Annotated in this window: 48 protein-coding genes and 1 pseudogene (2 of these 49 running past the window's edge); 23 read left to right on the top strand and 26 right to left on the bottom strand. The window is 65.0% G+C overall.

Going from position 1 to position 57,368, the window contains the following annotated elements; translation table 11 throughout:
- The 4 genes and pseudogenes from ACORQU_RS11105 to xerD form a co-directional block, all read right to left on the bottom strand.
- A pseudogene (locus ACORQU_RS11105) lies at positions 1-2,918 on the bottom strand (beta strand repeat-containing protein); its annotated part reaches 2,245 nt to the left of the window's first position; the annotation flags it as partial.
- A 423-nt stretch (positions 2,919-3,341) separates the two neighbouring features.
- On the bottom strand, positions 3,342-7,313 hold the full coding sequence (gene purL / locus ACORQU_RS11100; protein ID WP_491641233.1) for a phosphoribosylformylglycinamidine synthase: 3,972 nt from the start codon (positions 7,311-7,313) through the stop codon (positions 3,342-3,344).
- 103 nt (positions 7,314-7,416) lie between these two features.
- Positions 7,417-8,253, bottom strand: coding sequence for a thioredoxin fold domain-containing protein (locus tag ACORQU_RS11095; protein WP_271647258.1), 837 nt, complete (start codon positions 8,251-8,253; stop codon positions 7,417-7,419).
- A gap of 433 nt (positions 8,254-8,686) precedes the next feature.
- Positions 8,687-9,655 carry a site-specific tyrosine recombinase XerD gene (gene xerD / locus ACORQU_RS11090; RefSeq protein WP_491641232.1) on the bottom strand — a complete coding sequence of 323 codons (969 nt, stop codon included), beginning with the start codon at positions 9,653-9,655 and terminating at the stop codon, positions 8,687-8,689.
- Between the two features lie 130 nt (positions 9,656-9,785).
- Here xerD and ACORQU_RS11085 point away from each other — a divergent pair, with 130 nt between their 5' ends.
- Positions 9,786-10,268 carry an RDD family protein gene (locus tag ACORQU_RS11085; RefSeq protein WP_491641231.1) on the top strand — a complete coding sequence of 161 codons (483 nt, stop codon included), beginning with the start codon at positions 9,786-9,788 and terminating at the stop codon, positions 10,266-10,268.
- Positions 10,269-10,274: 6 nt separating this feature from the next.
- Here the strand turns inward: ACORQU_RS11085 and lptG are convergent, their stop codons facing one another.
- Together lptG and lptF are read right to left on the bottom strand one after the other, a co-directional pair.
- On the bottom strand, positions 10,275-11,375 hold the full coding sequence (gene lptG, locus ACORQU_RS11080; protein ID WP_491641230.1) for an LPS export ABC transporter permease LptG: 1,101 nt from the start codon (positions 11,373-11,375) through the stop codon (positions 10,275-10,277).
- The gene (gene lptF, locus ACORQU_RS11075; protein ID WP_491641229.1) at positions 11,372-12,454 is read right to left on the bottom strand and encodes an LPS export ABC transporter permease LptF; all 1,083 of its coding nucleotides are present in this window, start codon (positions 12,452-12,454) and stop codon (positions 11,372-11,374) included. Before lptF ends, lptG begins: the two co-directional genes overlap by 4 nt.
- 143 nt (positions 12,455-12,597) lie before the next feature.
- Between lptF and ACORQU_RS11070 the strand changes: the two genes are divergently transcribed.
- The 3 genes from ACORQU_RS11070 (at position 12,598) to ACORQU_RS11060 (ending at position 17,591) form a co-directional block, all read left to right on the top strand.
- Entirely contained in the window at positions 12,598-14,076 is a 1,479-nt protein-coding gene (locus tag ACORQU_RS11070; RefSeq protein ID WP_491641228.1) for a leucyl aminopeptidase, read from the top strand.
- A 94-nt stretch (positions 14,077-14,170) separates the two neighbouring features.
- On the top strand, positions 14,171-14,596 hold the full coding sequence (locus ACORQU_RS11065) for a DNA polymerase III subunit chi (protein ID WP_491641227.1): 426 nt from the start codon (positions 14,171-14,173) through the stop codon (positions 14,594-14,596).
- An 82-nt stretch (positions 14,597-14,678) separates the two neighbouring features.
- Positions 14,679-17,591, top strand: a complete 2,913-nt coding sequence (locus ACORQU_RS11060) for a valine--tRNA ligase (RefSeq protein WP_491641226.1) — start codon at positions 14,679-14,681, stop codon at positions 17,589-17,591.
- 287 nt (positions 17,592-17,878) lie between these two features.
- Here ACORQU_RS11060 and rimI read toward each other — a convergent pair whose 3' ends face one another.
- Genes rimI through pssA form a run of 3 tightly spaced genes read right to left on the bottom strand, consistent with a single transcriptional unit; the run spans position 17,879 to position 19,598 of the window.
- Complete coding sequence (gene rimI / locus ACORQU_RS11055; protein ID WP_491641225.1) at positions 17,879-18,382, bottom strand: ribosomal protein S18-alanine N-acetyltransferase; 504 nt, start codon at positions 18,380-18,382, stop codon at positions 17,879-17,881.
- On the bottom strand, positions 18,379-18,819 hold the full coding sequence (locus ACORQU_RS11050) for an alanine acetyltransferase (RefSeq protein WP_491645068.1): 441 nt from the start codon (positions 18,817-18,819) through the stop codon (positions 18,379-18,381). The genes rimI and ACORQU_RS11050 overlap by 4 nt, the downstream gene beginning before the upstream one ends.
- 2 nt (positions 18,820-18,821) lie before the next feature.
- Positions 18,822-19,598, bottom strand: coding sequence for a CDP-diacylglycerol--serine O-phosphatidyltransferase (gene pssA, locus ACORQU_RS11045; protein WP_271647268.1), 777 nt, complete (start codon positions 19,596-19,598; stop codon positions 18,822-18,824).
- Positions 19,599-19,715: 117 nt separating this feature from the next.
- On the opposite strand from pssA, the gene ACORQU_RS11040 reads away from it, so the two are divergent.
- The 4 genes from ACORQU_RS11040 to ACORQU_RS11025 all read left to right on the top strand — a co-directional run bounded on the left by ACORQU_RS11040 (position 19,716) and on the right by ACORQU_RS11025 (position 22,711).
- Positions 19,716-20,126 (top strand): DUF4124 domain-containing protein, encoded by a 411-nt coding sequence (locus tag ACORQU_RS11040; protein WP_491641224.1) that lies wholly within the window; start codon positions 19,716-19,718, stop codon positions 20,124-20,126.
- A gap of 4 nt (positions 20,127-20,130) precedes the next feature.
- Positions 20,131-20,379 (top strand): DUF4124 domain-containing protein, encoded by a 249-nt coding sequence (locus ACORQU_RS11035; RefSeq protein ID WP_491641223.1) that lies wholly within the window; start codon positions 20,131-20,133, stop codon positions 20,377-20,379.
- A gap of 92 nt (positions 20,380-20,471) precedes the next feature.
- Entirely contained in the window at positions 20,472-22,172 is a 1,701-nt protein-coding gene (locus tag ACORQU_RS11030; RefSeq protein ID WP_491641222.1) for a proline--tRNA ligase, read from the top strand.
- 164 nt (positions 22,173-22,336) lie between these two features.
- On the top strand, positions 22,337-22,711 hold the full coding sequence (locus ACORQU_RS11025; protein WP_271647272.1) for an H-NS histone family protein: 375 nt from the start codon (positions 22,337-22,339) through the stop codon (positions 22,709-22,711).
- A gap of 74 nt (positions 22,712-22,785) precedes the next feature.
- Here ACORQU_RS11025 and ACORQU_RS11020 read toward each other — a convergent pair whose 3' ends face one another.
- On the bottom strand, positions 22,786-24,024 hold the full coding sequence (locus tag ACORQU_RS11020) for a threonine/serine exporter family protein (protein ID WP_271647273.1): 1,239 nt from the start codon (positions 24,022-24,024) through the stop codon (positions 22,786-22,788).
- Between the two features lie 108 nt (positions 24,025-24,132).
- Here ACORQU_RS11020 and ACORQU_RS11015 point away from each other — a divergent pair, with 108 nt between their 5' ends.
- The 5 genes from ACORQU_RS11015 to ACORQU_RS10995 are packed head-to-tail and all read left to right on the top strand — an operon-like array spanning position 24,133 to position 28,568.
- A complete protein-coding gene (locus ACORQU_RS11015) occupies positions 24,133-25,026 on the top strand; it encodes a DMT family transporter (RefSeq protein WP_491641221.1) in 894 nt (297 codons plus the stop codon).
- The gene (locus ACORQU_RS11010) at positions 25,023-26,141 is read left to right on the top strand and encodes an ABC transporter permease (RefSeq protein ID WP_271647275.1); all 1,119 of its coding nucleotides are present in this window, start codon (positions 25,023-25,025) and stop codon (positions 26,139-26,141) included. Before ACORQU_RS11015 ends, ACORQU_RS11010 begins: the two co-directional genes overlap by 4 nt.
- Before the next feature lie 2 nt (positions 26,142-26,143).
- On the top strand, positions 26,144-26,962 hold the full coding sequence (locus ACORQU_RS11005; RefSeq protein WP_491645066.1) for an ABC transporter ATP-binding protein: 819 nt from the start codon (positions 26,144-26,146) through the stop codon (positions 26,960-26,962).
- 17 nt (positions 26,963-26,979) lie between these two features.
- On the top strand, positions 26,980-27,906 hold the full coding sequence (locus ACORQU_RS11000; RefSeq protein WP_271647276.1) for an MlaD family protein: 927 nt from the start codon (positions 26,980-26,982) through the stop codon (positions 27,904-27,906).
- Positions 27,903-28,568, top strand: a complete 666-nt coding sequence (locus tag ACORQU_RS10995) for an ABC-type transport auxiliary lipoprotein family protein (RefSeq protein ID WP_491641220.1) — start codon at positions 27,903-27,905, stop codon at positions 28,566-28,568. Before ACORQU_RS11000 ends, ACORQU_RS10995 begins: the two co-directional genes overlap by 4 nt.
- Positions 28,569-28,639: 71 nt before the next feature.
- On the opposite strand, the gene ACORQU_RS10990 is transcribed toward ACORQU_RS10995, so the two are convergent.
- From ACORQU_RS10990 to ACORQU_RS10980, 3 genes are all read right to left on the bottom strand, one after another.
- Positions 28,640-29,167: an alpha-ketoglutarate-dependent dioxygenase AlkB family protein gene (locus ACORQU_RS10990; protein WP_491641219.1), complete on the bottom strand. Its 528-nt coding sequence runs from the start codon at positions 29,165-29,167 to the stop codon at positions 28,640-28,642.
- A gap of 35 nt (positions 29,168-29,202) precedes the next feature.
- Positions 29,203-29,838: a CoA transferase subunit B gene (locus ACORQU_RS10985; RefSeq protein WP_491641217.1), complete on the bottom strand. Its 636-nt coding sequence runs from the start codon at positions 29,836-29,838 to the stop codon at positions 29,203-29,205.
- Between the two features lie 136 nt (positions 29,839-29,974).
- On the bottom strand, positions 29,975-30,706 hold the full coding sequence (locus tag ACORQU_RS10980) for a CoA transferase subunit A (RefSeq protein ID WP_491641216.1): 732 nt from the start codon (positions 30,704-30,706) through the stop codon (positions 29,975-29,977).
- A gap of 146 nt (positions 30,707-30,852) precedes the next feature.
- Between ACORQU_RS10980 and ACORQU_RS10975 the strand changes: the two genes are divergently transcribed.
- On the top strand, positions 30,853-32,199 hold the full coding sequence (locus tag ACORQU_RS10975; protein WP_491641215.1) for a phosphohexomutase domain-containing protein: 1,347 nt from the start codon (positions 30,853-30,855) through the stop codon (positions 32,197-32,199).
- A 107-nt stretch (positions 32,200-32,306) separates the two neighbouring features.
- Here the strand turns inward: ACORQU_RS10975 and ACORQU_RS10970 are convergent, their stop codons facing one another.
- From ACORQU_RS10970 to rfbB, 5 genes are all read right to left on the bottom strand, one after another.
- Positions 32,307-33,473 (bottom strand): nucleotide sugar dehydrogenase, encoded by a 1,167-nt coding sequence (locus ACORQU_RS10970; protein WP_491641214.1) that lies wholly within the window; start codon positions 33,471-33,473, stop codon positions 32,307-32,309.
- A 91-nt stretch (positions 33,474-33,564) separates the two neighbouring features.
- A complete protein-coding gene (gene rfbD, locus ACORQU_RS10965; RefSeq protein WP_491641213.1) occupies positions 33,565-34,467 on the bottom strand; it encodes a dTDP-4-dehydrorhamnose reductase in 903 nt (300 codons plus the stop codon).
- A complete protein-coding gene (gene rfbC, locus ACORQU_RS10960; protein WP_491641212.1) occupies positions 34,464-35,021 on the bottom strand; it encodes a dTDP-4-dehydrorhamnose 3,5-epimerase in 558 nt (185 codons plus the stop codon). Before rfbC ends, rfbD begins: the two co-directional genes overlap by 4 nt.
- On the bottom strand, positions 35,018-35,905 hold the full coding sequence (rfbA, locus tag ACORQU_RS10955) for a glucose-1-phosphate thymidylyltransferase RfbA (RefSeq protein ID WP_491641211.1): 888 nt from the start codon (positions 35,903-35,905) through the stop codon (positions 35,018-35,020). Before rfbA ends, rfbC begins: the two co-directional genes overlap by 4 nt.
- The gene (gene rfbB / locus ACORQU_RS10950; RefSeq protein ID WP_491641210.1) at positions 35,902-36,978 is read right to left on the bottom strand and encodes a dTDP-glucose 4,6-dehydratase; all 1,077 of its coding nucleotides are present in this window, start codon (positions 36,976-36,978) and stop codon (positions 35,902-35,904) included. Before rfbB ends, rfbA begins: the two co-directional genes overlap by 4 nt.
- A 206-nt stretch (positions 36,979-37,184) precedes the next feature.
- Here rfbB and ACORQU_RS10945 point away from each other — a divergent pair, with 206 nt between their 5' ends.
- The 6 genes from ACORQU_RS10945 (at position 37,185) to ACORQU_RS10920 (ending at position 42,502) form a co-directional block, all read left to right on the top strand.
- Positions 37,185-37,931: an electron transfer flavoprotein subunit beta/FixA family protein gene (locus ACORQU_RS10945; protein WP_491641209.1), complete on the top strand. Its 747-nt coding sequence runs from the start codon at positions 37,185-37,187 to the stop codon at positions 37,929-37,931.
- Between the two features lie 101 nt (positions 37,932-38,032).
- Positions 38,033-38,971: an electron transfer flavoprotein subunit alpha/FixB family protein gene (locus tag ACORQU_RS10940; protein ID WP_491641208.1), complete on the top strand. Its 939-nt coding sequence runs from the start codon at positions 38,033-38,035 to the stop codon at positions 38,969-38,971.
- On the top strand, positions 38,968-40,134 hold the full coding sequence (locus ACORQU_RS10935; RefSeq protein WP_491641207.1) for a glycosyltransferase: 1,167 nt from the start codon (positions 38,968-38,970) through the stop codon (positions 40,132-40,134). Before ACORQU_RS10940 ends, ACORQU_RS10935 begins: the two co-directional genes overlap by 4 nt.
- Positions 40,131-40,928, top strand: a complete 798-nt coding sequence (locus ACORQU_RS10930) for a class I SAM-dependent methyltransferase (protein ID WP_491641206.1) — start codon at positions 40,131-40,133, stop codon at positions 40,926-40,928. The genes ACORQU_RS10935 and ACORQU_RS10930 overlap by 4 nt, the downstream gene beginning before the upstream one ends.
- Positions 40,925-41,893 (top strand): lysylphosphatidylglycerol synthase domain-containing protein, encoded by a 969-nt coding sequence (locus ACORQU_RS10925; RefSeq protein WP_491641205.1) that lies wholly within the window; start codon positions 40,925-40,927, stop codon positions 41,891-41,893. The genes ACORQU_RS10930 and ACORQU_RS10925 overlap by 4 nt, the downstream gene beginning before the upstream one ends.
- Positions 41,894-42,502, top strand: a complete 609-nt coding sequence (locus ACORQU_RS10920) for a CatB-related O-acetyltransferase (RefSeq protein ID WP_491641204.1) — start codon at positions 41,894-41,896, stop codon at positions 42,500-42,502.
- Between the two features lie 21 nt (positions 42,503-42,523).
- On the opposite strand, the gene ACORQU_RS10915 is transcribed toward ACORQU_RS10920, so the two are convergent.
- Complete coding sequence (locus tag ACORQU_RS10915; protein ID WP_491641203.1) at positions 42,524-44,866, bottom strand: reprolysin-like metallopeptidase; 2,343 nt, start codon at positions 44,864-44,866, stop codon at positions 42,524-42,526.
- A 212-nt stretch (positions 44,867-45,078) separates the two neighbouring features.
- Here ACORQU_RS10915 and ACORQU_RS10910 point away from each other — a divergent pair, with 212 nt between their 5' ends.
- From ACORQU_RS10910 to ACORQU_RS10900, 3 genes are all read left to right on the top strand, one after another.
- Positions 45,079-46,032, top strand: a complete 954-nt coding sequence (locus ACORQU_RS10910) for a glycosyltransferase family 2 protein (protein ID WP_491641202.1) — start codon at positions 45,079-45,081, stop codon at positions 46,030-46,032.
- Between the two features lie 586 nt (positions 46,033-46,618).
- Positions 46,619-48,586, top strand: a complete 1,968-nt coding sequence (locus ACORQU_RS10905) for a hypothetical protein (protein WP_491641201.1) — start codon at positions 46,619-46,621, stop codon at positions 48,584-48,586.
- A gap of 526 nt (positions 48,587-49,112) precedes the next feature.
- Positions 49,113-49,418 carry an integrase core domain-containing protein gene (locus ACORQU_RS10900; RefSeq protein ID WP_491641200.1) on the top strand — a complete coding sequence of 102 codons (306 nt, stop codon included), beginning with the start codon at positions 49,113-49,115 and terminating at the stop codon, positions 49,416-49,418.
- Between the two features lie 119 nt (positions 49,419-49,537).
- Here ACORQU_RS10900 and ACORQU_RS10895 read toward each other — a convergent pair whose 3' ends face one another.
- The 7 genes from ACORQU_RS10895 to ACORQU_RS10865 form a co-directional block, all read right to left on the bottom strand.
- The gene (locus ACORQU_RS10895; RefSeq protein WP_491641199.1) at positions 49,538-50,479 is read right to left on the bottom strand and encodes a methyltransferase domain-containing protein; all 942 of its coding nucleotides are present in this window, start codon (positions 50,477-50,479) and stop codon (positions 49,538-49,540) included.
- Positions 50,391-50,996: a D-glycero-alpha-D-manno-heptose-1,7-bisphosphate 7-phosphatase gene (locus ACORQU_RS10890; RefSeq protein ID WP_491641198.1), complete on the bottom strand. Its 606-nt coding sequence runs from the start codon at positions 50,994-50,996 to the stop codon at positions 50,391-50,393. The genes ACORQU_RS10895 and ACORQU_RS10890 overlap by 89 nt, the downstream gene beginning before the upstream one ends.
- Before the next feature lie 26 nt (positions 50,997-51,022).
- The gene (locus ACORQU_RS10885; protein ID WP_491641197.1) at positions 51,023-51,721 is read right to left on the bottom strand and encodes a nucleotidyltransferase family protein; all 699 of its coding nucleotides are present in this window, start codon (positions 51,719-51,721) and stop codon (positions 51,023-51,025) included.
- Positions 51,711-52,298 (bottom strand): D-sedoheptulose-7-phosphate isomerase, encoded by a 588-nt coding sequence (locus ACORQU_RS10880; protein WP_491641196.1) that lies wholly within the window; start codon positions 52,296-52,298, stop codon positions 51,711-51,713. The genes ACORQU_RS10885 and ACORQU_RS10880 overlap by 11 nt, the downstream gene beginning before the upstream one ends.
- A complete protein-coding gene (locus ACORQU_RS10875; RefSeq protein WP_491641195.1) occupies positions 52,295-53,230 on the bottom strand; it encodes a GHMP family kinase ATP-binding protein in 936 nt (311 codons plus the stop codon). The genes ACORQU_RS10880 and ACORQU_RS10875 overlap by 4 nt, the downstream gene beginning before the upstream one ends.
- Positions 53,231-53,319: 89 nt before the next feature.
- Positions 53,320-56,697, bottom strand: a complete 3,378-nt coding sequence (locus tag ACORQU_RS10870) for a glycosyltransferase (RefSeq protein ID WP_491641194.1) — start codon at positions 56,695-56,697, stop codon at positions 53,320-53,322.
- Positions 56,694-57,368, bottom strand: the 3' portion of a protein-coding gene (locus ACORQU_RS10865) for an ABC transporter ATP-binding protein (protein WP_491641193.1). The gene runs 681 nt beyond the window's last position; the window shows 675 of its 1,356 coding nt (coding positions 682-1,356); the start codon falls outside the window, past its right edge; the stop codon is at positions 56,694-56,696. Before ACORQU_RS10865 ends, ACORQU_RS10870 begins: the two co-directional genes overlap by 4 nt.

Here is a 57,368-nt window from a genome sequence, read left to right as displayed (position 1 = left end):
TCGCTGTCGGCGCTGCCGCTGGCCTGGAAGTACTTGCTGGTGGTCTCGGCGGTGGCTGCCACCGCATCGAGCTGTGCCTTGTTCACCGCATCGGTGTCTTCGGTGCCTGCGGCGACGTTGGTGATCTGGCGTTCGGTGCCTTCGGCGCCGACCGAGACGACGTTGTCGCGATCAGCGACCGAATACGCGCCCAGGGCCACGCTGTTTTCGCCGAACGCGGTCGAGTAGAACCCCAGCGCCGTGCTGCCGGCGCCGCTGGCCCACGACTCGGCGCCGACGGCCGTGGCCAGGTCGCTTGGCGCGTACGCGAAATAACCGAGCGCGGTGCTCTCCAGGCCATCGGCCTCACTGAGCGTACCGGTGGCCAGGCTGTAGTCGCCGCTGGCCAGGGCGCCTGCGCCAAAGGCGCCGGAGCCCTCGCCCAGCGCCTGGGTCGAGACGAAGAATCCCAGCCCGGGAACCAGGTCGGCCATGCCGCCGACGGCCACCGAGCTGGTGCCGCTGGCCGCGCTGGAGGTGCCCATCGCCGTGGAGTAGTCGCCAACGGCATTGGCCACCGCGCCCATCGCCGTGGCCTGCTCGCCGCCGGCGTAGGCGCCGACGCCGAGCGCCGAAGCGGCAAAGCCGGACGCATCGGCGCTTGCACCGACCGCGGTGCCACCGATGCTGGCGCTGGTCGCGCCGGTCTGCACCGGCTCGCCACCGCTGGTGATCAGTGGATCGCCGTTTTCGTCCACCGCCGCACCGCCCATGGCCACGCTGGCCGGGCCCGTGGCCTGCGCGTTGTAGCCGAAGGCGGCGCTGTTCTGTCCTGCTGCATAGGCATTGGTGCCGACCGCCGTGGCGTTTTCGGCGAAGGCGGTGGCGCCGGCGCCATAGGCCGATGCGCCATTGCCGATGGCGTTGGCGGCTTCGCCGGCCGCGATCGCGTTGTCTCCATCGACATAAGCCCCAGCGTCGCTGTCGGCGCTGCCGCTGGCCTGGAAGTACTTGCTGGTGGTCTCGGCGGTGTCTGCCACCGCATCGAGCTGCGCCTTGTTCACCGCATCGGTGTCTTCGGTGCCCGCCGCGACGTTGGTGATCTGGCGTTCGGCGCCCTCGGCCCCCACCGAGACCGTGTTGTCGCGGTCGGCCACGGCGTTGGCGCCCAGCGCCACGGCGCCTTGCACACCGGGTTCCACCATGGCGTTGGCACCCAGGGCCATGCTGTCGCCGCTGTCGGGGAAGACGATGCTGTTCCAGCCGATCGCGATGCTCTGGTCGCCGCCGGCGGCGGCCAAGCCGCCCAGCGCCAGGCTGCCGTCGCCCTGGGCCAGGGCGTTTTCACCCACCGCGGTGGCACGCGGCCCCGTCGCGCGCGACCAGGCGCCAACGGCGGTACTGAAGACTTCGCTGGCACGCGCCTGACTTCCGACCGCCACGCTGTTGTCGCCGCGTGCCGTGCTGGCCTGCCCCAACGCGGTGGCGCTTTCGCCACTGGCTTCGGACACCACGCCAAGCGCCGTGCTGCCGTAGTTGGTGGCATGCGCCGCGGTGCCAATGGCCGTGCTCTCCTGGCCACTGGCCTCGGTCGACCAGGTCTCTTCCTCCCAGGTCGTGCCGTTGACCACCGTCATCTGCCCGCCGATGGCCGTGGCGCTCTGCCCGGTTGCCTGGCTGCCCACGCCGTAGGCCGAGGCTCCCTGGGCATCGGCGACGCTGTCGTAGCCGACCGCCGTTGCCCTATCCGCCATTGCCGTCGCGCCGGCGCCATAAGCCGAAGCACCGGTGCCGATCGCGTTGCTGGCTTCGCCCACCGCGGTGCTGTCGTCACCGTCGGCGTAGGCGCCGGCCTGGCTGGCATCGCTGCCGTTCATCGCCAGGTATTTGTTGGCGGTGGTGGCCTGGTCCAGCTGCGCCTTGTTCACCGCATCGGTGTCCTCGGTGCCCGCCGCGACGTTGGTGATCTGGCGTTCGGCGCCCTCGGCACCCACCGAGACCGTGTTGTCGCGGTCGGCCACGGCGTTGGCGCCCAGCGCCACGCTGTTCTCGCCGCTGGCCGTGCTCCAGGCACCCAGCGCGGTGGCGCCGGGCGTCAGCGCTTCGGCCCAGGTCCCGAAGGCCGACGTCAGGTCGCCTTCGGCGCCTGCGCCGGCACCGACCGCGGTCGCGCCAAAGCCCAGCGCGTGGTTGTCGACGACCAGCAGGTCCGGCAGGCCAAACAGGTAGTCGCCCACGTCGAAGCTGCTGCCAACGGCCGTGCTGCCGCTGCCCTGCGCGCTCGAATACCCACCCAGCGCGGTGGCGTAACTGCCGTCCGCGGCGCTGTAAAAGCCATTGGCCGTGGAAAAGGTGCCGGCCGCCAGCGACTCTGCGCCGTGCGCCGATGCGCCATCGCCGCTGGCCGTCGCCAAAAAGCCCTGCGCGGTGGATTCGATGCCCGAGGCGAGACTTTCCGCGCCGCTGGCGGTGGCGCCATCGGCCGAGGCGGTGCTGTAGTAACCCGAGGCGGTGGATTCAAGACCGGAGGCCTGGCTCAGCGCGCCGGTGGCGCTGCTTGCATCGCCGCTGGCCAGCGCCGCCGCGCCTATGGCGGTGGACTGATCGCCGCTGGCTTCGCTCTGGACGCCCACCGCGGTGGAGGTGGTGCCAGAGGCGAGCGCGCCGCACCCCACGGCGATGGAGAGGTCGCCGGTCGCCCGTGCCACGCGGCTGGCGGCGTCGGCGCAGGCGGCAGCCTGGGGGGAAATCGCGGTGCTGGCCTGGCCCGGGGAACGGCCGCCTCCCACGGATTGGGCGAGCGCGGTCTGGGAGAGGATCAGGGCGGTGGTGACCGTCGCGGCCTGCAACAGCCGCGCGCCCTTGCCCTTGCCTTTGGCCTTGGCCAGTTCGGAAGCGACCACGACCAGGCCACGCTCGGCGTCCCACAGCTTGCAGAAAATGCGATTCATCCTTCCTTTCCTTGGGCGTTGTAGTTGTTCGGATTTTTTTGGGCAAAGAGCTCCCGCGGCGCGCAAACGGAAATTTGCGCACAGGGGTTCGCGAGGAGATCTTTTTTCGGTACTTCGGGAGGTCCGCTGACTTGCGGGGGGATTTATGGCGGACCTGGCACGTTGACGGAGGTCACGTGCTTGATTCGATAGTCATCCAGGGGATTTCAGTGCGTCAAGTGGCGTTCATGCCACAGCTTGACACACGCAACCCTTTGTTAAAAAAGGGTTTTTAGCTGATCCCGAGCTGAATCAAGGCTCGAAAAGCGTCAAAATTTTGTCGCGTAAAGTGATGGACGTCACAAAAAAGAGCGCCCGCCGAACAAATCGGCGGGCGCGCTCTGGCAACACGTTGCAGTGCAGTAAACCGGATCAACCGCACCACACGCGTGCGTTACGGAACATGCGCAACCAGGGCGAATCCTCCGCCCACCCCTGCGGGGCCCAGCTCAGGTTGATGCTGCGCGGCGTGCGCTCGGGATGCGGCATGAGGATCGTCGCGCGGCCATCGGCGGTGGTCAGGCCGGTAATGCCGTCCGGCGAGCCGTTCGGATTGATCGGATAGCGGGCGGCCACCTGGCCATCGCCATCGATGAAGCGCAGCGCCACCCGCGCGGTGGCCTGGTCGACCGGCGAGTCGAACTCGGCACGGCCCTCGCCATGGGCCACGGCCACCGGAATGCGCGAGCCGGCCATGCCACGGAAGAACACCGATGGCGACTCCACCACTTCCAGCAGCGAGGTCCGTGCCTCGAACTGCTCGCTGCGGTTGCGCAGGAAGCGCGGCCAATGCTCGGCGCCAGGAATGATGTCCTTGAGCTGGCTCAGCATCTGGCAGCCGTTGCACACGCCCAACGAGAAGGTCGACTCGCGGGCGAAGAACGCGGCGAACTGTTCGCGCAGCGCTGCGCGCTCCAGGATCGAGGTCGCCCAGCCGCGGCCCGCGCCCAGCACGTCGCCGTAGCTGAAGCCGCCGCAGGCGGCCAGGCCGGTGAAACGCTCCAGCGTCACCCGGCCTTCGATCAAGTCGCTCATGTGCACGTCGAAGGCATCGAAGCCCGCACGCTCGAACGCATTGGCCATCTCGATCTGGCCGTTGACGCCCTGCTCGCGCAGGATCGCGACCTTCGGCCGCGCGCCGGTGGCGATGAACGGCGCGGCGACGTCCTCGGCCGGGTCGAAGGACAGCTTCGGCCTGAGCCCCGGATCGGCGAAGGTGCGCGCGGTGTGGCGCTCGTCGTCGGCGCTTTCGGGGTTGTCGCGCAGGCGCTGCATGGCGTGGGTGACCGACCACCAGCTGTCGAACAGCTGCTCCCAGCGCCATTCGGCCAGGGTGCGATCGCCCAGGCTCACCCGCACCATCGGCGCGGTGGTGGGCTTGGCGATGCGCTGGGCGCATTCGGTCAGGGCGTGGCGCTCGACCAGATCGGCGAAGGCGGCACGGTCCTCGGAGGCGATCTGCACGATGGCCCCGAGTTCTTCATTGAACAGGCTGCGGAACGGGTCGTCGCCCCACGCGTCCAGGGTGATGTCCACGCCCAGGTGCGCGGCGAAGCCCATCTCGCACAGCGCGGCGAACGCGCCGCCGTCGCTGCGGTCGTGGTAGGCCAGCAGCAGCCCGGACGCGCGCGCATCGCGCATCAGCTCGAAGAAGCTGCGCAGCAGCTGCGGCTCGTCCAGGTCCGGCGTGTCGCCGCCAAAGGCCGGCAAGGCCTCCTCGCCGGCATGGACCTGGGCCAGCACCGAGCCGCCCAGGCGCTGTTTGCCGCCGCCCAGGCCGATCAGCCACAGCTCGGTATCCGGCTCGCGCGAGAGCACCGGGGTGAGCTGGGTGCGCACGTCATCGACCGGCGCGAACGCCGAGATCACCAGCGACACCGGCGAGACCGTCTTGTGCGCCTGGCCGTCGGCCTGGTACTGCGCCTGCATCGACAGCGAGTCCTTGCCCACCGGGATGCTCAGCTCCAGTTCCGGGCACAGCGCCATGCCCACGGCGTGCACGGCGTCGTACAGCAGCGCGTCCTCGCCAGCGTGGTTGGCCGCGGCCATCCAGTTGGCCGACAGCTTGACCGTGTCCAACGCCTGCACCGGCGCGGCACACAGGTTGGTGATCGCCTCGCCCACGGCCATGCGGGCCGAGGCGGCGGCATCCAGCAGCGCCAGCGGGGTGCGCTCGCCGATGGACATGGCCTCGCCGGCAAAGGTGTCGAACCCGGCCAGGGTGATGGCGCAGTCGGCCAGCGGCAGCTGCCAGGGGCCGACCATCTGTTCGCGCGCGGTCAGGCCGCCGACGCTGCGGTCGCCGATGGTCACCAGGAAGCTCTTGGCGGCCACGGACGGATGCGCCAGCACGCGCAGACCGGCTTCGTGCAGGTCCAGCCCGGCGGTCTTCAGCTCCGGCCAGCGCGGCGGAGCCGGGTGGGCGGTGTCGCGGTGCATCTTGGGCGCCTTGCCGAACAGCACGTCCATGGGCAGGTTGATTGGGTGAGCGGAGGCGCTTGCGGACCCCTGGTCCGCGCCTTCGCGAACGCCAGCAGGCTGTGCCTGCTGGCCGGCAAGCGGGGTGCCCTCGCGCTCAGCACGCAATGATTCCACGCTGACGCCATATCCGACGACCAGCCGCTCCTCGGCGGTGGTCACGCCGACGGCGGCGAACGGGCAGCGCTCGCGCGCGCACATCTGCGCGAACTCGGCCAGGCGCGCCTGCGGCACGCCCAGCACGTAGCGCTCCTGTGATTCGTTGCACCACAGTTCCAGCGGGGACAGCGAGGGATCGTCGCTGGGCACCTTGTCCAGGTCGATCACCCCGCCCACGCCGGAATCGTGCAGCAGTTCGGGAATGGCGTTGGACAGGCCGCCGGCGCCGACATCGTGAAACCAGCGGATCGGGTTGTCCGCGCCCAGCGCCACGCAGCGGTCGATGACCTCCTGCACGCGACGCTCCATCTCCGGGTTGTCGCGCTGCACGCTGGCAAAATCCAGGTCCTCGGCGCTGTCGCCGGAGGCGACCGAACTGGCGGCGCCACCGCCCAGCCCGATCAGCATCGCCGGACCACCGAGCACGATCACCGCATCGCCCGGCTGCAGGGTCTTCTTCTCGACCTGGTTGCGGTCAATCGCGCCCAGGCCGCCGGCCAGCATGATCGGCTTGTCGTAGGCGCGGGTCAGGCCCGGTCCTTCGGCCAACTCGAAACTGCGGAAATAGCCCAGCAGGTTGGGTCGGCCGAATTCGTTGTTGAAGGCCGCGCCGCCCAGCGGGCCGTCCAGCATGATCTCCAGGGCCGGGGCCATGCGCGGATTGAGCGCGCGCGGGGCTTCCCAGGGCTGGGGCAGGGTCGGGATGCGCAGGTGCGAGACGCTGAAGCCGGTCAGGCCGGCCTTGGGCTTGCCGCCGCGGCCGGTCGCGCCCTCGTCGCGGATCTCGCCGCCGGCGCCGGTGGCCGCGCCGGGGAAGGGCGCGATCGCGGTGGGATGGTTGTGGGTTTCCACCTTGATCTGGAACGCGCTGGGCACCACCGCTTCGCTGCGGTACCGGCCGGTGGCCGGATCGGGGCGATAGCGCGCGGCCGGCAGGCCTTCGACCACAGCGGCGTTGTCGCTGTAGGCACTGAGCGTGTGCTGCGGGGTCTGCTGATGGGTGTGCTTGATCATCTTGAACAGCGAGCGCTCCTGCTCGCGGCCGTCGATGGTCCAGCTGGCGTTGAAGATCTTGTGCCGGCAGTGCTCGGAGTTGGCCTGCGCGAACATCATCAGCTCGACGTCGGACGGGTCGCGCCCCAGCTCGCCGTAGCGCGCGCGCAGGTAGTCGATCTCGTCCTGGGCCAGGGCCAGCCCCAGGCGCGCGTTGGCGCCTTCCAGGTCGTCCAGCGCGATGCGCCCCAGCTCCCCGCGCGCCGGGGCGTCGAACAGGGCCTGGGCCTGGTCGGTCGAGGCCAGCAGCGACTGGGTCATCGGGTCGTGCAGCAGCCTGGTCACCGCGGCCAGGGCCTGCGCATCGTCGGGCAGGCCGGCCAGGTCCACGCGGGTGCCGCGTTCGACCCGGTGGATCGGCAGCCCCGCGCCGCGGACCAGCTCGGTGGCCTTGCTCGACCAAGGCGACAGCGTGCCCAGCCGCGGGACCACGAAGCGGTTGCTGGCGCCGGCCTCGCGCTCGGCGGGCGCCTGGCCGGCCTGGAGGATGCGGCGCAGCGCATCCAGGTCCGGCGCGGTGCCGGCCTGCGGATCGATGAAAAAAACCTGCCAGGTCCCGAGCAGGCGGACCTGCGGGGCGACCGATTTGAGGCGGGATTCAAGCCGCGCGCGGCGGAACTGCGACAAGGCCGGCTGGCCTTCGAGGACGATCATGTCCGGAACCGTGGGGTGCGAGCCGTCAAGACGGGGCCGGCCATTGTAGCGAAGCCGGCGCGGGGCCGGCTTCGAAAAGCGGTTCGGACGGCGCGAATGCCGGTTACGGCATCCCAGCCGGCGAGGCCTGGGCCTTGGTGGCATCGGCGGCCGCCAGCTTGTCCAGCGCCGCGCGCATCTCGGCCGGCGGCAGGTAGCCGCCGATCTGGCTGCCGTCCGGGGCAAAGATCGCCGGGGTGCCGTTGACACCCAGGCGCTGGCCCACGTCGTACTCCATGGTCACCGGGTTGGTGCAGTCGCGCGGGGTGACCTTGCCGGAGGTCTTGGCATCGGTCAGGGCCTGCTTGCGGTCGGCCGCGCACCACACCGAGATCATGTCCTTGTGGTCCTGGCTGCCCAGGCCCATGCGCGGCCAGGCCAGGTATTCCACGGCGATGCCCTGCTTGTTGTACTCGGCGATCTGGCTGTGCAGCTTGCGGCAGTAGCCGCACTCGATATCGGTGAAGACATTGACGGTGTACTTGGGGTGCTCGGGAGCGAAGACGATCTTGTCGCTGGTCTTGATCGACTTGAGCAGGTTCTGCCGATAGCTCGATAGCGCCGGGCTGGACTGCATCATGTCCTTGCGATCGTTGATGTCCACCACGCTGCCCTGCAGCAGGTACTTGCCGTCGTCGCTGACGTAGACCAGCTGCCCGGCGGCGATCACCTCGCGGAAGCCCGGCAGCGGCGCCTTGCCGATGTAGTCCACGTCGACCTGCGGGTTGAGGCGCTTGAGCGCGGCACGGACCTTGGCATCGGCCGGATCGTTGGACGCGGCCTGCGGGGGCGTGGCATCGGCCTTGGCCGTGCCGGCCTGCCCGGCGGCGTTCTGCGGCTGCTGGGCGCAGGCGGTCAGGCTCAGGCCAGCCAGCAGGGCGAAGGGGAGAAGACGGCGCATCGGACATTCCTGATTCGAGGGCGGCGACCGGTTCAGCAACTGGCCGCCTGCGCGTGGCCCGCCGTGGCGGGAGATCGCCCGGATTCTCGCACAAGCCGGCTGAAGGCCTGTTTGCGGGGTTTGGTACAGCGTGTTGCAGTGCTTGGATGCCGCCATCCAGGAGCGCGCTCGGGTGGGAACCGGTTAAGCACTGCTGCGACTCCTTCGCGATCACCTCCCCACCCGCCTTACATGGCGGAACCTGATCGCTCTCCAGGACGCCCCGCCCGGCCATCCATGGCCGGGCGTTCGGCGCACGCGCGGCATGCCGCGCGTGCTTGCAGGATGGATTCCCGTGGCCATCCATGGCGCAGCCTTATCGGCTCCGGAACGCCCGGCCCGGCCATCCATGGCCGGGCGTTCGGCGCACGCGCGGCATGCCGCGCGAGGCGCCTCACCCCCGTGGGTGGTGTTTGGCGTGCAGGCCCTGCAGGTGCTGGCGGGCGACCAGGGTGTAGATCTGGGTGGTGGAAAGCGAACTGTGGCCCAGCATCAACTGCAGCGAGCGCAGGTCGGCGCCGTGGTTGAGCAGGTGGGTGGCGAAGCTGTGGCGCAAGCCGTGCGGGCTGACCCGGGCCGGATCGATGCCGGCCAGTGCCGCATACCGCTTGACCAGGCCCCAGAACGCCTGGCGGCTCAGCGGGCGCCCCTGGGCGTCGATGAACAACCCGGTCTGCCCGTCCGTCCGAACCGCGCCGCGCGCTCCGGCCAGCAGCGCGCGGGCCTGGTCCAGGTAGCGCTGCAGCCAGTGCTGGGACTCCTCCCCCAACGGCACCAGCCGCTCCTTGCTGCCCTTGCCCATGACCCGCAGCACGCCCTGGCGCAGGTTGACCCCGGTGTCGGGCAGGGTGACCAGCTCGCTCACGCGCAGCCCGCAGGCGTACATCAGTTCGAGCATCGCCCGATCGCGCAGACCCGCCGGCGCGGCGACATCCGGCGCCGCCAGCAAGGCCTCGATCTGGCTTTCGGACAGGGCCTTGGGCAGGGCGCGCGGCAGCCGTGGTGGATCGAGCAAGGCGGTCGGGTCGTCCGCGCGGCGCCCGCGACGGACCAGCTGCCCGTAATACGCGCGCAGGCAGGACAGCAGGCGCGCATTGCTGCGCGGGGAATACCCCTGCCCGGCCCGCCAGGCGAGGAAGGAAAACAGCAGCGCGCGGTCGGCCCCGGACAGCTCGGCCACGCCTTGCTCCGCGGACCAGCGCGCCAGGCCCTCCAGATCGCGACGGTAGGCCTCCAGGGTCGCACGCGCCAACCCGCCTTCGGCCCAGGCGGCATCGAGAAACCCATCGATGCTCGCGCGATCGGCGGGGCGACAGGCAGGCAAGGCGTTGACGCGCTGGCGTCGGTCGGCGGGCGTGGACATCGCCCCAGCTTAGGGCGTGTCGTTGGATTCCCGATAGACGCGCCGCACGGCCGGCGCGGTCGCCCGGCCAAGGCGCGGCCATCCCGCGGCGCGCCATGGCCGGCACGCCACGGGCGACTATGCTGGCGCCATGTCAGCGCCCGCCCCGCCCCTCGCCCTGCCTCCGCCGCGCCACGCATTCGTCGGCTGGCGCCTGCTGGCCCTGTGCTACGACGCGTGGCCGGCGCTGGCCCTGTGGTTCGCGGTGTCGGCCGCTTTCACCGCCGGCTATACCTATCTCGGCCACCACGCCGCGCGCCAGAACATCGCGCCTTTCAGTGCCCTGCAGTGGCTGCTGTGGGCCTGCTGCTGGTGCGTGACCGGGCTGTACGCCACGTTGAGCTGGCGCCATGGCGGGCAGACCCTGGGCATGCGTCCCTGGCGGATCGCGGTGGTGGGCCAGCACGCGGAGCAACCACCTAGCTGGCGTGCGCTGTGGCTGCGCTACACGGTCGGCACCGTGTCCCTGCTGTGCGCGGGGCTGGGCTTCTGGTGGGCGTGGATCGACCGCGATCGGCTCACCTGGCACGACCGCCTGAGTCGGACGCGCCTGCTGCGCAGGCCCCGGACCTAGCCCGGGTCAACTGCTGCGCTTGCGGAACAACCACCAGGAGATGACCAGCATCAGGACCGGCGTGGCGGTGTAGGCCAGGCGGTAGTCCAGGTGCAGCGCGGTGCCCATGCGTCCGAACAGCAGCTGCAGCAGCCAGAACGCCAAGGCGAACATGATGCCGGTGAACAGCCGCTTGCCCATGCCGCCGCTGCGCAGGCTGCCGAAGGCGAACGGGATGGCCGCCAGGCACAGCGCCAGCACATTCACCGGATAGAACCAGCGCCCCCAGTAGACCTCTTCGTAGTCGCGCGCATCCAGGCCGTTGCGCCGGCGATAGGTGATGCTGCGCGACAGGTCCTTGGCCGACATGTAGCGGGGCCGCCCCAGGCTGGCGGCCAGGGCCGCCGGGTCCAGCTTGGACGCCCAGGTCTCTTCGGGCACCTTGTCCTGGCTGAGCGAACGCTCGCCGAAGGTCGTGCGCACCACGTCCTTGAGCAGCCAACTGTCCTTGCCATGGGTGGCGGTGGCGGCATGGGCGATGGAGGCCAGCCGGCCCTGTTCGTCGAGCTGGTACATGCGCACGTCGCGCAGGACCACGTCGTCGCGCCCGTCCACCCTGGTCTCCTCGCCGGTCTGCGCGTTGAGGAAGATGTCGCCCTCGCGTGCCCACAGGCTGGCGTAGCGTCCACGGGCCACATCGCCGTATTTGGCCGCCGCCTTGAGGTTGTCGGCCTGGTCCTGGCCCCAGGCCCCGACCCATTCCATGCTGACCACCATCCCGGCCGTCAGCAGGCCCAGGGCCACGGCCACCGACAGGCTTAGCCGACGGCGCGACAGTCCCAGCGCGCGCAGCGCGGTCAGTTCCGAACTCGCCGCCAGTTGCCCCAGCCCCATCAACGCGCCGATCACCGCGGCCGTGGGAAACAGCGTGTACGCGCGACGGGGCACGGTATAGGCCACGTAGGCCACCGCATGGCCGAAGGTGTAGCTGCCCTTGCCGATGTCCTTGATCTCGCCGGACATGGCGTTGGTCATGTCCAGGCCCAACAGCACCGCCCACACCAGAATCACCGTCCCCAGCACGACCTTGCCGACATACAGGTCGTGGATACGCAGCAGCCGGCTCATGCGCGGGCTCCGCGCGGGCGGCGCAGACGGCCATCACGGCTGTAGGCCCACACGCCGAGCACCAGCAGCGGCACGCTCAGCCACCACAGCCCGGCCGCTGCGGGCAGCTTGCCGCTGGTCAGCCACTGGGTGCCATTGATCATCATCAGGAAAGCGACCAGGTAGCCCAGGAACCCCAGCATCACCCGCCCGTAGCGCGACTGGCGCGGCGCGCTGCGCGCCAGCGGCAAGGTCAGCAACGCAAAGGCCAGGCACAGCAGCGGCGGGGTGATGCGCGCGTGCAGCTGCGCATTGGCCTGCGGCCTGCTGTCGCCCAGCAGTTGCCCGGTGGGCAGCAGTTCGGGATCGTCGTCGGGCTTGCTTTCCTGCTGGTCCGGCAGCGCCACCGCATTGCTGGCGTAGCGCATCAAGCGGAAATCCTTGCCGTCATCGGCCGGCCCCTCCACCCGGAAGCCATTGTTCAGCTGCAGGTAGCGCGAGGTCTCGCCTTCGAAATACATCTTGCCGCTCCTGGCGGTCACCACGTCCAGCCGGTCGCCTTGCTGGCGCTGCATGAACACCTTGCTCAGTTCAGTGCCATCGGCGGACATGCCGTCGACGTAGACCACCGAGCCATTGCTGAGTACGGTGAACTTGCCCGGTTCCAGGCCGGCCACGATCAGCGAGCGGTTGGCCTGGGCGATCATCGACTGGCTGGTGCGTGCGGCCAGTGGCCCCAGCCACAGCGAGATCATGCCCACCAGGACCACCATGGGCACCACCAGCATCAGCAGCGGCCGCAGCAGGCGCCGCGGCCCCACGCCAATGGAGGTCAGCACCGGCATTTCCGAGTCGCGGTAGAGCCGGGCGATGGCCAGCATCAGGCCCAGCATCAGCGACAGCGACAGGATCAGCGGCATGAAGGTCACCGCCGCCAGCCCCAACTGGGACAACAGCAGCCCTGCCGGCAGCTTGCCGTCTGCCACGTCGCCCAGCACGTCCACCAGCAGGCCACCCAGGCTCACCACCAGCAGCACCATCAGCGCAGCGAGGAAACTCTGGGTGAATTCGGCGAAGAGATAGCGGTCCAGCTTCGGCATCGGGTGGGGGTTGCCTTACAATTACGGGTTCGAGTGCCGGTGCGCGTATCGCGCGGACCGAGGCTGAGCCGGGGCATCCAGCACCGCGGCGGCCACGGATTGTACGTAACTGCTGGTGAAACCGACTCAACGGAATCTGCGCAATGGCCCTGGAATTCACACTGAACCATGACACCCCCACCGCCGCGGCGGTCGACTGCCTGGTCGTCGGCGTGTACGCGGACAAGACCCTCGATGCAGCGGCCAAGGCGGTCGATGCGGCCAGCGACGGCCGCCTGACCGCCCTGGTCCAGCGCGGCGATGCCCCCGGCCGTAGCGGCCGCACCACCCTGCTGCACGACCTTCCCGGCGTCACCGCCCCGCGCGTGCTGGTGGTCGGCCTGGGCGAGGCAGCCAAGTTCAACGTGCCGACCTATCTCAAGGTCGTCACCGAGGCCGTGCGCGCCCTCAAGGATGGGGCCTCCACCAGCGCCCTGATCACCCTGACCGGGCTGGACGTGCCCGGCCGCGACGCCGCCTGGGCGATCCGCCAGGCCGTGGCCGCCACCGAGCACGCCACCTATCGCTACACCGCCACCCTGGGCAAGAAGAAGGCCGAGCCGCTGAGCCTGGCCAAGGTCGCCTTCAGCGGCGACGACGCCGAAGCCCTGGCCCAGGGCATCGCCATCGCCAACGGCGTGAAGTTCACCCGTGAGCTGGGCAACCTGCCGCCGAACATCTGCAACCCGGCCTACCTGGCCCAGCAGGCGCAGGACTTCGCCGCCGCCCACGATGGTGCCGAAGCAGAGATCCTGGACGAGGCGCAGATGGAAGCCCTCGGCATGGGTTCGCTGCTGGCCGTGGCCCGCGGCTCGGCCAACCGCCCGCGCCTGATCGTGTTGAAGTGGAACGGCGCGGCCGATGCCAGCGCCCGGCCCTACGTGCTGGTCGGCAAGGGCATCACCTTCGATACCGGCGGCGTCAACCTGAAGGTCCAGGGCGGTATCGAGGAGATGAAGTACGACATGTGCGGCGGCGCCACGGTGCTGGGCACCTTCGTGGCCGCGGTCGGGCTGAAGGTCCCGGTCAACCTGGTGGCCATCGTGCCGGCGGTGGAGAACGCCATCGACGGCAACGCCTACCGTCCCTCCGACGTGATCACCTCCATGTCCGGGCGCACCATCGAGGTCGGCAACACCGACGCCGAAGGTCGCCTGATCCTGTGCGACGCACTGACCTACGCCGAGCGCTTCAAGCCGGCCGCCCTGGTCGACGTGGCCACCCTGACCGGCGCCTGCATGGTCGCCCTGGGCCGCCATGCCGCCGGCCTGATGAGCAAGCACGACGACCTGTGCGACGAGTTGCTCTCCGCCGGTGAGCACGTCTACGACCGCGCCTGGCGCCTGCCCCTGTGGGACGAATACCAGGCCCAGTTGGACTCGGCCTTCGCCGATGTCTACAACATCGGCGGACGCTGGGGCGGGGCGATCACCGCCGGCTGCTTCCTGTCGCGCTTTGCCGAAGACCAGCGCTGGGCGCACCTGGACATCGCCGGGGTGGCCAACGACGAGGGCAAGCGCGGCATGGCCACCGGCCGCCCGGTGAACCTGCTGGCGCAGTGGCTGCTGGACCGCGCGGCCTGATGGCGCGCGGGGCGGGCGCGATGCTTCGATCGCCCTGCCCCGCACGCGTCAGCGCATTCGCGCGACGATTCCCCATTCCCCACCCTGGTTGTTCATGGCCCGCGCCGACTTCTACCTGATCGCCAAGCCGCGCTTCCTCGAGGCGCCCTTGCACCTGGTCTGCGAACTGGCCAAGAAGTGCTACGCCACCAGCCAGTACACGGTGATCCTGGCCCGCGATACGGCCCAGGCCGAGGAACTGGACGAGCTGCTGTGGGCCTTCGAGGACGATGCCTATGTGCCGCACCAGATCGTCGGGATGGATGACGAGGACGAGGTCACCCCGGTCCTGATCGCCACGCCGGACACCGACACCCCGCAACGTCCGCTGGTGATCAACCTGCGCGATGACGCCTACGCCGGCACCTGTGAGCGGGTGCTGGAGGTGGTGCCCGCCGATCCGGCCGCCCGCGAGCCGCTGCGCGAGCGCTGGCGTCAGTACCAGGCCCGAGGCTTCTCGCTCAACAAGCACGACATGTAACCCCTTCGGCCGGCGCCCGTGCCGGCCGATCCGTATTCCCGTTCCGCCCGGCGATGCGCCGGGACGACCAAGACCGATTGCCATGACCGAACCGCTCGCCTCCAGTTACGACCCCAAAGCCTTCGAAGCGCGCCTGTACGCGCAGTGGGAGGCCAGCGGCGCGTTCAAGCCCTCCGGCACCGGCACCCCCTACACCATCCTGCTGCCGCCGCCGAACGTCACCGGCACGCTGCACATGGGCCACGCCTTCCAGCAGACGCTGATGGACGCGCTGGTGCGCTACCACCGTATGCGCGGCTTCGACGCGCTGTGGCAGGTGGGCACCGACCATGCCGGCATCGCCACCGAGATGGTGGTCAGCCGCAACCTGGCCGCCGAAGGCCAGGGCGAAACCCGCGACTCGCTGGGCCGCGAGGGCTTCATCGCCAAGGTCTGGGAATGGAAGCAGCAGTCCGGCGACACCATCGAGCGCCAGATGCGGCGCCTGGGCACCTCGGCCGACTGGTCGCGCAGCACCTTCACCATGGACCCGCAGCCCTCGCAGGCGGTCAACGAGGCCTTCCTCCGCTGGTACGAACAGGGCCTGATCTACCGCGGCCAGCGTCTGGTCAACTGGGACCCGGTGCTGAAGACCGCGATCTCCGACCTGGAAGTGGAAAACGTCGAGGAAGACGGCTTTCTGTGGTCGATCCGCTATCCGCTGGCCGACGGCGCGACCTACGAGCATGTCGAAGTCGATGCCGACGGCAATGAAACCCTGCGCGAAGTGCGCGACTACCTGGTCGTGGCCACCACCCGCCCTGAGACCCTGCTGGGCGACGCAGCAGTGATGGTGCATCCCGAAGATGAGCGCTATGCGGCACTTATCGGCAAATCCGTCACGCTGCCGCTAACGGGTCGCCAGATTCCCGTGATCGCTGACGCTTACGTGGAGCAGGGATTTGGAACCGGCGTGGTGAAGGTGACGCCTGCGCATGACTTCAACGACTACCAGGTTGGTCAGCGCCACAACCTCCCGCTGTACAACATTTTCGACGACCAAGCGAAAATCATCGACAACAACAGCTGGAAGGAGCGGGTCGCCAAGCAATACGGCGCTTCAGTTCCTCGATCCAACTACATCGACATGGCAATCGATGTCGGAATCCCGCACAAATACCAGGGCCTGGACCGCTACGTCGCGCGCAAGGACGTGTTGGCCGACCTGGAAGCACTGGAACTGCTGGTCGAAACCAAGCCGCACAAGCTGCAGGTGCCGCGCGGCGACCGCACCGGACAAGTGATCGAGCCCTACCTGACCGACCAGTGGTTCGTGAAGATGGACGGCCTGGCCAAGCGCGGCCTGGAACGCTTCGAAAACGGCGACATCCAGTTCGTCCCGCCGAACTGGATCAACACCTATCGCCACTGGATGGAGAACATCCAGGACTGGTGCATCAGCCGCCAGCTGTGGTGGGGCCACCGCATCCCGGCTTGGTATGACGAAGCCGGCACCTGCTACGTGGGCCGCGACGAGGCCGCCGTGCGCACCGCGCACGGCCTGGGCGATGAGGTGGTGTTGACCCAGGACAGCGACGTGCTGGAAACCTGGTTCTCGTCGCAGCTGTGGCCGTTCTCCACCCTGGGCTGGCCGGACGAGGCGGCCATGGCCGAGCGCGGTTTCGACCGCTACCTGCCCAGCGATGTGCTGGTCACCGGCTTTGACATCATCTTCTTCTGGGTGGCGCGCATGGTCATGGCCACCGACAGCTTCACTGGGCAGGTGCCGTTCAAGGACGTCTACATCACCGGCCTGATCCGCGATGCGCAAGGCCAGAAGATGTCCAAGTCCAAGGGCAATGTGCTGGACCCGCTGGACATCATCGACGGCATCTCGCTGGACGACCTGCTGGCCAAGCGCACCCGCGGACTGATGCAGCCCAGGCTGGCCGAGAAGATCGAAAAGGCCACGCGCAAGGAATTCCCGGACGGTATCGCCGCCCACGGCGCCGATGCGTTGCGCTTCACCATCGCCGCGCTGGCCACCCACGGCCGCGACATCAAGTTCGACCTGGGCCGTGCCGAGGGCTACAAGAATTTCTGCAACAAGCTGTGGAACGCCAGTCGCTTCGTGCTGATGAACACCGAGGGCGCGCAGTTCAGCGGTGCGCCCCAGCCTGCGACCGATGCCGAGAAGTGGATCCTCGCCGGCCTGGCGCGCGTATCGGCCGAGGCGGCCGAACACTTCGCCGCCTACCGCTTCGACCTGCTGGCACAGGCGCTGTACGAGTTCGCCTGGAACCAGTTCTGCGACTGGTTCGTCGAACTGGCCAAGCCGGCCTTGAATGGCGCCGATCAAGCTGCCGCCGACAGCACCCGTCACACCCTACTGTACGTGCTCGAGCGACTGCTGCGCCTGCTGCATCCGCTGGCCCCGTTCGTGACCGAGGAGCTGTGGCAGCAGGTGGCCCCGCGCGTGGGCGTGGCCGGCGAGAGCATCTCGCTGCAGGCCTACCCGACCGCGGAAAGCGTGGACGCGGCCGATTTCGCCACGGCCGAGGCCGATGTGGAATGGCTCAAGGCCATGGTCAGCGCCCTGCGCCGCGTGCGCAGCGAACTGGGCGTGTCACCCGGCAAGAGCGTGCGCCTGCTGCTGCAGGCCGGCACCGAGCAGGATCGCGCGCGCGTGGCGCGCTTCGCCTCGCAGCTGCAGTTCCTGCTCAAGCTGGAGGCCATCGAATGGCTGGACGGCGCCGAAGCGCCTGCCTCGGCCGCCGCCGTGGTCGGCGAGCTGCGCCTGCTGGTGCCGCTGGAAGGCCTGGTCGATCTGGACGCCGAGCGCACGCGCCTGGACAAGGAAATCGCCAAGGTCGCCGGCGAACGCGAAAAGAGCGAGGCCAAGCTGGCCAAGTTCAGCGACAAGGTGCCCGCAGCCGTGGTCGAGCAGGAGCGCGTGCGCCTGGCCGACTGGACCGGCCAGCTGACCGCCCTGCAGGAGCAGCGCGCCAAGCTGTAAGCCCGCTGCCGACAGCGGCGCAAGTCATTGCCAATGGCTGCTGTGGGCACAATGGCTGCCCTGCTGTTGATGGGCAGTGGCTGCTGTGGGAGCAACTGTCTTCTCAAGTCTCGCAGCGGTCTGCCTGTAGAGCGGAGCTTGCTCCGCTGCGGCCTTCCCCACGAACCGAACGAAGAGCAGCGGAGCAAGCTCCGCTCTACAGGTGGGAGACGCTATAGCGGCGATGGGGCTCTCCCGAGAAAGCCTCATCGCCGCTATAGCGGCTCCCACGGAACAGCCCGCACGTCCTACAGCGGCGGCATCCGGTCGATTTCGCCGTCGACCAGCTCGATCGCCATCACGATGGCGTCCTCGCGCCCGTTGTGCGCCGGGTAATAGCGCGGCCGTCGCCCGATCTCGTTGAAGCCTTCGCTGTGGTAGAGCGCGATGGCGGGCGGATTGGACGGCCGCACTTCCAGGAAGACACGCTCGGCGCGACGTTCGCGCGCGCCCTGGACCAGCGCGCGCAACAGCTGCCGGCCCAGGCCACGCCCCTGCCGCTCGGGCGCCACGCAGACGTTGAGAATGTGCGCCTCGTCCGCGGCCAGGCTGATCACGCCATAGCCGATCGGCAGCCCATGTTCGACCATCAGCCAGGCCGGATACCCGGCCAGCAGACAGTCCCGGAAGATGCCGCGTGTCCACGGGAACGGATAGGCCCGGACCTCGATCGCCATGACCGCATCCAGGTCCGACTCACGCATCGCCCGCAGCGTGGCGGCCGGCGCCGGGCCGGACTGCAGCGCACTCATCCCCGAACCACGCCCTTGCGCAGCGCCCGCAGCTGCGGCCACAGCGCACGCTTGGCCGCCGCATTGCCGCGCAACTGCGCCGAGGCAGGCCAGGTGGCCATGATCTGGGCCGCCTCGGGCGCGTTCGGGTTCAGCCCGGAGGCACGCACCAGGGCGAAATGCAGGGCGTCATGCAATGGCGTCCCTGCCCTGCGGGCGGGGGCCGCTGGGCGCCGGGGCGCGGCCGCGGGAGCCGGTTCATCCAGCGCCGGTGCGCTCGGACGCGACCTAGGCGGTGCGGCCGCCGGACGCTGGGAAGCGGGTCGCGCGGCGGGACGCGGCGGTGCGGCATGCGGCGCAGCGTCGGCCACCGGCACGCTGCCGGGCACCCAGACGGTATGGCCCAAGGCCTGCAGCCAGACGTGCTGCTCACCGGTCCACAGCGGGGCCGCGTCCAGGCTCACGGCGCGACACCCCGGCGCCCGCGCCGATTCAGCAGCCACATTACCGGACCTGACAGCGCGTAGAGCACCCCGATCGCGAGCAGGGTGCGCGGCAGATCGATGACCAGCACCGCGATCACCACCGGCACCAGCACCACCAGCAGGAACGGAATGCGATCGGCGCGCGCACCACCCTGACCACTGCCCTTGAAGCTCCAGAAGCGCACCCGGCTGACCATCAGCAGGGCTGCCACGATGGTGATGGCCAGGGCCACGTAGCGCAGCTGGTCGCCACTCAGGCCCAGCTCGCCGTCGGCGAAGGCCCATACGAAGGACATCATCAGTCCCGCCGCCGCCGGGCTGGCCAGGCCGACGAACCAGCGCTTGTCGACCGTGGCGACCTGGGTATTGAAGCGCGCCAGGCGCAGCGCCGCGCAGGCTGCGTAGAGGAAGGCCACCGCCCAGCCGACCCGACCCATCGTCGCCCCGTCCAGGGTCAGCGAGGACAGCGACCAGTGGTACATGACCAGCGCCGGAGCCATGCCGAAGCTGACCAGGTCGGCCAGGGAGTCGTACTGCACCCCGAAATCGCTGCTGGTGCCGGTCAGGCGCGCCACGCGTCCGTCCACGCCATCCATCAGGCCAGCGATGAACACCGCGATGGCCGCATGCACGAATTCGGCATTGGCCGCCGAGATGATCGCGAAGAAGCCGGAGAACAGCCCGGCCGTGGTGAACAGGTTGGGCAGCAGATAAATGCCGCGCGCGCGTTTGCGCTGGGGAAGCTGGTCCATCCGTGCAGTTTAGCCTTGCCGTGGCCCTGGCGCGCCTGTCCGCCCTTTCGGCTTGCCTTGCGGGCATCCGGGTGCTGCAATCCCCGCCGTTGCGCCCATCTCACGCGGAGTTGCCCGATGCGCCTGTCCACCTGCCTGATCCTGTCGGTCCTGCTGGCGTCTCCGCTGGCCCACGGCCAGAGCCTCTATCAGTGGAAAGACGCGCAGGGCGTCACCCACTACTCCGACACCCCGCCGGCGGGACGCAACCTCGAGGGCAAGCAGATCAACCGCGCCGATGCCCTGGCCCGTGGCGAGGCGCCGGCAGGTGCAGAAGCCGCACCGGTCGAAAGCGCCCAGTGCGCCAGCGCCAAACTCAACCAGAAGATCCTGGCCAACAGCGCCCCGGTCCGGCAGATGGGCGCCGACGGCAAGCCCGGCGCAGTGCTGACCGACGACCAGCGCGCCAGCCAGCGCTCCCTGGCCGACGCGGCGGTCAAGGCCTACTGCACACCGGCCACCGTCGCGACGGGTCCGTCCGGCGGCTGATCCGATGCGGATCGGCTGGGCGATCTTGGCCGGCCTGGTCCTCGGCGGCGGACTGGCGTGGTGGCTCGGCCGCACCCCGCCCGGCCAGACGCCCGATGCGCAGGCCCGTCAGGCGCAGCCCCCCGCACTGTACCGCTGGCGCGACGAAACCGGCACGCTGCAGATCACCCAGACCCCGCCGCCGAAGGGCCGCCCGTACCAGCGTGTCCCGCTCGATGGCGCCGGTGGCGACCAGGTCACCCCGCTGCATTAGCGGACCTCGCCGCCACGATGCCGTCGCGCCGGTCCGGCGCCGGGGCGCGGCAACTGGCAAAATGCCCGCTTTCCGCAAGCGATGCCTCCACGATGCGCCTGTCGCAGTTCCATCTCCGCACCACCAAGGAAACCCCCTCCGACGCCGAGCTGGTCAGCCACCAGCTGATGCTGCGCGCCGGCATGATCCGCAAGCTGGCCTCCGGCCTGTACACCTGGTCGCCACTGGGTCTGCGCGTGCTGCGCAAGGTCGAGGCCATCGTGCGCGAGGAGATGAACCGCGCCGGCGCGCTGGAAGTGATCCTGCCGACCATCCAGCCGCGCGAGCTGTGGGAGGAGACCGGCCGCTGGAAGAAGTTCGGCCCGCAACTGCTCAAGGTGACCGATCGCAAGGAGCAGGCGTTCTGCTACGCGCCGACCGCCGAGGAAGTCATCACCGACTTCGCCCGCAACGAGCTGTCCAGCTACAAGCAGCTGCCGGTGAACTTCTACCAGATCAACACCAAGTTCCGCGACGAGATCCGTCCACGCTTCGGCGTGATGCGTGCGCGCGAGTTCCTGATGAAGGACGCCTACTCCTTCCACCTCAGCGATGAGGATCTGACGCGCGAGTACCGCAACATGCATGCGGCCTACACCCGCATCTTCACCCGGCTGGGCCTGGAGTTCCGCGCGGTGCTGGCCGATAGCGGCGCCATCGGCGGCGATGCCTCGCAGGAATTCCACGTGCTGGCCGGCTCGGGCGAGGACGCCCTGGCCTTCTCCACTGGCTCGGACTACGCGGCCAATGTCGAGGCGGCCGTGGCGGCCGAACCTGCCCCGCGCCCGGCGCCGGCCGAAGACATGCGCCGGATCGAGACCCCGACCCAAAAGACCTGCGAGGCGGTCGCAGCGCTGATGGGCATCGCCTTGCCGCGCACGGTCAAGTCGATTGCCACCATGACCGAGGACGGCTTCGTCCTGGTCCTGGTGCGCGGCGACCACGACGTCAACGAGATCAAGCTGGCCAAGGTGCCGGGCATGGCCGGCTACCGCATGGCCACCGAGGCCGAGATCCTCGATCACCTGGGCAGCGAGCCGGGCTTCCTGGGCCCAATCGGGGCCGCCAGGCCGATCCGCGTGGTCGCCGACCGCGACGTTGCCGCGCTGGCCGATTTCGTGGTCGGTGCCAACCAGCCGGGCTTCCATATCGCCGGGGTCAACTGGGGCCGCGACCTGCCCGAGCCGGACACCGTGGCCGACGTGCGCAGCGTGGTCGAGGGCGAGCCCGCCGCCGATGGCGGCCAGATCCGGCTCGCGCGCGGCATCGAGGTCGGCCATATCTTCCAGCTCGGCCGCCAATATGCCGAGGCGATGAACGCCACGGTGCTCGACGAGACCGGCAAGGCCGCGGTGATGTCGATGGGCTGCTACGGCATCGGCGTCTCGCGCATCGTCGCCGCGGCGATCGAGCAGAACCACGACGCCAACGGCATCATCTGGCCCGATGCGATGGCGCCTTGGCAGGTTGCGGTGTGCATGATCAATCCCAAGGGCGACACGGCGGTCACCGAGGCCGCTCAGGCGCTGCTGGCCGAACTGCAGGACGCGGGTCTGGACGCGGTGCTCGACGATCGCGGCCTGCGCCCCGGCGCGATGTTTGCCGATATCGAACTGATCGGCATTCCACACCGGGTGGTGGTGTCCGAGCGCGGTCTGGCGGCCGGCACGTTTGAATATCGCGCGCGCCGTGCCGACGCAGCGGAAAACATCGACAAGGCCGCGTTGCTCGACCGTCTGAAACCGACCCGATAAAGCGCCTTGAAATGTCGGAATCGATAAAAGGGGGCCGTCCATTTACGGCCCCGCCTTCCGACCGATGATTTGAAAAGTTTGAATCCAATTCGCAGTTTGGATTAGGATGGCCGCGCTCCGCCATGGACCGGCCGCATTCCCCTATCCAAAATCGGAGTTATTCGATGTCGATCGACCTGACCGGGCTGTCCCCGAAAGAACTCGCCTCGCTGATTACCCAGGCCCAGAAGCGCCAGACGGCCATTGCCAAGCGCACGCCCATCACCAAGGTGCGCAGCCGCATCCTCAAATTCGCCAAGTCCGAGGGTTACAGCATCGACGAGCTGTTCGGGACCACCGGCGCCGCGCCGGCCCGTGGCAAGGCAGTCAAGAAGACCAGCACCGCTGGCCGCAAGCTGGGCAAGGTGGCACCGAAGTATCGCAACCCGGCCAATACCAAGGAAACCTGGACCGGCCGTGGCAAGCAGCCGCGCTGGATGGCCGCCTACGTGGCAGCCGGCAAGAAGCCCGAGGATTTCCTGATCAAGGGCAAGAAGTAATACCCTCGATCCGGGCAAATCGGATTTCAAAAAAACGCCGGTTATGCCGGCGTTTTTTTATGGCCCACCCGGTCCTAAAGTGCCTTGCGCGCTGGGACCAGCAGATTGCCAAACAATAGCCCGGCCACCAGCGCCATCAGGATCTGGAGCACCACCAGCAGGGTCGAATCGCTGCCCTGTCCGCCCTGGACCAGGTTCATCAGGCCGCGCAGGCTGGCACTGCCGGGCACCAGCATGATGATGCCCGGCAGGCGGATCAACGCACCGGGCCGGTTGAGCCTGCGGGCGAACAGATTCCCCACGGCGGTCATCACCAGGGCGGACAGGAACAAGCCCACCGGCGATCCCCAGGCCTTGCCGGCGTAGCGCGAGATCAGGTAACCGCAGATCGCCGCGCCCATCACCCAGACATAATCGCGTCGCTGGACCTTGAACAGCACGGCAAAGGCATAGGCACTGATCACCAGGGCCGCCCATTCCACCCAATCCGGCTGTGGGCGCAGCGCGCGGACTTCCGGATACAGATCCAGCAATTGCGCAAGGGTGACGGCGATGATGCTGCCCACGGTGAGCTTGATGACCGTCGTGGCCGCGCCGGCGAACCGCGCCGTCCCGGACACCCAGTGCTGGCTGGTCAACTCGTTGAAGGCGTTGGTCAGGCTCATGCCCGGCAGCAGCACCACCAGCGAAGAAATGATCACCGTGTTGAGATTGAGCGGGGCGACCAGGCTGGAGACCAGAATCGCCACCAGGCCCGCCACCAGCGAAGCCACGGCGTCGGACGCCTCGCGCAGCTGGGGCCGACGCTCGGACAATTGCGTCAGCAGGCCGATCAGCAGCCCGATCAGCGCGGCGGTGGCGATGTCCAGCCACGGCAACCGCCACAGGCCCGCAACGCCGCCGGACGCCAAGCCGAAGGCGAGCACCTGCTTGAGCTGGAAGCTGCGCGACGGCACGCGGTCCAGCTCGCGCAGGGCCGCATGCCCTTCGGCCAGGCTCATCTCGCCGGTGGCCACCGCCTCGGTGATGCGATCGGCTTCGGAGAGCTTGCCCAGATCGTTGTCGCCGGGTGCCAGGCGGATCACACGGGTGGTGTCGCTGGCCCCCAGCGCGCGCTTGGGATCGCTGAAACTCAGGATCAGCCCGGTGGGATTGGACCAGGGCTCGCAATCCAGTCCGAGCCGCGCCGACAGCACCAGGATGCTGCCCTCCAGGCGCTGGGCGGTGGTGCCGTAGCGATGCAGGCGCGCGGCGATCTCGCAAACGAACGCGATGCGCTGGGCATAGGTGGCGGGTGCGGGCGGACGTGGCATCGGCACGACATCGGGGAGCTGGCCCTAGTGTAGGCGGGCGCGGGACTTCTCCTACACTGGCCGATTGTCCCCTTCGCCATGGTGCCCCGTGTCGCACGCCCAAACCGCATGAATATCGGCCTGGGCGAAGCCATGGCCCTGGGCAGCGCGGCGACCTGGGCGTTCGGGGTGATCCTGGCGCGCCAGTTGGGTCGCAGCCTGCCGCCGGCGACGTTGAACCTGTTCAAGAACGGACTGGTCCTGCTGGTGCTGGCGCCGGTGGCATGGATCAGCACCGGCGGCGTGCTGCCCGCCCTGACCGGCACGCAGGTGGCGCTGGCGCTGGCCAGCGGGCTGATGGGCATCGCCGTGGCCGACACGCTGTATTTCCGCGCGCTCAACGAGCTGGGTGCCGGACGCATGGGCGTGGTGGGTAATCTCTACAGTCCGCTGGTCCTGCTGATGGGCTATCTGTTCCTCGGCGAGCGGCTGGGACCGTGGCAGTGGCTGGGTTTCGCATTGGTCGCCGGCGGCGTGGCCCTGGTGGCACGACCACCGAAGCAGTGGCAGACCACGCCAGCGCATACCGCGCGCGGAGTGCTCATCGGACTGACGTCGATCGCGCTGATGGCCGTCTCCATCGTGATGCTCAAGCATGTGCTGGAAGCCCAGCCATTGCTGTGGATCACCCTGGTGCGCCTGGCCGGCGCGGTCGCCGGGCTGCTTGCCCTGGCCGCGTGGCGCAAGACCCGTCGCCACTTTCGCTTCGATCCCAAGCAGGTGCCATGGCCGCGCCTTCTGCTGGCCGCCCTGTGTGGCCAGGGCCTGTCGATGGTGCTGTGGCTGGGCGGTTACAAGTACGCGCCGGCGGCGGTGGCCGCCATCCTCAACGAGTCGGCGTCGGTGTTCCTGGTGATCCTTGGCGCGGTATGGCTGCGTGAGCCGCTGGGCCGGCGCGCGGTGGCCGGGGTGGCGCTCACCTTCACCGGCATAGCCTGTATGCTCGCGGCCAGACCGATATGAAGCCGCCCGCACAGACACAGCCCGAGGTCCGCATCGACCCGGCCGAGCCCACGCGGGCACGGCTGATGGGCAGCTGGACCCTGGCCTGCGCCCTGGACGTGGGCGAGCAACTGGCGAAGATCCCCGAGGACGCCACCACGCTGGATGCCACCGAGGTCTCGCGCATCGATTCGGCCGGTGTCCTGGCACTGCTGCGCCACGCCGCACGCCGCGACCTGCCGTTGGAGAGCCTGCAGTTCCGGCAGGACCACCAGGCGCTGGTGTCCAGCATCGAGGACGTGGTCGACGACCGCCCCAGGAAGAAACGCGATCTGGGCTTCCTGGCCGCCCTGAGCCGCCTGGGCGAGCGCGTCCACGACAACGGCCGCGAGATCATGGCGCTGGTCAGCTTCACCGGCGAAAACCTGGTCAAGCTGCTACGCATCCTGCATGCGCCGCGCCGCCTGCGCCTGACCGCCACCGTGCACCACATGGAGCAGGTCGGCCTGGATGCCCTGCCGCTGGTGGCGCTGCTGTCCTATCTGGTGGGCGCGGTGATCGCCTTCCTCGGCTCGACGATCCTGCGCGACTTCGGCGCGGAGATCTATGTGGTCGAGCTGGTGTCCATCGCCTTCCTGCGCGAGTTCGCGGTGCTGTTGACCGCCATCGTGCTGGCCGGGCGTACCGCCAGTGCCTTCACCGCCCAGATCGGCGCAATGAAGAGCCGCGAAGAGGTCGACGCGATCCGCACGCTGGGCCTGGATCCGATCGACCTGCTGGTCCTGCCGCGCCTGATCGCGCTGCTGGTGACCCTGCCGCTGCTGACCTTCGTGGCGATGATGGCCGGCCTGGCCGGCGGCATCACCGTGGGCGCCTTCGACCTGGGCATCCCGCCGCAGATGTACATCGGCCGCCTGCACGACACCATCGAACTGCGACACATGCTAGTTGGCCTGTCCAAGGCGCCGGTGTTTGCCCTGGTCATCGGCCTGATCGGCTGCCTGCAGGGGCTGCAGGTGGAAGGCACCGCGCAATCGGTCGGCGAACGCACCACCTCCTCGGTGGTGCAATGCATCTCGCTGGTGATCATCCTCGATGCGCTGGCGGCGCTGTGGTTCATGCAGGTGGGCTGGTGAGCATGCAGGCGGACCAAGTCGAGACCACGCAGCCCGAAACCGGGTCCGACACGGACGACGACGCGGTGATCCGCGTGCGCGGGCTGGTGAACCGCTTCGGCGCACAGACCGTGCATGACGGGTTGGACCTGAGCGTGCGCCGCGGCGAGATCATCGGCGTGGTCGGCGGGTCGGGGACCGGAAAATCCGTGCTGATGCGCACCATCCTGGGGCTGCAGATCCCCGAGGCCGGGCAGATCGAAGTCCTGGGCGTGGACGCCCGCACCGGGCGCCGCGCGGCGCGCCAGCACATCGAGCGCAATACCGGCGTGCTGTTCCAGGACGGTGCGCTGTTCTCCTCGCTGACCGTGGGCGAGAACGTGCAGCTGCCGCTGAAGGAGAACCACCCCGAGCTGCCGGACACCTTCCGCTACGAGCTGGCCCTGCTGAAGGTGAAGCTGGCGGGGCTGCCGGCCGATACGGTGAGCAAGCTGCCCTCGCAGCTGTCCGGCGGCATGCGCAAGCGCGCCGGCCTGGCCCGCGCCCTGGCACTGGATCCGCCGCTGCTGTTCCTGGACGAACCCACCGCCGGCCTGGACCCGATCGGCGCGGCCGCCTTCGACCGGCTGATCAAGACCCTGCAGGAAGCCCTGGGACTGACGGTCTTCCTCATCACCCATGACCTGGACACCCTGTACGCTATCTGCGACCGGGTGGCCGTGCTGGCCGACAAGCGCGTGATCGCCACCGCGCCCCTGGCCGAGATCGAGCAACTGGACCACCCCTGGATCCAGGACTACTTCCACGGGCCGCGCGCACGGGCTGCGCGCGACGCGCGTTAATTGCGGAGCACAGGCATTTGGAAACCAAGGCCAATTACGTCCTGATCGGCGCCTTCACCATCGTGGTGGGGATCGGCCTGCTGCTGTTCGGGCTGTGGGCGGCCAAGTATTCGTCCGAGCGCAGCTGGCAGCAGTACCAGGTGGTGTTCCGCGAGGCGGTGACCGGCCTGAGCGTGGGCAGCCCGGTGCAGTACAACGGCATCGCCGTCGGTTCGATCACCAAGCTCTCCCTGGCCCCAAACGATCCCAGCCAGGTGATCGCCCAGATCCGCGTGGATTCCAATACCCCGGTCAAGACCGACACCACGGCCAAGCTGGCCATCACCAGCCTGACCGGGCCGACCATCATCCAACTCAGCGGCGGCACGCCGGGCAGCAAGGAACTGGTGGACGTGGACAAGCGCGACGCGCCGGTGATCCGCACCAGTCCCTCGGCCCTGCAGAACATCACCGACACCGCCAACCGCATCGTCGAGAAGATGGACCAGGTCCTGAGTGACGAGAACGTGGCCGCGATTTCGGGCACGTTGCAGAACCTGCAGAAGATCAGCAACGACCTGTCCGACCGCCAGGCCGGCGTGCAGGCGCTGCTGGTCTCCGCGCGCGACGCCGCGCAAAGCCTGGACGCCACTCTGAAGACCGCCAACGGGACCCTGGCCGACCTGGACCAGAACGTGGTCAAGCAGTTGCCGGCCACGCTGGACAAGCTGGACGCGGCCCTGGCCAAGCTGGACTCGGCCGCCGGCAATGCCGACGCGATCATGGGTGAGAACCGGCAGGCCATCAACAGCTTCGCCAATGACGGCCTGGGCCAGCTCGGCCCCACCCTGAACGAGTTGCGCGGCCTGATCCGCGACCTGCGCCGCGTCAGCGACCGGCTCGAAGGCAACCCCGCGCGCTACCTGCTCGGTCGTGACGCACCCAAGGAGTTCGAACCCAAATGAAGGCGCTGACCCTCTCCGTGGCCCTGGCGTCGACCGCCGCACTGGCCGGCTGCTCCTCCCTGCTGGGCGGCGGTGGCCGTGAGCCGACGACCATCTATGCCCCCCAGGTCCAGGTCGACACCGACGCGGCATGGCCAAGCATCCCGTGGACCATCGTGGTGGCCAATCCCAGCGCGCCACGGGTCATCGACAGTTCCCGCATCGCCGTGCGACCGACGCCCGACGAGCTGCAGGTCTACCACGGCGCCGCCTGGGCCCAGAGCGGGACGGACATGCTGCGCAACGCCGTGGTGCGCGCCCTGGAAGACTCCGGCCGGACCGCAGGCGCCGGTACCACCGAATCCGGCATCCGCGGGACCTTCAAACTGGTGATGGACGTGCGTCAGTTCGAGGCCGACTACGCCGGCGGCGATATGCCTTCGGCGACCATCGTGCTCAACGCCAAACTCGTGCAGAGCTACGACCAGAGCGTGACCGCATCGCGCACCTTCAAGGTGGTCCAGCCCGCGCGTGGAACCGCGATCGAGCAGGTCGTGCCCGCCTTCGACCAGGCCCTGTCGCAGGTCACTTCGCAGATCGTGGGCTGGGCCCTGAACAGCGCCAAGGCCCATCCGCCCACCGATCCGACGCTGCCCAAGAACACGCCGGCGACCTCGGACTGATCGATCTGGTGCCTGCAACCGCACGTGGTTTGGCGACCAAACACGCATGTTTGCCCACTTGATCCGAGTCGCTACAGGATGTGACGAAAGGTCAGGTTGATGCGTCGCCCGACCGGCCGCACCGTTCGCGGCAGCGCATGCTGCCACTCACGCTGGCATGTGCCACGCATCACCAGCAGGCTGCCGGACGTCAGCGCGAAGGTCTGCTTGACCGCATGATCGTCGCGCCTGCGCAGCACGAATCGGCGCGTGGCCCCCAGGCTGACCGAGGCGATCACCGGCTCAGGCCCTAGTTCGGGCTCGTCATCGCTGTGCCAGCCCATCGCATCGCGGCCATCGCGGTAGAGATTGGCCAGCACACTGTTGAACGGCACTCCCAGTTCGGCCTGCAGGCGCTCACGCAGCGGCACCAAGGCGTCTGGCCAGGCATGGGGTTCGAAGTGCTGTCCGGAATACCGGTACGCCGCCCCCGGATCGCCGATCCAGCAGCTCAAACGCGGCGCGTCGACCCACTTTCCGAACATGCGGATGCGGTGGATCTGCCAGTCGACTTGCCGTTCCAGCACGTCATCAAGCGTACCGGCCTCATCAAGCGTCATCCAATCAGACCGCAACGCAAACGGATCGGCCCGATTCAAGCGACGCCAGCCACCGGCACGCCCGTTTTCTCCCGCACTTGTGCAGGCGTGACATCGTCGGCCAGCTCGACAAGCTTCAGGCCTTCAGAGGTGATGTCGAACACGCCCAGGTCGGTGATGACGCGATCGACCACGCCCACACCCGTCAGGGGCAGATCGCACTGGGGCAGCAGCTTGTGGCTGCCGTCCTTGGCGACGTGCTCCATGATCACCACGACACGCTTGACGCCGGCGACCAGATCCATCGCCCCGCCCATGCCCTTGACCATCTTGCCGGGCACCATCCAGTTGGCCAGGTCGCCCTTGTCGGTGACCTGCATGGCGCCCAGGATCGCCAGGTCAATGTGCCCGCCACGGATCATCGCGAACGAGTCGTGGCTGCCGAAGAAGCTCGCGCCCTTGCGCGCGGTCACGGTCTGCTTGCCGGCGTTGATCAGGTCGGGATCGACTTCGTCTTCGGTCGGGAACGGGCCAATGCCGAGCAGGCCGTTCTCCGACTGCAGCCACACGTCCACACCCTCAGGGATGTAGTTGGCCACCAGGGTGGGCAGGCCGATGCCCAGGTTGACGTAGGCGCCGTCGGTCAGTTCCTGCGCGGCGCGCGCGGCCATCTGTTCGCGGGTCCAGGCCATGTTGAGTCCTCCGAGTGTGTGAAATCCAGCTGCCATCCCTGGCGAAACAACGTCGCGTCACCGAACCCCAGCCGGGCCATCCATGGCCGGTCTGCCGCAGGCGCTGCCAATGCCTGATGGCATCGGCGCAGCGCGCCTACCGACCCTCGCGCACGGTGCGCTGTTCGATGCGCTTTTCCGGATGCGCGTTCAACACGATGCGGTCCACGTAGATGCCCGGCAGATGCACGTGATCCGGGTCGAGCTCACCGGCCTCGACGATCTCTTCCACTTCGGCCACGCAGACCTTGCCGGCCATCGCGCAGGCGGGATTGAAGTTGCGCGCGGTCTTGTCGAACACCAGATTGCCGGCGGTGTCGGCCTTGGCCGCCTTGACCAAAGCCAGGTCGGCGTGGAGCGCGGTCTCCAGCACATAGTGCTTGCCGTCGAACTCACGGGTTTCCTTGCCTTCGGCAATCACCGTGCCGTAGCCGGTCGCGGTGAAGAACGCCGGGATGCCCGCTCCGCCGGCACGCAGGCGCTCGGCCAGCGTGCCCTGCGGATTGAATTCCAGCTCCAGTTCGCCGGCCAGGAACTGGCGCTCGAACTCCTTGTTCTCGCCGACATAGGACGAAATCATCTTGCGGATCTGGCGGGTGGCCAGCAGCTGGCCCAGGCCGAAGCCATCCACGCCGGCGTTGTTGGAAATGACCGTCAGGCCCTTGACCCCGGTGTCGCGCAAGGCGGCGATCAACGCCTCGGGGATGCCGCACAGTCCGAATCCACCAACCGCCAGGGTCTGGCCATCGGCGGCCACGTCGGCCAGGGCGGTAGGCGCGTCCGGATAGACCTTGCCGTGTGCCGGTGAGGCGCCTGAAGGAACATTCATCGCATGGTCCACATAAGTGCGTGGCCTCGCATTCTATCGGCGTCCCGCCCTGCGGCCCGTTGGACTTTGGTCCAGCCACGCTGACGCCCTCTTGTCATCCGGGCCGCTACACTCGGCACCCCCTGTAGACAAAGGACTCCCCCACCATGCCGCTTCCCGCATTCAAGGCCTACGATATCCGCGGCCGCGTCCCCGACGAGCTGGACGAGGATCTCGCCCGGCGCATCGGTGTGGCCTTGGCGGACATGCTGGACGCCGGTCCGATCGTGCTGGGTCACGATGTCCGTCTGACCAGCGCCGGCCTGCAGGACGCACTGTCGGCCGGCATCCGCGCCAGCGGACGCGAGGTGATCGACATCGGCCTGTGCGGCACCGAGGAAGTCTATTTCCAGACCGATCATCTCAAGGCCGCCGGCGGGGTGATGGTCACCGCCAGCCATAACCCGATGGATTACAACGGGATGAAGCTGGTGCGTGAGCAGGCCAAGCCGATCAGCTCGGACACCGGCCTGTTCGAGATCCGCGACAAGGCCCATGCCGACAAGGCCCCTGCCACCGAGGCGACGGGCAAGGAGTCGCATCGCCCCGACAAGGCTGCCTACATCGAGCACCTGCTGAGCTACATCAAGCCGGCCAGCCTCAAGCCGCTCAAGGTGGTGGTCAATGCCGGCAACGGCGGCGCGGGTGCCATCGTCGACCTGCTGGCTCCACACCTGCCGCTGGAGTTCATCCGCATCCACCACGAGCCGGACGGCAGCTTCCCCAACGGCATCCCCAACCCGCTGCTGCCCGAAAACCGCGCCGCCACCGCCGAAGCGGTCAAGCAGCACGGTGCGGACTTCGGCATTGCCTGGGATGGCGACTTCGACCGCTGCTTCTTCTTTGACGAGAAGGGTCAGTTCATCGAGGGCTATTACCTGGTCGGCCTGCTCGCCCAGGCCATCCTGAAGAAGCAGCCGGGTGGCAAGGTCGTCCACGACCCGCGCCTGACCTGGAACACCATCGAGATGGTCGAGGAGGCCGGCGGCGTGCCGGTGCTGTGCAAGAGCGGCCATGCCTTCATCAAGGAGAAGATGCGCTCGGAAAACGCCGTCTACGGCGGCGAGATGAGCGCGCATCATTACTTCCGCGAATTCGCCTTTGCCGATTCCGGAATGATCCCGTGGCTGCTGATCGCCGAGCTGGTCTCCACCTCGGGCCGTTCGCTGGGCAACTGGGTCGAGGATCGCGTGGCCAAGTTCCCGTGCAGTGGCGAGATCAACTTCAAGGTCAGCGACGCCAAGGCCGCGGTCAAGCGCGTGATGGACCATTACGCCGAGCTCAACCCGGCGCTGGACTACACCGATGGGACCAGCGCGGACTTTGGCGACTGGCGCGTCAACATCCGCAGCTCCAACACCGAGCCGCTGCTGCGCCTGAACGTTGAAACGCGTGGCGACGCCGCGTTGCTCAAGCAGAAGACCAACGAGATTTCGGCGCTGCTGCAGGGGTAAGGCCTGCAAGACCGCGCCGCTCTTAGCGGGGCGCCCTCTTCAGATGCCAAAAAAGGAAGGGAGCCGCGAGGCTCCCTTCTTCGTTACCGCATGCGGGATATACCGACTCAGTTGTCGCCGAACAGATCGCGGGTGTAAACCTTCTCCGGCACATCGGCGAGCACGTCGGTCATGCGATTGCTGATGATCACGTCGGCCTCGCGTTTGAAGGCCTCCAGGTCGTTGACGACCCGCGAGCGGAAGAACTCGGGCTCATCCAGCGTGGGTTCGTAGACGATGACCTCCACGCCCTTGGCCTTGAGCCGCTTCATCACGCCCTGGATGCTGGAGGCGCGAAAGTTGTCCGACCCGGCCTTCATGATCAGGCGGAAGATGCCCACCACCTTGGGGCCACGCTTGAGGACATCGGCGGCGATGAAATCCTTGCGGGTGGTGTTGGAATCGACGATCGCGCGGATCAGGTTCTGCGGCACGGCTTGGTAGTTGGCCAGCAGCTGCTTGGTGTCCTTGGGCAGGCAATAGCCGCCGTAGCCGAAGGACGGATTGTTGTAGTGCGAGCCGATGCGCGGATCCAGGCAGATGCCTTCGATGATCTGGCGGCTGTCCATGCCATGGCTGACCGCATAGGTGTCCAGCTCGTTGAAGTAGGACACGCGCATGGCCAAGTAGGTGTTGGCGAACAGCTTGATCGCCTCGGCCTCGGTCGGCTCGGTGAACAGGACCGGCACGTCCTGCTTGATCGCGCCTTCCTGCAGCAACCCGGCGAACATCTTGGCCCGCTCCGAGCGCTCGCCGACGATGATGCGCGAAGGATGCAGATTGTCGTACAGCGCCCTGCCCTCGCGCAGGAACTCCGGGGAGAAGATGATGTTGTCGGTCCCGAATTCCTGGCGCGCCTTTGCCGTGTAGCCGACCGGCACGGTGGACTTGATCACCATCACGGCGGTTGGATTGATCGCCATCACCTGTCGGATCACCGCCTCGATCGACTTGGTGTTGAAGTAGTTGGTGTCCGGGTCGTAGTCGGTCGGCGTAGCGATGATCACGAACTGCGCATCGGCATAGGCCTCGTTCGCGTCCAGCGTGGCCCGGAACTTCAGCCCACCTTCTGCCAGGGCGGCCTCCAGCTCCTTGTCGACGATGGGCGAACGGCCCGCGTTGAGCAGCTTGACCTTGGATTCGACGATATCCACGGCCACCACCTCGTGGTGCCTGGCCAGTAGAACGCCATTGGACAGGCCTACGTAACCGGTACCGGCCACCGCAATCTTCATGTGTCGCAACCTCTTGGGGGATGGGAGGGGAGAGCCTGGCTACGATACGACATCGTCATGCAACGATCGGTTGACAGCGCTCCCGCACGCATCAGGACCGTGCGGGAAGCTCCGCAATCACCTGTTCGAGGCCGGTCTCCCAGCTGGGAAGCGCCAGCCCGAAATCCTCACGCAGCGAGGTCGTGTCCAGGCAGGAATACGCCGGGCGCCGGGCAGGCGTGGGATATTCGCTGGACGGAATTGCCAATACTGTCGGGGTCTTGCCCACCAGGCCTGCCGCCGCCGCGCGGGCAAAGATCGCCTCGGCAAAGCCGTGCCAGCTGGTCGCGCCGGTGGCGGTGAGATGCCAGGTTCCGGACAAGCCGCCTGGATGACCGAGCGCCTGGGCGGTGACGTCGGCAATCAGCGCCGCCGGGGTCGGCGTGCCGATCTGGTCCGCCACCACCCGCAGCTCGTCGCGCTGCGCGCCCACGCGCAGCATGGTGAGCAGGAAGTTCTTGCCGTGCGACGCATACACCCAGGCCGTGCGGAAGATCAGGTGCCGACCACCCGCGGCGCGGATGGCCGCTTCGCCCGCCAGTTTACTGGCACCGTAGACACCGAGTGGCGCGGTCTGCGCATCGACGGCGTACGGCGCGGTGCCCTGACCATCAAAGACATAGTCGGTGGAGTAATGCACCAGCGGCACGTCATGCGCAGCGCACCAACGCGCCAGCACGCCCGGCGCTTCGGCATTGGCGCGGAAGGCCGCGTCGCGATCGTCCTCGGCCTTGTCCACGGCGGTATAGGCCGCAGCATTGACCACCGCAGTCGGTTCGATGCGATCAAGCAATGCGGTCAGGCTGTCTGGCTGGTCGAAGTCGGCGACCTCGCAGGCCATGCCGTCCTCCAAGGCACCGCTGCGCGTGGTGCACACGAGCTTGCCCAGCGGAGCCAATGCACGCCTCAGCTCATGGCCGACCTGGCCATTGGCGCCCAGCAGCAGGATGGTCATGGCGTGTAAACCGGCAGGCGGCTTTCCGCTACTTCCGCCAGCAGCGGCGCCCTGGCGTCCTTCTCGGACAGCTGTGGATCACCGACCGGCCAGTCCACGCCGATGGCCGGATCGTCCCAGCGCACGCCGGCATCGGCCACCTTGTCGTAGACATTCGTGCACATGTAGCTGAAGACCGCGCGCTCGGACAGCACCGCAAAGCCGTGCGCGAAGCCTTCCGGAATCCAGAACTGACGCTTGTTCTCCGCGCTCAGGATCACCGCTGCCCACTGGCCGAAGTGCGGCGAGCCACGACGCACATCCACTGCGACGTCGTAGACCTCGCCTTCCAGCACGCTGACCAGCTTGCCTTGCGGGTTGGGCCACTGGTAATGCAGGCCGCGCAGCACACCCTTGGACGAGGAGGACACATTGCTCTGCACGAAGCGGTCGGGAAGGCCCAGCTCCCCGTAGCGCTGAGCGTTCCAGGTTTCCATGAAGAATCCGCGCTCGTCGCCGAACACTGCCGGCTCGATGATGGTGCAGCCCGGCAGGGCCGTTTCGATCACTTTCAAATCACTTTCCCCCGGACCGCCAGCTCGTGCAGATAGCGGCCATAGTCATTCTTGCGCAACGGCGCGGCGAGGCGCTCCAACTGCTCGGCATCGATCCAGCCCTGGCCGAATGCGATCTCCTCCGGGCAGCACACCTGCAGGCCCTGGCGCTGCTGGATGGTCTCGATGAAATTGGACGCCTCGTGTAGCGATTGGTGGGTGCCGGTATCCAGCCAGGCGTAGCCACGCCCCAACGGCTCCATGTGCAGTTGGCCGGCCTCCAGGTAGCGCCGGTTGAGATCGGTGATCTCCAGTTCGCCGCGAGGCGAGGGCTTCAACTCCGCCGCGATGTCGGCGGCGCGTCCATCGTAGAAGTACAGGCCAGTGACCGCGTAGTTTGACCGCGGCGTGGCAGGCTTCTCCTCGATGTCGATCACCTTGCCGCTGGCGTCGAACTCGGCCACACCGTAGCGCTCCGGGTCGTGCACCCAATAGCCGAACACCGTGGCACCCTCGGTCCGCGCATCCGCGCGGGCCAGGGTCTCGGTCAGGCCGTGACCATGGAAGATGTTGTCGCCCAGCACCAGGCAACTCGGCTGGCCCCCAACAAAGTCCCGCCCGATGAGGTAGGCCTGCGCCAGGCCGTCGGGACTGGGCTGGACTGCGTACTGGATGTTCATGCCCCACTGCGATCCATCGCCCAGCAGGGACTGGAACATCGCCTGCTCGTGCGGGGTGTTGATGATCAGCACTTCGCGGATGCCCGCCAGCATCAGGACGCTGAGCGGGTAATAGATCATTGGCTTGTCATACACCGGCAGCAGCTGCTTGCTGACGCCCTTGGTGATCGGATACAGCCGCGTGCCGGAACCTCCGGCCAGAATGATGCCTTTCCGTTGTGTCATTGCACGCCTCCGATGCGCTCCAGGCGATAGCTGCCGTCCAGCACGCCCTTCACCCAGGCCTGGTTGGCCAGATACCAGTCCACCGTTTCAGCGATCCCTTGCTCGAAGGTGTGCTTCGGCTCCCAACCCAGCTGGTTCTTCAGCTTGGACGCGTCAATCGCATAACGGCGGTCGTGGCCCGGTCGATCGGTGACATGAGTGATCTGACTGCTGCGCGGCAGGCCGTCTTCGCGTGGCCGGCGCTCATCCAACAGCGCGCAGATCGCCTGGACCACCTCGATGTTCTGCTTCTCGGAGTTGCCGCCGACATTATAGGTCTCGCCGACCTGGCCCTTGGCCAGCACCGTACGGATCGCTTCGCAGTGATCGGAGACGAACAGCCAGTCACGCACCTGCTTGCCGTCGCCATAGACCGGCAGCGGCTCGCCGGCCAAAGCCTTGGCGATCACCAGCGGGATGAGCTTCTCCGGGAAATGGTACGGACCGTAGTTGTTGGAGCAGTTGGTGGTCAGCACCGGCAGCCCATAGGTATGGTGGAACGCGCGCACCAGATGGTCCGAGGCGGCCTTGGACGCCGAGTAAGGCGAATTGGGGGCATACGGCGTGGCTTCGGTGAACTTGCCGGTCTCGCCCAGCGTGCCGTAGACCTCGTCGGTAGAGACGTGCAGGAAGCGGAACGCGGCGCCGGCCTCGGCCGGCAGGCCCTTCCAGTAGTCGCGAACCGCCTCCAGCAGACCTAGCGTGCCGACCACGTTGGTCTGGATGAACGCCCCCGGCCCGTCGATGGAGCGATCCACGTGGCTTTCGGCCGCAAAGTTCAGCACCGCATCGGGCCGGTGTTCATTCAAAAGGCGCGCAACGAGTTGACGGTCACCAATGTCGCCCTTCACGAACACATGGTCGACGCTGCCCTCCAGCGGCGCCAGGGTTTTCAGATTGCCGGCATAGGTCAGTGCGTCAAGGTTGATGACCTTGACACCCTTTGCGACCGCCTCAAGCACGAAATTTCCGCCGATGAATCCGGCTCCGCCGGTGACCAGCCACGTCTGCGCCACTGAGTTCTCCAATTGCATGATCGATCATGGCCCAAGCCGGCCAGTCACATAGGATAAACGCACGCGCACACGGCCCATGAATGCGCGCGCCGGACCGGCGACCGGCGCCAGACGACCATACGGTGTCGCATGGTTGGGCCCGGCCCGGTAGAATCGAGCGCCCGCCCGCGCATCCCCCACGGCGCAGGCCATCCGAACTCGATTTCAAAGGACAGTTGCTTCCGATGAAGATTCTCGTCGCCTACAAGCGCGTGGTGGACTACAACGTGCGCATCCAGGTCAAGCCGGACAATTCCGGCGTGGTCACCGAGGGCGTCAAGCTCTCGCCCAATCCCTTCGATGAAATCGCGCTGGAAGAAGCCCTGCGCCTGCGCGACAAGGGCATCGCGACCGAAGTGGTCGTCGCGACCATCGCCCCGGCCGACGCCGCGGCCCACCTGCGCAACGGCCTGGCCATGGGCGCCAACCGTGCCCTGCACGTGGTCGCCGACGGCCCGGTGTCGCCGTTGACCGCCGCGCGCACCCTGCTCAAGCTGGTCGAGAAGGAGCAGCCGGACGTGGTGATCCTGGGCAAGCAGGCCATCGACGACGACGCCAGCCAGACCGGTCAGATGCTGGCCACGCTGTGGGGCCGCCCGCAGGCCACCTTCGCCTCCAAGGTCGAGATCGCCGACGGCAAGGCCACGGTGACGCGTGAGGTCGACGCCGGCCTGGAAACGCTGGAAGTCGACCTGCCGGCGGTGATCACCACCGACCTGCGCCTGAACGAGCCGCGCTTCATCAAGCTGCCGGACATCATGAAGGCCAAGTCCAAGCCACTGGAGACCCTCCCCTTCGCCGATCTCGGCGTGGAAGCTGGCGCGGAACTGAAGGTGAGCCACTACGCCGCCCCGCCCAAGCGCAGCCGCGGCGTGATGGTCAAGGACGCCGCCGAACTGGTCGCCGCCTTCAAGCAGAAGGGCCTGCTCTAAAGGCGCCCGCCATTCCCGCGAACGCGGGGATCCCGCGCCTCTTGCTGCCACTCAATCATGGATTCCCGCCAAGGCGGGAATGACGAAACAGGAACCCGCACATGTCCAAAGTCCTCGTCATCGCCGAACACCTGGACGGCGTGCTCAACGCCTCCACTGCCAAGACCGTCAGCGCGGCCGCCGCGCTCAAGCCGGAAGCCCTGGAAGTCGCTGTGCTGGCCGCCGATCCGGCCGCCGTCGCTGACGCTGCAGCCAAGCTTGCCGGCGTCACCAAGGTCGTCACCGTGGCCAACCCGGCCAACGAACACGCCATCGGACAAGTGCTTGCCCCGCAGATCGCCGCGCTGGCCACCGGCTACACGCACGTGTTCGGCCCCTCGACCACCTTCGGCAAGGACCTGATGCCGTGCGTGGCCGCGCTGCTGGGCGTGACCCAGGTCTCCGACCTGATCACCGTGGAAGGCGAACACACCTTCACCCGCCCGATCTACGCCGGCAACGCCATCATCACGGTCGAGGCCGATGCCGGGCAGACCGTCGTGGCCACCGTGCGCACCGCCTCGTGGCCGGAAGCGGCACAGGGCGGCAGCGCACCGATCGAAGCAGCCAGCGTCGAGGCGAACCTTCCGACCCACACCCGCTTCGTCGGCTTGGCGGCTGGCAAGTCCGACCGCCCCGACCTGCAGAGTGCCAAGCGCGTCGTCTCCGGTGGTCGCGGCGTCGGCTCGAAGGAAAACTTCGACATCATCTACAAGCTGGCCGACAAGCTCGGCGCCGCTGTCGGCGCCTCGCGCGCCGCCGTGGACGCCGGCTATGTCCCGAACGAACTGCAGGTCGGCCAGACCGGCAAGATCATCGCCCCCGAACTGTATCTGGCTGTCGGCATCTCTGGCGCCATCCAGCACCTCACCGGCATCAAGGACGCCGGCACGATCGTGGCCATCAACAAAGACCCTGATTCCCCGATCTTCGAGATCGCCGACATCGGGCTGGTGGGGGATCTGTTTGCAATCCTGCCCGAGCTGGAAAGCGCACTTTGATCCAAGGGCATGACAGGCCTGGGGTAGATCGCGTCGTCGTGTGGGGCACCTGCGACACGGGGAAGCCGCGGGTCAGGATCCTCCTGCAGGGCCTGCGTGAGAACGGCGTCGAGGTGCTCGAATGCCACTGGAATCCCTGGCAGGCGATTCAAGACAAAAGTCAGGTCGGGCCGCTCCGCTGGCTGAACATCCTGCTGCACATCGCGCTGGCCTATCCGATATTGCTATGGCGCTATATGCGCCTGCCACGTCACGACTGGATCCTGCTTGGCTATCCAGGGATCCTGGATATTTTTGTGATCCGCTTGTTTGCGTGGTTGCGCGGCGTGCCCGTTGCGATGGACTGGTTTCTCTCAGCGTACGACACGATTGCACTGGATCGTAAACTTGTAGGAAAGCGTCATCCCCTTGCAGTGTTGGCATTCTGCCTTGAATGGCTCGCCGCGAGGCTGGCCGATTGCGCATTCATGGATACGGCCGCACATGCCCGACGGATGGAGCGCATTTTCGGCCTTACCGAAGGTCGGTGCGGTCATGTGTGGGTAGGAGTCGAAGCGAAGGTCTTTTCGCGCGATGTCGTTGTGCCTTCAACGCCTCGAGCCGGCGCCATGAAGATCCTCTTCTATGGTCAGTTCATTCCGCTCCACGGCGTTCCAACCATCGTCGAAGCAGCACAACTGTTGTGCGACCAAGAAGTCGATTGGCTGTTCGTCGGGCGTGGACAGGAATCCCGGCGCGTCAGGGCAATGCTGGACGCCAATCCAGTGCCGCGGCTGACCTGGCTCGAATGGATGGAATACTCAACCCTGGTGGCCTCCATTGCGGAAGCGGATGTCTGCCTAGGAATTTTCGGATCGTCAGACAAGGCAGCGAGCGTAATTCCCAACAAGGTCTTCCAAGTGATTGCAGCGGGAAAGCCCGTAATCACTCAGGATTCTCCTGCGATCCGCGAATTGCTGGTGGCATCCGCGCCTTGTGCGTATCTTGTCCCTGCCGCCGACCCGAAAGCACTGGCAGATGCGGTTTTAGACTTGGCATCGCGACTTACCCGCCCGGCACAGATCTGCCACGCGGATCTTGTCGATGTAATGGATGAGGCTGCCATAGGGAAACAATTGACAACACTGCTGGCGTCGAAGCCAAGACAAGGAACCGAAAGATGATCAACGACGCCCTGCTGGGCCCTGTCGCAACGGAACTGGGGTGGGTCCCGGCGCCTCGCTACCTGATGCGACGTGCGCGCGTGCAGGCACTGACCCGGGGACTGAGGGCTGGCCGCATGCTTGAGATCGGGCCCGGATCGGGCGCGATGCTTCTCGAGTTCAAACAGCGAGGCTTCGATGCCGAGGCGCTTGAACTCTCTGCCGCCGCCCGCGAAAGGAGCCGCGCGCTCATCCAAGAGAGCGGTGAGACAATAGCTATTCATGAAGCGCCAAATACCGGTTGGGAGGGCTGCTTCGATCTAATCTGTGCGTTTGAGGTGCTCGAACACATTGAGGACGATCACGCGGCCTTGGCCCTGTGGCGCTCGTGGCTGAAGCCCGGTGGGACGCTGCTGTTATCTGTTCCGGCACACATGAAGCTCTGGACCGCAAGAGATGAATGGGCCGGCCACGTCCGCCGTTACGAGGATCGCGAGTTGCGAGATGTGCACGAGAAGGCCGGGCTGAAAATCGATGATTTCGAGTGCTATGGCTTTCCCTTGACCAATTTAAGCGAGTTTGTGAGCTCGCCGATCTTTGCCCGTGGGATCGTGCGGGGTGGCAAAGACGCAGGCGAAGACCGGCAGAAGAACAATGACCGCAGCGGCGTGGACCGCGGCGCAGACATGAAGCTTTTCCCCCTCGTGCGCTCCATGCCGGGACGACTTTCGCTGCGCTTTTTCTTCCACGTTCAAACCTGGTTCCTGAAGACGGACGTCGGCAGCGGCTACATCGTCAAATCACGGCGCGCATGAAGAGAGGCTTGCGGGCGCTCGGGTGGCTGGCTGGGATCGCCGCGACTGCGGGCTCCATCTATTACATTGGGATCTCCTGGAAGGGGCAAGACCTAGCCCAATACGCTTCTCCTGCCGCTCTGGCCGGCCTTGCAACTGGGATTCTGTTCTATGTCATCGGCGTACTCGTTTCCGCCTTGGCTTGGCGCAAGCTGCTTGCCGGAGTCGGCCTGGAAAATCGATGGGGGCAACTTGCAGGGATTGTTTCGATCACCCAGATCGCCAAATACCTGCCCGGCAATGTTGCCCAGCACGTTGGGAGGGCTAGCCTCTGCTTCAGCAGAGGAATCGGCCCTGCACCTTTCTTCGTCACCGCCGGAATTGAACTGGCGCTCTTGCTTCCAGCAAGTGCGCTGATCGGAACGGGCGCTCTGCTGGCGTCCGGCCGCTCGATTGGAAGTGTGACGCTAGGCAAGGGCGAGGTCGTGGTCGCCATCTCTGCCCTCGCGGTAGCGGCCGTGGCACTGGTCGTGGTCATGCGAAGAGCCGGCCCCATGCTGTTGGCACGCTTCGCCCCACGCTTGGCGGACCGATTTACGGCTACAGCCCTTCCTCCTCCGAGCGCGCTCCTGCAGGCATTCCTGCTCTACTGTCTGGTATACGTGGCCTTCGGCGGTGGGATTGTGGCGATGGCGGCCCTCATCACGACCGGCATCGAACAGCACGGCTGGTTGCTTGTCGCCGCTTTCTCGCTGGCATGGATCGTCGGATTCGTGACCCCGGGTGCGCCGGCGGGAGTAGGCGTGCGCGAGGGCGTGATGCTCCTGATCATGGGCACAGCGTATCCACCCGCTGCAGCGGCCGCGATCGTCGTGGCGCTGCGCCTAGCCACAACGCTAGGCGATGTCCTGCTGCTTCCATTGGGATGGGCGTTGCTGCGGACGGGTTCGTCGGCGGATTCGACTACGGACCAGGGAAACACCTGAATGAATCGGAAATTCTGGCTTCGAAATCTGAAGCACTGGGTCAAGCGCGCTGTTTACCGCAATGGCTTTGGCCGTGTCACCATCGGCGCGCACACCTATGGCGCTCCATGCATCCGCTGGTGGGGAGAAAGCGCCAATCTCGAGATCGGGCGCTACTGTTCGATCGCTGAGGGCGTTGAGATCTTCCTAGGAGGAAATCACCGCGTAGATTGGATCACCACCTACCCTTTCATGCTTTTCAAGGGTTGGCCCGAGGCGAAGGGCGTCCCGGGCCATCCGCGCTCGCGCGGTGATGTCGTGATCGGGCACGACGTCTGGCTAGGCGCCGGCTGCGTCATCCTCTCCGGTGTCACTATCGGCCACGGAGCCGTGATCGGCTGCCGCGCGGTTGTTGCGCGCGACGTAGCGCCATATCAAATCGTGGCCGGCAATCCTGCCACATCGGTCCGACAGCGCTTCACCGATGTGCAAATTGGACGGCTGCTTGCAGCCGCGTGGTGGGATTGGACAGAAGATCGGATAAGAAAGGCCATGCCCGATCTTCTGTCCGGTGATATCGAAAGCTTCCTGAGCCATTCGGCAAAAGACGATAAGGCTGCGCGCATTTGAACGCAGCCTGTCGCCCAGCTATTAAGGGACGATCTGCCAGCTCAGGTCACTGACACTCGTGATGGCTTGCTCCGTCGTTGAGCTACCGCTCTTCCATAAGGACATCGTCCCATTGGATGAGTGGCGCCACAAAATGTCCGACATACCATCACCATCGAAATCGCCTACCTTCGCCACTCGCCAGGCGGAGTCAACCACGCGCGTTACAGTCTGGGAGGCGGTGGAAATGCCGGATAACCAGATCGAATTCTGACCGGTCCTGCTTTCGCGCCAAAGCACGTCCGAATGCCCGTCTCCATTGAAGTCACCGACACCGACAATTTTCCAGTTCAAATTCGCCACGCTTGCCAAAGCGCCGCTATTTCCAACGTCTCCACCATACCAGACCGTGTTAGCACCCGTGGAGAGATTGCGCCATAGGATATCGGACTTCCCGTTGGCATCGAAATCACCAATTCCCGCAACAATCCAGCTTGTACCCGCCACGGCAGTCAGTGTGTATCGGGTCGAAGAGTTACCCGATCTCCAGACCGAGTTGGCACCTGTCGAAGTGTTCCTCCAGAGGATGTCAGCGCGGCCATCGCCGTCAAAGTCACCTACCCCTGCAACACTCCAGTGCAAATCGCTAATCGACGACACCGTAAGGGGTGTTGCCGAGTTGGCAGATCTCCAAATGGTGTTCGCACCGCTGGCCATGTTGCGCCAGAGAATATCCGCGGCTCCATCACCATCGAAGTCCGCAGTTGCAACGATGGCCCAACTCGTGTTTGGCACTGCGATGAACGGATGTCTGACGGCCGAGTTCGCACTCAGCCAGATGATGTCCTCACCAGATCGACGGTTACGCCAGACAAGGTCGCTGATGCCATCACCATTGAAATCAGAAGGTGCAGGCTGCCGCCCGTAGGGCACCACCGCTGCCCTGAATTGGCTCACGAACGGGATCGTGAGGCCCAAGCTGCGGGCGTTGTCCGCCTCATTGGCAATACCGCAGGCGTAGCCGCCGCACAAGGTGATATTAGGGTTTGAGAAAACGTTGTAACTGGTCTGCCCACTGTCTCCATAGGACATGACGGTGTAGAAGTTGCCGTTCGACGCGGACGACTTGTAGCCGTAGGAGTACGGGTAGCGACCTTGGCCGTCGGAGTTGTCGACATCGTGCGCCGAGCCCATGTTGTGGGCGGTCTCGTGCGCCAGCGTGTGATCCTCGCAGTAATAGACGTAACCATCGCCGATATCGTCTTCGCCGTCACTGACGACAGAAAACCCATAATCGTCATCGAGAGACGGCACGATGTTGACGCCGCCGGCGCCATTGAGCCATGCGATGCCGCATCCGTTGTTGGTCGGCTTATCGAAGGCACGAACGAGCGTGACCAGATCCGCGCCGTAGGTCTCCCGGGCCGCCAGCAGCGGCTGCAGCGCCACTGGGACCGTCACTGACGCTCCGCTCTCATCGCGCCCGGTCAAGGCTTGCAGCGCATCGCCGTTGTCGGTATTGTCCGGATAGGTCACCTGTGTCGTGGACACCAGACGCAGCGCTCCGGAAACCTTGCTGTTCGTCAGGGCCTGATTGGCGACACTCACCAGATACGCAATCCGCGTCCTAGCTGCCGATTGTCCCCCCATGGCTGCGGCAAAACCATTGGTATAGCCGACGGCAAGGTCGATGGTGTTGGCCGAGTTGGTCGATGCCGATGCAACCTGTGCGGAGGACGCCTGACGTTTGGCGGCCTCGGATGCACTGGTCACGAAGGCGCGGTCGGCTGCGGAGAGAGCCCGCCCGGCAGGCGCTGTCAGCGCATCGGTGCCTGAATGGGGCGTCGCGGGCCGATAGACACCCGGGTTGACCTGCATCGCGTACACCTGCCCACCGCGGGTCGTGAGATTCAGGCTGCTTCCATCTGGCTGCGGAATCGATCCGAAGACCGCTTGGTCACCAAAGGTGATAATTGCCTCACGGCCGACGTCCCCGCCCTCCACACGCCCGATCCAGGTCCAATCCCCGTCCGGGCTCTCGGTGTGGCGTTCATAACGCACAGAGATCGGCGTTCCATCCGGCGCCGTCAGCGCCAGCTCCCCACCCACGACTGCAGCGATGGCGTGCCGTTCGCTGAGAGAGACCGGATACAGGGTGTAGCCACGCGTGCGGATCGCAGGCGCTGCTTTCTGATAACGCATCAGTTGCCCAGTGTCGGCCATCCCCGCGATGGATCCTGCCGACGGGCGCTGGCTCGCGAGCACTTGCCCAGAATGCTGAGTCGCGACGGGAAGTGCTCCGAACCAAGGCGTCGTGGCCTCTTCCTTCGAACTGCACGCCGCCAAAAGCGCTACCGATAGTAGCCCAGTGATGTTCCGCTTCATTCTTTGATCCCCATTTAAATGCATGCCGACCTTGGCAATTCCACACCAGGCATTGTCAGCTTATCGGCCCGGTTGGCGACATCTTAAGGCCTTGCCAAGACGCGGGCACCGCCCGCCTGGGACATCACTCGCGTACGGTCCGCTCCATGGGACCACTCAACCCTGAACTCGTCCATAATAGGGCGCTTCCCGTTCCACGATCCTATCGCTGCATGAAGCTGATCATCCAGATCCCCTGCCTGAATGAATCGGGCACTCTCCACGTTGCCCTGGGCGCCCTACCCCGCCACGTCCAAGGGTTCGATACCGTGGAATGGCTGATCGTCGATGACGGGTCGACGGATGACACCGCTCAGATCGCCCAACGTCTGGGCGTCGACCATGTCGTGCGCCACACGGTGAACCGAGGCCTAGCGACAGCCTTCATGACTGGCCTGTCGGCCTGTCTGGCGCTTGGCGCCGACGTCATCGTCAACACGGATGCCGACAACCAGTACGAGGGTCAGGACATCCCGTTGCTGACAGCGCCGATCCTGCGGCGGGAAGCGGACATGGTGATCGGGTCGCGCCCCATCGACCAGACCGAGCACTTCTCGTGGATCAAGAAGCGACTCCAGCGCCTCGGCAGCTGGGCCGTACGCGTCGCCAGCAAGACCGACGTCAGCGATGCGCCCAGCGGATTCCGGGCGATCTCGCGCGAGACAGCGCAGCGCCTGAATGTTTTCAACACCTATACCTATACGCTTGAGACGATCATCCAAGCCGGGCTGAGCAACCTGCGTGTCCTGTCGGTGCCGATCCGCACCAATGGCGACCTGCGTCCCTCAAGGCTGGTCAAGAGCATTCCCAGCTACGTCCGTCGGTCTTTGATCACCATCTTCCGCGTCTTTGTGACCTACAAGCCGCTGAGCTTTTTCTTCTGGGCTAGTGCGCTGACCTGCGTCCCGGGCCTGCTGATCGGCGCAAGGTTCCTGTACCACTTCCTGACAGGCGGAGGTGACGGACACATCCAGTCCCTGATCCTCGCATCGCTGCTGCTGACAGTCGCCGTCCTGTTCGCCATGATTGGTTTACTGGCTGATCTAATCTCCAATAATCGTAAGCTGCTCGAACGAATCATGGCCGCCCTTCTGGAGTCCAGCCAGAAGGGCGGAGATGATAAATAATTGGAATGAGAAAGTCTTTCTTCAAGAAAATATAGAATTGACCAATCTGAACTTTTTTAGAAGAGCGAACCATCCCCTTTATCCAATTAGACAGGACCGATTCGGATCAGTTGAAATTGGCGCCTCAGGCAGGACAACCCATAGATAAACTGAATACCACTCCAAATACAGGATCCTCCCCGCTAAGCACTGTGACAAGAAGGTCTGATCCCATGCGTGGCACGCGGCCAGATGAGATGGAGCGAGGTCTTCGACAATAGCAAGCGCATCGATGGAAGTGATGTGAGCCGTCAACCTTCGACATAACTCTCAGCGTCTACACTAGCCCTGCACTGACCGATGTTTTGACCATCGATGGCAGCGGAGTTGCGGACGCCCATCCCGCCATAGAAATCAGTCCACACGTACTCTAACAAGAAGCAACCAGACGTGCGGCGGCAGACCATTAAGGAAGCGCAAAGCGAAACGGTCGACCATTCCTGAGCAGCAAGTCCTCAGCAACCAACCGCTGACAACGCTTCAACGCAACGAAAATAGATGATCCGAAGGGCCCGCGCCCGAAAGGAGATTAAAGGACCACTCCCAGATGAGTCGAATTATCGCAAGACGAACCTATACGCTCGCCATGGGCGCCTGTCTCCTTGTTTTGCTGTTTATGACGATCAGCAAAATCGCCGTGCGTCCACCTTCATTTGACGGCGGTATGAATCTGCAAGTTTCACATTCACTTGCTGAGGGCCATGGACTCCGCCGGACCTACGGTGAGAGGGATCCGTTCCCAAGCGAAATACAGACACACGCCCCCTTCACCATCGTAGGTGCTGCCGCCTATGGATTTTTTGGAATGGGGATAGTGCAGTCCGAGTTGGCCAACCTCTTATATCTGGTGCTGTTGCTGTGCGTGGTCTTTATACTGATCGAACGCGCCTCCGGATCGGTCGCTCTCGCCGTGACAGCGACGACATTTCTTCTCTGCACGCCCGGCATAGTCCGATTTGGATCGGGCGGCTACGGAGAAATTCCCGCCCTCTTCTGGACGGTTTCATCACTGTTATTACTTGGGGAAAAATCTTCCAAAGCGCACATTTGGTCCGCGGGGATTTTGATTGGCTTGGGATTGACCACCAAGACTGCAACGATCATCGCCAGTGCCGTCTTTCTTGCCGGATTTACATTTTTTAACTTGACGGATAAAAAGCTTACGCTCCGTAAGCGGCTCATTAACATCGGCGTTCTCGCTGTCGGCTTTGCAACGCCACTGGTCACTATCGAAATCTGGCGATTAATCTCTTTACATGGCATAACAAATTATTTGAACTGGTGGACGGACCAAGCGACGTCGATCAGCATGCAAGCGGGCACCACTAAGGGGTTCAGCGATACGAACGGGCTATTTTCCAAAGCCAGCGCACACATAGATCGCCTAGCCGCCATGTTTTCACTTCCGGCTTGGCTCGTCTATTGCTGGATATTGTCACCATGCCTATTAGCTGCCTTCGTCCTGCACCGCAGCCAGGATAGAAAGTCATCATTTCAGTTTTGCATGATCGCCGTAGCCGCTGCGCTTTATTTCATTTGGTGGATCGGCATCACGCCGACGCAAAAGGCCTGGCATCGTCGAATTTTAGACGGCGCATTACTACTCAACCTATCATGGACGTATCTCACGGCCATCCTCCTTCGCACGCGCAATGGTCGCAAGCTCAATGTATTGTCTTCAATGCCGGTCTGGGCGTTCGTTGGCCTTTTATTTGCGATCTTTTTCAACTTTGCTCAGGTCAGGATTAGGAAGGCGAGCGCGCCGCGCGTTGATGCCAGCGAACTACGCTTGGCAGTCGACGTACTCAAGTCACTCCCGCGAGAAAGCAAGATCTATGGAATCGGGTGGAGTTCGGCGCCCGTCGTCTCGCTTCTCTCGGAGAGGGCGCTCCTCGACATTAACGACGTCCCGATCGGATTGATAGACAGTCGCCAAAAATCGTTTCTCGTGGTCGACTCAGCCACACCTCAAAGCGCCTACATGTCGGGGCTCTTAGCCACCTATGAGTCCAAGGCGCTACTGCCAAGTGGACATATTCCCCAAATTTACGAGGTCAAATTTTCCAAGCCGATTCCCTTCAGTAGTGGCGCGCCCACTGCACCTGCGTCCGTCTACCTGAAAGATGCAAACCCAAATTCCGTGCGAGGAATGAGCGGCGTCGAAAACGGCGGGCGCTGGATGACCAGCGACGCCTTCATGCTAATCGACGCCAACCCGGAGGCGACAGAACTCGTCCTTGATCTGTATATTATCTCCCTCAACCGCTACACCAATCCGGCGCCTAAAATCTTCGCATCCCTCAACGGTTGCAAACTGGCAGAAGCAGAGGCGCTGCACGAAGGGGATAATACTGTGACTTTCTCCATTCCGGCTAAATGTCGAGTCACCGCTGAGCAACCGGCGACATTGAGACTCTATTCCAACAGCGTGATCGAGAGCCCCATTACCAAAGACGACAGGTCACTGTTCTCGGTATTGAAAAGAGTGCAGCTCACTAAACAAAAGGCCGATTAGGCCTCGCCGCCTGCAACGACGAAAGGCCGCGCAGGCGTCACCGATGATTCCGCCCCCTCTCCTGTCCTTCGATCCGGCCAGGAGTAGGAGGTTCGGCGACACTCGGGCCCCAAGGAGGCCCGTCGCCGTAAAGAGGTCTGAGTTCACCGAAGCGCAGATCGCGTTTGCGCCGAACCTGGCCGAAAGGAATTGCGCGGGGTAAGGCGCCGCCATGCGCAGCGCAAAACGCTCCTCGGGCCATCAGATAGATTATTACCGCGTTGGGGTGCGCCTTGCCTGCGATGTGTTCAGGTAGAATCGCTCGGCGTGGTAGCTGCGGCTGAAAGCGGCCGACGCCGCCCAAAGCTGCAGACGCCGCCTGTAATGCACCATGCTGCTAGCACTCAACTGGGTTGAGACATCGAATGCGCGGCCGATGCTCTGTGCGATGGAGCCCGTTTTGGGCGCCCACGATCGTGAGCAACTTCATTGAAGATGAGCCTGGCATCGAAGTCCGCCAGCACCTTGAGGTGAGGAAGTGGTGGTGATGATGGAGCGTCCAGGCCACCGGCGCGAACGTGCCGTAACCCGTCAGACCGACAACGGCAGCGAATTCCTCTCAATCGCGATGGATCGCTGGGGTACAACCATAGCGGGCCATGGAGTATTGCCGTTTGGGCAAGCCCACCGACGGTGCCTTCCTCGAATCGTTCAACGGCAGTTTCAGGACGGGTGCCTCAATACCCACTGGTTCCTATCGTTCAAGAACGCCCTTCCCAGGACCGAAGACTGGAGTGTCGATTACAATCGATTCCGGACGCACTCACCTATCGGCGACGCCCCGCCTGCCTAGTTCGCCGCCCGATTCAGCTCTCAACCCAAGGCCAAATTTCCCAGGTCCGCTCGGGTGTTGTATCGAGAGGAGTCACTGCTGAAAAGAATCTTTCAGGGCCTACTTCTTTCCAGGGAACGTCAGCGATAAGCCCGCGCGCTCTCGAGTCCAAGCAAGAACATTACATTACCCATCTTCGGATCGGTTAGCAGCTCGCGATTGGCCGGCACTGCAGTCCAAATTCGGTCCGCGACGGGCCCGGCCGAGATCACTCCCGCAAGTGGCCGCTCCACCACAAATGCCCAGGTCTTCCCAGGGATTTCGTGGACATTGAAACCGGCCGGTTCGAATACCCGCCTCGCCGCGCTAACAGACCAGCATGTGACATGGCCGCGGCGATACGGATCTAGATAACCGGGATCCTCGTTGCGCACGTAGGCGGTCAATCCAGTGTTGAAAACATATAGCGCGCCTTCGGCCGAGGTCAGTCTCATCGAATTAGCCAGATCAGACGCCATTGCTGGTGTGAGGTGTTCGAGAACCTCTACGCAGACGCCGCATTCAAAGCTCATATCGACGTCCCCCAGCGCGGAGACGATATAATTGGGGTTGTTACTGCGCTCGTCAGGCTTGGGGGGAAATTTTTCAACCCCGAAAAAGTGGCCCGCTCTCGCTGGAAGATAGGCAGCCAGCGCATCAAGCAAGTATCCCGGACCTGTGCCGATGTCCACAAAACGCTTCACCGGTATCCGGCAATAGAGGAGCGCCTCTGCCACACGTGCCAGCGAAGACCCATAAGCCCGGTCTTTAGCAGCCGCCAACTCAGCGGCCCAGTATTCTTCGTCATATACACGAGGAACGACGCCAGCGTCCATCGCATCAAGCAGGGCTGGATGAGCAAAGATGAAATCGCAGTTCCGGCACTCAAAATACGAAACCTGATCCACGTCGCGATAGTGCGTGGCCGTATCACCACACAACGCGCAAAGATGACTAGCTCCGGCCGGTGTAAGCATTCCGGTGTTGCCTGACGACGCCGATCGCGTCGAAGACGGATTGGACTCTTCGGAGATGAACTGCATCAGACGCCTCATCCTTTCCGATCAGAATGTTGGTCCTCAGACCCGCAGCCAAGCCTGCTAGGGCGTCGGAGATTTTGTCACCTATCAGCATAGACGAAGTAATGTCCAGAGGTAGTTCACGGGCTGCGGTGAGCAACATCCCCGGTGCAGGCTTGCGGCAGCCGCACAACGTTGTCAACGCCCCGCTGCCCGCCACGGGGTGATGCGGGCAATAATAAGTTGCGGCCAGCGGCACATCCCGGGCTGCGAATTCGGAGTGTACCCAGGCGGTATAGTCGAGCAACTGCTGCTCCGTGTAGTAGCCTCGTGCAATTCCCGCCTGATTCGTGACCACGACAAGCAGGCAGCCCGACGCTACGGCGACGCGGCAAAGATCGAAAATCCCGGGCACCCAGACCGTGGCCTTAGCGGTATGCACGTAGCCATTGTCTTCATTGATGATGCCGTCCCGATCCAGAAACAGCGCGGTCCGCGATGTGTCAGTCGCATCGAGTATTTGCTTGAGGCTGGGATCCAAGTAGCGGCCAGGGGCACAAATCGGTGTCATACGGCTCGGAACAGCGTTTGCGCGCGCGCGAAGTCCTCGGGAATGCCAATGTCGATGAATCCACCGGTTTCGGTGAACGCTGCTACCTGGCTTTGCTGCGCCTGTGGCACGAGGAAATCCGCCTCGAAGGAAAATTTCCGGCTCTCAGGGAGGCGAGACAGCGCACTAGTCCCAAGATAGTAACTGCCCGCATTGATCCAGCCATGGCCTGCCCCCCCCTTCTCGCAAAACGCCACCACTTTGCCGTCGTCGATCTCGACGGCGCCGTAGCGACCAACATCGGCGACTTCGGCCAGCGCCAGACCCAGGCCGACCCCCGCTGCGTAGGTGGCTCTTTCTAGCCCGTCTAGGGAATAGCGCAGGAAGGTGTCGCCATTGATGACATGGACGCCGTCACCCAGAAGTCGCGAGACCGCGTTGCGCACTGCGCCGCCTGTTCCTAACGGCTCATCTTCGATCACGTAAATGATCTCGAGCCCCTTCCATGAGGCACCAATAGTCGATTCGACGAGCGGAGCCTTGTAGCCGGTCGCAAGAATAACGCGCCGGAGCTGACTCTCCGAGAGTGCATCGAGCAACCACGCGAGGAACGGCCGGCCGGCCACAGGCGCTAATGGCTTTGGCACATCGCTGACCACTGGGCGAAGGCGGGTGCCCATACCTCCCACCAATATAATTGCTTCGTCAGCTGGCATCTTTTGGAAACATTTGGCTTTCAATCAACGCACACAACAGGTGCCCGACGAATTCATGACCCTCCTGGATACGGGGAGTCTCATCCGAGGGGATCCGGAAGCAGATCCGGCAGCGTTCAAGCATGTCGCCCCCGGCATTTCCCGTGAATCCGATCACGTGTACCCCGCGGGCATCGCTGGCCTCGATTGCGCGCATGATGTTTTTTGAGCGCCCCGACGTCGAAATGGCGATGAACACGTCGCCTTCCTGACCGAGTGCTTCGATCTGCCGGGCGAAGGTATAGTCGTACCCGTAATCGTTACCGATCGCCGTAAGGATCGACGTATCCGTCGTTAGCGCAATAGCCGGCAACCCAGGGCGGTCGTAATAGAAACGACTCACCAGTTCGCCGGCCCAGTGCTGGGCATCGGCGGCGCTGCCGCCATTGCCGGCGAACAGGATTTTTCGGCCGGACTGCAAAGCCGAAACACATAGATCGACCGCATCGCCGATCTGCTTGCGCAGCGCGGAGTCGTCAGCCATTGCTCTGAAGTTCGCCAGTGTCTTGTCGAACTCGGACTGTACGAACCGGCTCATCCCAGTTTCCACGAGCTTGCTCCCTGATCAGTAAAATGTGTATCGAATACCGTGCCCCCGGCGCCCGCCAGTGCGCGCACCAGCCCAACACGGTGGGCCGGGTCGCACAAAAACATCATGAACCCCCCGCCGCCGGCGCCTGACACCTTGGTCGCTAACGCGCCATGCTGCATCGCCAATGCTTCGATCTCATCAATCATGGGATTGGAGATGCTACTCGCGCTCTGCTTCTTCGCTTCCCAACCGGATTGCATGACCGCTGCTAGCCGCACGAAATCGCCGCGCAGCAGGGCCTCTTTCATCTGGGTCGCCTCAACCTTCAAGCGGTGCATTGCGTCAAGCGAATCGGAGCGTCCTTCGCGAATATTCCGCGACTGCTCATCAATGATCTTGGCCGATGCGCGAGAGACGCCCGTGAAGTAGAGCACCAGCCCAGCCTCGAGTTCGGACCAAATCCAGCTCTTGATACGCAGGGGGTTCACGATGACGCGATCCCCTGCGTAAAACTCCATAAAATTGAAACCACCAAAGGCGGCTGCGTATTGGTCCTGCTTGCCGCCAGACAGGCCCAGGTCGTGGCGCTCGATCCGGTACGCCAGCTGGGCGATCTCGTATTCACCAAGAGGTAGCGCGAAATACTCGGCGAATGCGGTGACCAGAGCCACAACCATGGTCGAAGACGAGCCCAGACCCGAGCCCGGCGGAGCATCGGAATGAGCGCGAATCCGGATCGCCGGGCGCTCGCCGCCGAGGAAATCCTCGCAGACACGCAGGTACACGCCTTTCATCAGCTGAAGCGGACCCGGCGAGGGGGAAACCTCGGCCGGAATGGTTTGCTCGATGACGTCAGCGTCCTGAGCGTGGAATTCCACCCTCGCGTCCGGTGAAAGATCAAGAGTCGCATACGCGAACTTGTCGATGGTGACGTTCATGACGAAACCACCGTACTGATCGCAGAACGGGGATACATCTGTACCACCACCTGCCAAGCCCAGCCTGAGCGGCGCGCGTGAACGGACAATCATGCGCCTCCCCCCAAAAATGCCGACTCCAGGGTACTACCGAGCGCCTCACGCGAAAAGCGCGTGCGGCAATAGCGTGCCGCCGCGCGCGACTGGGCGATCCACCCCTCATCGCCATCTATCAGCGCCACCAGTGCAGAGGCGATCTGCTGCGGATCATCGGAAACAACCGCCACCTCAGACAGTGCCGCCAAGCCCTGCGCGCCAATCTCTGTGGTAACCAGCGGCACGCCTTGCTGCATCGCCTCCACCACCTTGCCCTTGACACCCGCCCCAAAACGGAGTGGCACCACGGCGACGCGAGCATTCGCGTAACGTCGTGTCAGATCCTCATCACTGACATATCCGGTAACCTCAACGCGCTCCCCAGCAAGTACCTGAACGGCCTGAGTCGGATTGGAGCCGACAAGCGAAAGGGTTACGCCCGGGCGGCTGGCCCACACGATAGGCATGATTGTCTGCACCAACCACTGCGCCGCATCCACGTTGGGGCTGTGGGCGAAGCCGGCAACGAAGATGATTCCACTGCGTCCAGCGATCTCCGCAGCTTCATTGAAGGTATCAAAGGCATAGGGAAGGATCGCGCGCGCATCCACTTCCGGCGCCAGCCTGCGCACGTCCTCGGCCTCTTCCTGCGAGGGGTACAGCACCAGATCGACCGCATTCCAAATTCGCCGTTCCAGCTGCTCCATCGCTCGCGCATCCGCATCACCGGTGCCGCTTCGCTTAGCCTCCATGTCCATGCGGCGGAAATGCAGGTCATGACCATAGTAGATGGCGCGCACATGCGAATGGCTCTGCACGGCTTCTATGTAGTGCTCGGCGATGTGCGGCCGCGAGAGCATGACGGTTTCGACATGGCGATTATCTTGCAAATATCGAGCGAAGCCACCGACCCATTGGTGCCCATACATCACTTCAACGCCGCGCGCCTGCAGTGCGGGCGTGTAGTCAGGATCATAGTAAAGATTGTCAGCCCAGAACTTAACGATCCAGCCCCGTGCTAGCAGTGCGTCGATGAAAACAGCCATCGTGCGTGATCCTGCGTCACGGTCGGGCTGCGGCACGTAATGATCGACGATCATCACTGTGGGCTGCTGCCACGCGCGATCACGTGCCCGCACCACGTGCTCTCCGTTGGGCTCGTGCGTCTCGATAACTGCTTGCCAGCGTTCGAGCAGCTTCTTCTGGTTGGCTACCTGGTAGGACTTGATGCCACTGCCGGTGTCAGTGCCGTGCGAGATGCCTTCGTAGTGCACGACCTCGGAGGTCGGGCAGTAATAGACCTGTAGGCCGGCCTTGCGAACACGAAACGCAAGATCTGAATCCTCGCAGTATGCAGGAACAAAAATCGGGTCAAATCCGCCCAACTCGCGTAACAGCTTAGTCGGTATCAGCAGGCTGGCGCCGCTGCAGTAATCGACTCGCCTGAGATAGTTGTATTGGCTCGCGGAAGGATTGTCCAAACGTCCATAGTTCCACGCAGAACCATCTCTCCAGATGATGCCACCTGCTTCTTGCAGCCTGCCATCCGGATACACCAACTTGGAACCCACCATGCCGCAGTCGGGCATGCGTTGGAATACGTCCAGCATGGCGTCCATCCAGCCCGCGCGGACCTCGGTGTCGTTGTTCAGGAAATACGTGTATTCACCGCGTGCCAGCTCCAGCGCCTGATTGCAGGAGAGGAGAAACCCCAGATTCTTAGGGTTGCTGTGAAAGCGCAAGCCCGGGACCGAGGCCAGCAGATCGATCTGCTGATCGCCGGAGGCATCCTCCAGCACCAGCACTTCAAACGTTGCGACAGGTGGATGGTCAGCAATCGAGCGTAGGCAGGCCAGGGTATGCGGCAGGTTGCCGTAGGTCGGAATGACAATGCTGACCTTCGGCAACTCAGACACAGGGAAGGAAAGCGATCTAAGAACCTCCGTGGGATCTTCGACTACCGTTGGCAGCGTCAACCCAGTGGGCGGCATGACCGTAGCCTCGTTGCGGCGAAGCAGCCAGTTACGCAACGGACGCGCTAGCGGAGCCAGAACCGGGTGCTGAGCGAGCCCAGTACCGCGGAGGGACCCAATGATTGCAGGCAAGTCACCACGTGCAATTCTTGAGGCAAAACGAATCGGGCGTGTGATGCGCCACGATTTGGATTCCAGGATCTGAAAGAGCGTGTCGTTCAGGCTATCCAGCTGAGTATCATAGTCCGCGATGAGGCGGCGCACCTCAGACACAGAGATGCCGGTCTCGTCACGGTAACCGGCAAGTGTCGGCAACCCAACGCGGCGTTGCAGTTCACGACTCTGCGTCGCGCGCTGGGCAATGGCCGCACGCGCATCTTCCAGCTGCTTGCGCAAATCCGCAGCTTGCGCGTCTTTTTCCAGTTTGAGTGCTGACACTTCCAGCTGAAGCTGTTCGATCTGTGCGCGCATCGAACTGAAGGCCTCGCGACCGCCAGCTTCCTCAACGATCTGGTTCAGTTCCAGCGCCCAACGGGTGCGCTCTTCGTATTCGCCAGCGAGGCGGCTGTAGTTGACACGCGTCCCTTCCAACTCGACTTCAAGCGAGCGGGCCCACGCAATGGCACGCTCAAGTTCGCCATCCAGGCCCTGCGCCCAACGCGCGATGTCGTGATGGCGGGCATACAGATCCTCTGCCTCGGTATACAGAATCGATGCTGGCATGTCGGACAGCACGGCCGCACTGGCTGCAGCAACAATCACGACGTAAACTGCGTCGGGAATACTGGCAGAGCGCGCTTCGACGTCGGCGCCGGTATCAGTCAGCGCCTGATATTCGGGCTGATGCTGTGCCTCGTCCAGCGATGTGATCGCAGAACAGACCGCCATCCTCTGCCCGAACAGACGGGATGCCGGGAAATGACGTGAGACAAGATCCTGGAACTCCGCGACGTGGAGTTCTTTGACGTGGAACTCGTTGTGATAGCCCGCGCGATCGGAGTAAACCTCCTTGTTTGGCGATGACATCACCAGCAGGCCAGTCGGACGCAGGACACGCCGGATTTCGAGGATCATCTCTTCCTGCTCAAGCAGGTGTTCGATTGTCTCGAAAGACACCACGACATCCACACTCGCATCTCCGAGCGGAATCGCAGCAGCCGAACCCTGCAGGTAGCGAAGGTTCTCCAGATGCTGGTAGCACTCCGCCGCGTGCGCGACCGCGTGGTCAGAGATATCCACCCCGCACACCGAGCGTGCGCGCGAGGCGAGCATGGCGCTTCCGTAGCCCTCACCACTGGCGATATCGAGGACGTCCTTTCCGTCGACCAGCTGCAAGCACCATGCATAGCGATGCAGATGTTCCTGCCGGATGACCCCTTGCTCGGTGGGTACAAAGCGCTCCCCGGTGAACTCGATCATTGCGCCTCCTTGGAAATCTCGATGGCCAGCATCGGGAGACCGAGCAGGCCGAAGCGCATCGTTTCATCCATGGCGCGGAACTCGAGCGCATCGTGGATCCAGTGCTGCTGTGTATGATCATGCTGATCGCCTGAGGCGACAGCGGAGTCGACCATATAGGAACCAGAAGGCATGACAGGCATGCGGAACGTGAAGGACGCCACCACGGTCTCGCCGGCCTTTCCGCAAATAGGCGCGTCCTTGTGGGCGAAATAACTGTTATCGCCAAACAGCCGCTGGCCAAGTCGGTCTTTCACGTAGAAGCCAACGATCAGATTGTCTACGTCCTGTTCCAGCAGCACGCGGATCTTCAGCTGTACGAGTTCGCCTCCTTCCAGCATCGGCAGCCGATTGCCATCGACATCGGCCAAATGGACATCAGTGATCCTCGCACCCTGCGCACCGAATTCTTGGCCGACGTTGTCGGGATCAAATTCGAAAGTAGCGATGCGGTTAACCACTCCCGCCTCGCGCAGCGCCGATTGGCGGAAGTCCGCAGCGCCAGCATCAGCACGGCGCGGGGACTTGCGAGTGACCAGTATCTTGTCGTCACCAACTTCACGGCGACCGACCACGTGCTGTTCGGTCATGTACGCCTCGACCACCTCCTGCGAAGTACCGGACAGGCGCAT

It is taken from the genome of Pseudoxanthomonas sp. JC1303 (assembly GCF_058448525.1).
The sequence above is the reverse complement of the archived record's forward strand: the minus strand, read 5'-3'. Positions and strand labels throughout refer to the sequence as shown.

Excerpts from the sequence above, each read along its gene's own strand:
- purL (WP_491641233.1), bottom strand. The coding sequence starts at position 7,313 with ATGATCGTCCTCGAAGGCCAGCCGGCCTTGTCGCAGTTCCGCCGCGCG.
- ACORQU_RS11095 (WP_271647258.1), bottom strand. The coding sequence starts at position 8,253 with ATGCGCCGTCTTCTCCCCTTCGCCCTGCTGGCTGGCCTGAGCCTGACC.
- xerD (WP_491641232.1), bottom strand. The coding sequence starts at position 9,655 with ATGTCCACGCCCGCCGACCGACGCCAGCGCGTCAACGCCTTGCCTGCC.
- ACORQU_RS11085 (WP_491641231.1), top strand. The coding sequence starts at position 9,786 with ATGTCAGCGCCCGCCCCGCCCCTCGCCCTGCCTCCGCCGCGCCACGCA.
- lptG (WP_491641230.1), bottom strand. The coding sequence starts at position 11,375 with ATGAGCCGGCTGCTGCGTATCCACGACCTGTATGTCGGCAAGGTCGTG.
- lptF (WP_491641229.1), bottom strand. The coding sequence starts at position 12,454 with ATGCCGAAGCTGGACCGCTATCTCTTCGCCGAATTCACCCAGAGTTTC.
- ACORQU_RS11070 (WP_491641228.1), top strand. The coding sequence starts at position 12,598 with ATGGCCCTGGAATTCACACTGAACCATGACACCCCCACCGCCGCGGCG.
- ACORQU_RS11065 (WP_491641227.1), top strand. The coding sequence starts at position 14,171 with ATGGCCCGCGCCGACTTCTACCTGATCGCCAAGCCGCGCTTCCTCGAG.
- ACORQU_RS11060 (WP_491641226.1), top strand. The coding sequence starts at position 14,679 with ATGACCGAACCGCTCGCCTCCAGTTACGACCCCAAAGCCTTCGAAGCG.
- rimI (WP_491641225.1), bottom strand. The coding sequence starts at position 18,382 with ATGAGTGCGCTGCAGTCCGGCCCGGCGCCGGCCGCCACGCTGCGGGCG.
- pssA (WP_271647268.1), bottom strand. The coding sequence starts at position 19,598 with ATGGACCAGCTTCCCCAGCGCAAACGCGCGCGCGGCATTTATCTGCTG.
- ACORQU_RS11040 (WP_491641224.1), top strand. The coding sequence starts at position 19,716 with ATGCGCCTGTCCACCTGCCTGATCCTGTCGGTCCTGCTGGCGTCTCCG.
- ACORQU_RS11035 (WP_491641223.1), top strand. The coding sequence starts at position 20,131 with ATGCGGATCGGCTGGGCGATCTTGGCCGGCCTGGTCCTCGGCGGCGGA.
- ACORQU_RS11030 (WP_491641222.1), top strand. The coding sequence starts at position 20,472 with ATGCGCCTGTCGCAGTTCCATCTCCGCACCACCAAGGAAACCCCCTCC.
- ACORQU_RS11025 (WP_271647272.1), top strand. The coding sequence starts at position 22,337 with ATGTCGATCGACCTGACCGGGCTGTCCCCGAAAGAACTCGCCTCGCTG.
- ACORQU_RS11020 (WP_271647273.1), bottom strand. The coding sequence starts at position 24,024 with ATGCCACGTCCGCCCGCACCCGCCACCTATGCCCAGCGCATCGCGTTC.
- ACORQU_RS11015 (WP_491641221.1), top strand. The coding sequence starts at position 24,133 with ATGAATATCGGCCTGGGCGAAGCCATGGCCCTGGGCAGCGCGGCGACC.
- ACORQU_RS11010 (WP_271647275.1), top strand. The coding sequence starts at position 25,023 with ATGAAGCCGCCCGCACAGACACAGCCCGAGGTCCGCATCGACCCGGCC.
- ACORQU_RS11005 (WP_491645066.1), top strand. The coding sequence starts at position 26,144 with ATGCAGGCGGACCAAGTCGAGACCACGCAGCCCGAAACCGGGTCCGAC.
- ACORQU_RS10995 (WP_491641220.1), top strand. The coding sequence starts at position 27,903 with ATGAAGGCGCTGACCCTCTCCGTGGCCCTGGCGTCGACCGCCGCACTG.
- ACORQU_RS10990 (WP_491641219.1), bottom strand. The coding sequence starts at position 29,167 with ATGACGCTTGATGAGGCCGGTACGCTTGATGACGTGCTGGAACGGCAA.
- ACORQU_RS10985 (WP_491641217.1), bottom strand. The coding sequence starts at position 29,838 with ATGGCCTGGACCCGCGAACAGATGGCCGCGCGCGCCGCGCAGGAACTG.
- ACORQU_RS10980 (WP_491641216.1), bottom strand. The coding sequence starts at position 30,706 with ATGAATGTTCCTTCAGGCGCCTCACCGGCACACGGCAAGGTCTATCCG.
- ACORQU_RS10975 (WP_491641215.1), top strand. The coding sequence starts at position 30,853 with ATGCCGCTTCCCGCATTCAAGGCCTACGATATCCGCGGCCGCGTCCCC.
- ACORQU_RS10970 (WP_491641214.1), bottom strand. The coding sequence starts at position 33,473 with ATGAAGATTGCGGTGGCCGGTACCGGTTACGTAGGCCTGTCCAATGGC.
- rfbD (WP_491641213.1), bottom strand. The coding sequence starts at position 34,467 with ATGACCATCCTGCTGCTGGGCGCCAATGGCCAGGTCGGCCATGAGCTG.
- rfbA (WP_491641211.1), bottom strand. The coding sequence starts at position 35,905 with ATGACACAACGGAAAGGCATCATTCTGGCCGGAGGTTCCGGCACGCGG.
- rfbB (WP_491641210.1), bottom strand. The coding sequence starts at position 36,978 with ATGCAATTGGAGAACTCAGTGGCGCAGACGTGGCTGGTCACCGGCGGA.
- ACORQU_RS10945 (WP_491641209.1), top strand. The coding sequence starts at position 37,185 with ATGAAGATTCTCGTCGCCTACAAGCGCGTGGTGGACTACAACGTGCGC.
- ACORQU_RS10940 (WP_491641208.1), top strand. The coding sequence starts at position 38,033 with ATGTCCAAAGTCCTCGTCATCGCCGAACACCTGGACGGCGTGCTCAAC.
- ACORQU_RS10930 (WP_491641206.1), top strand. The coding sequence starts at position 40,131 with ATGATCAACGACGCCCTGCTGGGCCCTGTCGCAACGGAACTGGGGTGG.
- ACORQU_RS10925 (WP_491641205.1), top strand. The coding sequence starts at position 40,925 with ATGAAGAGAGGCTTGCGGGCGCTCGGGTGGCTGGCTGGGATCGCCGCG.
- ACORQU_RS10920 (WP_491641204.1), top strand. The coding sequence starts at position 41,894 with ATGAATCGGAAATTCTGGCTTCGAAATCTGAAGCACTGGGTCAAGCGC.
- ACORQU_RS10915 (WP_491641203.1), bottom strand. The coding sequence starts at position 44,866 with ATGAAGCGGAACATCACTGGGCTACTATCGGTAGCGCTTTTGGCGGCG.
- ACORQU_RS10910 (WP_491641202.1), top strand. The coding sequence starts at position 45,079 with ATGAAGCTGATCATCCAGATCCCCTGCCTGAATGAATCGGGCACTCTC.
- ACORQU_RS10905 (WP_491641201.1), top strand. The coding sequence starts at position 46,619 with ATGAGTCGAATTATCGCAAGACGAACCTATACGCTCGCCATGGGCGCC.
- ACORQU_RS10900 (WP_491641200.1), top strand. The coding sequence starts at position 49,113 with ATGATGGAGCGTCCAGGCCACCGGCGCGAACGTGCCGTAACCCGTCAG.
- ACORQU_RS10895 (WP_491641199.1), bottom strand. The coding sequence starts at position 50,479 with ATGCAGTTCATCTCCGAAGAGTCCAATCCGTCTTCGACGCGATCGGCG.
- ACORQU_RS10885 (WP_491641197.1), bottom strand. The coding sequence starts at position 51,721 with ATGCCAGCTGACGAAGCAATTATATTGGTGGGAGGTATGGGCACCCGC.
- ACORQU_RS10880 (WP_491641196.1), bottom strand. The coding sequence starts at position 52,298 with ATGAGCCGGTTCGTACAGTCCGAGTTCGACAAGACACTGGCGAACTTC.
- ACORQU_RS10875 (WP_491641195.1), bottom strand. The coding sequence starts at position 53,230 with ATGAACGTCACCATCGACAAGTTCGCGTATGCGACTCTTGATCTTTCA.
- ACORQU_RS10870 (WP_491641194.1), bottom strand. The coding sequence starts at position 56,697 with ATGATCGAGTTCACCGGGGAGCGCTTTGTACCCACCGAGCAAGGGGTC.